Origin of the sequence: Pseudonocardia abyssalis (assembly GCF_019263705.2) — a bacterium.
GTDB lineage: Bacteria > Actinomycetota > Actinomycetes > Mycobacteriales > Pseudonocardiaceae > Pseudonocardia > Pseudonocardia abyssalis.
In genome coordinates this window covers 4754977-4811541 of the sequence record NZ_JADQDK010000001.1, presented here as the reverse complement: position 1 = coordinate 4811541, position 56565 = coordinate 4754977, and the positions used below count along the sequence as shown (strand labels likewise).

55 protein-coding genes and 1 pseudogene (2 of these 56 cut by a window edge) are annotated in these 56565 nt (G+C 72.3%); 43 read left to right on the top strand and 13 right to left on the bottom strand.

Annotation, left to right across the window (positions count from 1 at the left end; genetic code table 11):
* The 8 genes from I4I81_RS23490 to I4I81_RS23455 all read left to right on the top strand — a co-directional run.
* On the top strand, positions 1 to 394 hold the end of the coding sequence (locus tag I4I81_RS23490; RefSeq protein WP_218605093.1) for a LytR/AlgR family response regulator transcription factor. Its footprint begins 479 nt before the window's first position; only the last 394 of its 873 coding nucleotides appear in the window; its start codon lies beyond the left edge, outside the window; it ends in the stop codon at positions 392 to 394.
* A gap of 29 nt (positions 395 to 423) precedes the next feature.
* Positions 424 to 1986 carry a hypothetical protein gene (locus I4I81_RS23485; protein ID WP_218616343.1) on the top strand — a complete coding sequence of 521 codons (1563 nt, stop codon included), beginning with the start codon at positions 424 to 426 and terminating at the stop codon, positions 1984 to 1986.
* Between the two features lie 3 nt (positions 1987 to 1989).
* Positions 1990 to 3735 (top strand): sodium/solute symporter, encoded by a 1746-nt coding sequence (locus I4I81_RS23480; protein ID WP_218605249.1) that lies wholly within the window; start codon positions 1990 to 1992, stop codon positions 3733 to 3735.
* A gap of 94 nt (positions 3736 to 3829) precedes the next feature.
* Complete coding sequence (locus I4I81_RS23475; protein WP_218605250.1) at positions 3830 to 5587, top strand: sodium/solute symporter; 1758 nt, start codon at positions 3830 to 3832, stop codon at positions 5585 to 5587.
* A 116-nt stretch (positions 5588 to 5703) separates the two neighbouring features.
* The gene (locus tag I4I81_RS23470) at positions 5704 to 6036 is read left to right on the top strand and encodes a DUF485 domain-containing protein (RefSeq protein ID WP_218605251.1); all 333 of its coding nucleotides are present in this window, start codon (positions 5704 to 5706) and stop codon (positions 6034 to 6036) included.
* A complete protein-coding gene (locus tag I4I81_RS23465; protein ID WP_218605252.1) occupies positions 6036 to 7649 on the top strand; it encodes a monocarboxylic acid transporter in 1614 nt (537 codons plus the stop codon). Before I4I81_RS23470 ends, I4I81_RS23465 begins: the two co-directional genes overlap by 1 nt.
* Positions 7650 to 7698: 49 nt before the next feature.
* Positions 7699 to 8022 (top strand): rhodanese-like domain-containing protein, encoded by a 324-nt coding sequence (locus I4I81_RS23460; protein WP_218605253.1) that lies wholly within the window; start codon positions 7699 to 7701, stop codon positions 8020 to 8022.
* A 113-nt stretch (positions 8023 to 8135) separates the two neighbouring features.
* The gene (locus I4I81_RS23455; protein ID WP_218616342.1) at positions 8136 to 8939 is read left to right on the top strand and encodes a DUF4328 domain-containing protein; all 804 of its coding nucleotides are present in this window, start codon (positions 8136 to 8138) and stop codon (positions 8937 to 8939) included.
* Between the two features lie 39 nt (positions 8940 to 8978).
* On the opposite strand, the gene I4I81_RS23450 is transcribed toward I4I81_RS23455, so the two are convergent.
* Entirely contained in the window at positions 8979 to 10136 is a 1158-nt protein-coding gene (locus I4I81_RS23450) for a cytochrome P450 (protein ID WP_218605978.1), read from the bottom strand.
* A 105-nt stretch (positions 10137 to 10241) separates the two neighbouring features.
* Here I4I81_RS23450 and I4I81_RS23445 point away from each other — a divergent pair, with 105 nt between their 5' ends.
* From I4I81_RS23445 to I4I81_RS23430, 4 genes are read left to right on the top strand one after another with little or no spacing between them, the layout of a single operon-like run.
* On the top strand, positions 10242 to 11927 hold the full coding sequence (locus tag I4I81_RS23445; protein ID WP_218616341.1) for a monocarboxylic acid transporter: 1686 nt from the start codon (positions 10242 to 10244) through the stop codon (positions 11925 to 11927).
* 13 nt (positions 11928 to 11940) lie between these two features.
* On the top strand, positions 11941 to 12870 hold the full coding sequence (locus tag I4I81_RS23440) for a DUF5926 family protein (protein WP_218616340.1): 930 nt from the start codon (positions 11941 to 11943) through the stop codon (positions 12868 to 12870).
* A 42-nt stretch (positions 12871 to 12912) separates the two neighbouring features.
* Complete coding sequence (locus I4I81_RS23435) at positions 12913 to 13578, top strand: SDR family NAD(P)-dependent oxidoreductase (protein WP_218603907.1); 666 nt, start codon at positions 12913 to 12915, stop codon at positions 13576 to 13578.
* Positions 13579 to 13582: 4 nt separating this feature from the next.
* Positions 13583 to 14410 carry an SDR family oxidoreductase gene (locus I4I81_RS23430; protein WP_218603906.1) on the top strand — a complete coding sequence of 276 codons (828 nt, stop codon included), beginning with the start codon at positions 13583 to 13585 and terminating at the stop codon, positions 14408 to 14410.
* Here the strand turns inward: I4I81_RS23430 and I4I81_RS23425 are convergent.
* A complete protein-coding gene (locus I4I81_RS23425; protein WP_218603905.1) occupies positions 14407 to 14946 on the bottom strand; it encodes a ferritin in 540 nt (179 codons plus the stop codon). The two genes, I4I81_RS23430 and I4I81_RS23425, sit on opposite strands and share 4 nt — an antisense overlap.
* Positions 14947 to 14997: 51 nt before the next feature.
* On the opposite strand from I4I81_RS23425, the gene I4I81_RS23420 reads away from it, so the two are divergent.
* Complete coding sequence (locus tag I4I81_RS23420) at positions 14998 to 15912, top strand: SDR family NAD(P)-dependent oxidoreductase (RefSeq protein WP_185720640.1); 915 nt, start codon at positions 14998 to 15000, stop codon at positions 15910 to 15912.
* A gap of 42 nt (positions 15913 to 15954) precedes the next feature.
* On the opposite strand, the gene I4I81_RS23415 is transcribed toward I4I81_RS23420, so the two are convergent.
* Positions 15955 to 16686 carry a CPBP family intramembrane glutamic endopeptidase gene (locus tag I4I81_RS23415; RefSeq protein ID WP_218603909.1) on the bottom strand — a complete coding sequence of 244 codons (732 nt, stop codon included), beginning with the start codon at positions 16684 to 16686 and terminating at the stop codon, positions 15955 to 15957.
* Positions 16687 to 16770: 84 nt separating this feature from the next.
* On the opposite strand from I4I81_RS23415, the gene I4I81_RS23410 reads away from it, so the two are divergent.
* Together I4I81_RS23410 and I4I81_RS23405 are read left to right on the top strand one after the other, a co-directional pair.
* Complete coding sequence (locus I4I81_RS23410; protein ID WP_218603904.1) at positions 16771 to 17190, top strand: hypothetical protein; 420 nt, start codon at positions 16771 to 16773, stop codon at positions 17188 to 17190.
* Between the two features lie 8 nt (positions 17191 to 17198).
* On the top strand, positions 17199 to 17513 hold the full coding sequence (locus I4I81_RS23405) for a DUF3817 domain-containing protein (RefSeq protein WP_218603903.1): 315 nt from the start codon (positions 17199 to 17201) through the stop codon (positions 17511 to 17513).
* Positions 17514 to 17517: 4 nt separating this feature from the next.
* Here the strand turns inward: I4I81_RS23405 and I4I81_RS23400 are convergent, their stop codons facing one another.
* Positions 17518 to 18285, bottom strand: a complete 768-nt coding sequence (locus I4I81_RS23400) for a DUF2470 domain-containing protein (protein WP_218603902.1) — start codon at positions 18283 to 18285, stop codon at positions 17518 to 17520.
* Positions 18286 to 18390: 105 nt separating this feature from the next.
* Here I4I81_RS23400 and I4I81_RS23395 point away from each other — a divergent pair, with 105 nt between their 5' ends.
* Genes I4I81_RS23395 through I4I81_RS23385 form a run of 3 tightly spaced genes read left to right on the top strand, consistent with a single transcriptional unit; the run spans position 18391 to position 20875 of the window.
* Positions 18391 to 19269, top strand: a complete 879-nt coding sequence (locus tag I4I81_RS23395) for a hypothetical protein (protein WP_218603901.1) — start codon at positions 18391 to 18393, stop codon at positions 19267 to 19269.
* A 35-nt stretch (positions 19270 to 19304) separates the two neighbouring features.
* Complete coding sequence (gene pheA, locus I4I81_RS23390; protein WP_218603900.1) at positions 19305 to 20249, top strand: prephenate dehydratase; 945 nt, start codon at positions 19305 to 19307, stop codon at positions 20247 to 20249.
* Positions 20246 to 20875, top strand: a complete 630-nt coding sequence (locus tag I4I81_RS23385; protein ID WP_218603899.1) for a histidine phosphatase family protein — start codon at positions 20246 to 20248, stop codon at positions 20873 to 20875. The genes pheA and I4I81_RS23385 overlap by 4 nt, the downstream gene beginning before the upstream one ends.
* Positions 20876 to 21105: 230 nt before the next feature.
* On the opposite strand, the gene I4I81_RS23380 is transcribed toward I4I81_RS23385, so the two are convergent.
* Positions 21106 to 21450 carry a metallopeptidase family protein gene (locus I4I81_RS23380; protein ID WP_225926066.1) on the bottom strand — a complete coding sequence of 115 codons (345 nt, stop codon included), beginning with the start codon at positions 21448 to 21450 and terminating at the stop codon, positions 21106 to 21108.
* 11 nt (positions 21451 to 21461) lie between these two features.
* A complete protein-coding gene (locus tag I4I81_RS23375) occupies positions 21462 to 22676 on the bottom strand; it encodes a septum formation family protein (RefSeq protein WP_218601981.1) in 1215 nt (404 codons plus the stop codon).
* Positions 22677 to 22831: 155 nt separating this feature from the next.
* On the opposite strand from I4I81_RS23375, the gene I4I81_RS23370 reads away from it, so the two are divergent.
* The 9 genes and pseudogenes from I4I81_RS23370 to I4I81_RS23330 all read left to right on the top strand — a co-directional run bounded on the left by I4I81_RS23370 (position 22832) and on the right by I4I81_RS23330 (position 28854).
* Positions 22832 to 23425 (top strand): hypothetical protein, encoded by a 594-nt coding sequence (locus tag I4I81_RS23370; RefSeq protein ID WP_225924669.1) that lies wholly within the window; start codon positions 22832 to 22834, stop codon positions 23423 to 23425.
* 4 nt (positions 23426 to 23429) lie between these two features.
* Positions 23430 to 24593 (top strand): glutathionylspermidine synthase family protein, encoded by a 1164-nt coding sequence (locus I4I81_RS23365; protein WP_218601980.1) that lies wholly within the window; start codon positions 23430 to 23432, stop codon positions 24591 to 24593.
* Between the two features lie 18 nt (positions 24594 to 24611).
* Positions 24612 to 25049 carry a DUF350 domain-containing protein gene (locus tag I4I81_RS23360; RefSeq protein WP_218601979.1) on the top strand — a complete coding sequence of 146 codons (438 nt, stop codon included), beginning with the start codon at positions 24612 to 24614 and terminating at the stop codon, positions 25047 to 25049.
* Between the two features lie 63 nt (positions 25050 to 25112).
* Positions 25113 to 25373 (top strand): type II toxin-antitoxin system Phd/YefM family antitoxin, encoded by a 261-nt coding sequence (locus I4I81_RS23355; RefSeq protein WP_218601978.1) that lies wholly within the window; start codon positions 25113 to 25115, stop codon positions 25371 to 25373.
* Entirely contained in the window at positions 25370 to 25762 is a 393-nt protein-coding gene (locus tag I4I81_RS23350; protein ID WP_218601977.1) for a type II toxin-antitoxin system VapC family toxin, read from the top strand. Before I4I81_RS23355 ends, I4I81_RS23350 begins: the two co-directional genes overlap by 4 nt.
* Positions 25763 to 25803: 41 nt before the next feature.
* A pseudogene (locus I4I81_RS31660) lies at positions 25804 to 26391 on the top strand (MerR family transcriptional regulator); the annotation flags it as partial.
* Between the two features lie 223 nt (positions 26392 to 26614).
* On the top strand, positions 26615 to 26836 hold the full coding sequence (locus I4I81_RS23340) for a hypothetical protein (RefSeq protein WP_218601976.1): 222 nt from the start codon (positions 26615 to 26617) through the stop codon (positions 26834 to 26836).
* Positions 26837 to 26845: 9 nt separating this feature from the next.
* Positions 26846 to 27652 (top strand): HAD family hydrolase, encoded by an 807-nt coding sequence (locus I4I81_RS23335; protein WP_218601975.1) that lies wholly within the window; start codon positions 26846 to 26848, stop codon positions 27650 to 27652.
* A gap of 116 nt (positions 27653 to 27768) precedes the next feature.
* Complete coding sequence (locus tag I4I81_RS23330) at positions 27769 to 28854, top strand: acyltransferase family protein (protein ID WP_218601974.1); 1086 nt, start codon at positions 27769 to 27771, stop codon at positions 28852 to 28854.
* 6 nt (positions 28855 to 28860) lie between these two features.
* On the opposite strand, the gene I4I81_RS23325 is transcribed toward I4I81_RS23330, so the two are convergent.
* On the bottom strand, positions 28861 to 29802 hold the full coding sequence (locus tag I4I81_RS23325; RefSeq protein ID WP_218601973.1) for an NAD-dependent epimerase/dehydratase family protein: 942 nt from the start codon (positions 29800 to 29802) through the stop codon (positions 28861 to 28863).
* A 131-nt stretch (positions 29803 to 29933) separates the two neighbouring features.
* On the opposite strand from I4I81_RS23325, the gene I4I81_RS23320 reads away from it, so the two are divergent.
* The 6 genes from I4I81_RS23320 to I4I81_RS23295 are packed head-to-tail and all read left to right on the top strand — an operon-like array spanning position 29934 to position 34690.
* On the top strand, positions 29934 to 30473 hold the full coding sequence (locus I4I81_RS23320) for a phosphatase PAP2 family protein (protein WP_372478402.1): 540 nt from the start codon (positions 29934 to 29936) through the stop codon (positions 30471 to 30473).
* Positions 30443 to 31396 (top strand): decaprenyl-phosphate phosphoribosyltransferase, encoded by a 954-nt coding sequence (locus I4I81_RS23315; RefSeq protein WP_372453544.1) that lies wholly within the window; start codon positions 30443 to 30445, stop codon positions 31394 to 31396. The genes I4I81_RS23320 and I4I81_RS23315 overlap by 31 nt, the downstream gene beginning before the upstream one ends.
* Positions 31389 to 32666 carry a polysaccharide biosynthesis protein gene (locus I4I81_RS23310; protein WP_218601971.1) on the top strand — a complete coding sequence of 426 codons (1278 nt, stop codon included), beginning with the start codon at positions 31389 to 31391 and terminating at the stop codon, positions 32664 to 32666. Before I4I81_RS23315 ends, I4I81_RS23310 begins: the two co-directional genes overlap by 8 nt.
* A 23-nt stretch (positions 32667 to 32689) precedes the next feature.
* Positions 32690 to 33391: a glycosyltransferase family 2 protein gene (locus I4I81_RS23305; protein ID WP_218601970.1), complete on the top strand. Its 702-nt coding sequence runs from the start codon at positions 32690 to 32692 to the stop codon at positions 33389 to 33391.
* On the top strand, positions 33384 to 33806 hold the full coding sequence (locus I4I81_RS23300; RefSeq protein ID WP_218601969.1) for a DUF2304 domain-containing protein: 423 nt from the start codon (positions 33384 to 33386) through the stop codon (positions 33804 to 33806). Before I4I81_RS23305 ends, I4I81_RS23300 begins: the two co-directional genes overlap by 8 nt.
* A complete protein-coding gene (locus I4I81_RS23295; protein WP_218601968.1) occupies positions 33803 to 34690 on the top strand; it encodes a glycosyltransferase family 2 protein in 888 nt (295 codons plus the stop codon). The genes I4I81_RS23300 and I4I81_RS23295 overlap by 4 nt, the downstream gene beginning before the upstream one ends.
* Here I4I81_RS23295 and I4I81_RS23290 read toward each other — a convergent pair.
* Both I4I81_RS23290 and I4I81_RS23285 read right to left on the bottom strand, forming a co-directional pair.
* Positions 34687 to 35442, bottom strand: a complete 756-nt coding sequence (locus tag I4I81_RS23290) for a class I SAM-dependent methyltransferase (RefSeq protein WP_218601967.1) — start codon at positions 35440 to 35442, stop codon at positions 34687 to 34689. The two genes, I4I81_RS23295 and I4I81_RS23290, sit on opposite strands and share 4 nt — an antisense overlap.
* Positions 35443 to 35461: 19 nt before the next feature.
* Positions 35462 to 37453: a DUF6541 family protein gene (locus I4I81_RS23285; protein ID WP_218601966.1), complete on the bottom strand. Its 1992-nt coding sequence runs from the start codon at positions 37451 to 37453 to the stop codon at positions 35462 to 35464.
* 268 nt (positions 37454 to 37721) lie between these two features.
* Here I4I81_RS23285 and glf point away from each other — a divergent pair, with 268 nt between their 5' ends.
* The gene (glf, locus tag I4I81_RS23280; RefSeq protein ID WP_218601965.1) at positions 37722 to 38912 is read left to right on the top strand and encodes a UDP-galactopyranose mutase; all 1191 of its coding nucleotides are present in this window, start codon (positions 37722 to 37724) and stop codon (positions 38910 to 38912) included.
* 109 nt (positions 38913 to 39021) lie between these two features.
* On the top strand, positions 39022 to 41007 hold the full coding sequence (locus tag I4I81_RS23275; protein ID WP_267460798.1) for a glycosyltransferase: 1986 nt from the start codon (positions 39022 to 39024) through the stop codon (positions 41005 to 41007).
* A gap of 36 nt (positions 41008 to 41043) precedes the next feature.
* On the opposite strand, the gene I4I81_RS23270 is transcribed toward I4I81_RS23275, so the two are convergent.
* Complete coding sequence (locus I4I81_RS23270) at positions 41044 to 42954, bottom strand: glycosyltransferase (RefSeq protein ID WP_218601964.1); 1911 nt, start codon at positions 42952 to 42954, stop codon at positions 41044 to 41046.
* Between the two features lie 47 nt (positions 42955 to 43001).
* Complete coding sequence (locus I4I81_RS23265; RefSeq protein ID WP_218616339.1) at positions 43002 to 45905, bottom strand: arabinosyltransferase domain-containing protein; 2904 nt, start codon at positions 45903 to 45905, stop codon at positions 43002 to 43004.
* A gap of 118 nt (positions 45906 to 46023) precedes the next feature.
* Here I4I81_RS23265 and I4I81_RS23260 point away from each other — a divergent pair, with 118 nt between their 5' ends.
* The 3 genes from I4I81_RS23260 (at position 46024) to I4I81_RS23250 (ending at position 50004) form a co-directional block, all read left to right on the top strand.
* Entirely contained in the window at positions 46024 to 47769 is a 1746-nt protein-coding gene (locus tag I4I81_RS23260) for an arabinofuranosyltransferase AftB family protein (protein ID WP_226363526.1), read from the top strand.
* A 17-nt stretch (positions 47770 to 47786) separates the two neighbouring features.
* A complete protein-coding gene (locus I4I81_RS23255; protein ID WP_218605747.1) occupies positions 47787 to 48434 on the top strand; it encodes a nitroreductase family protein in 648 nt (215 codons plus the stop codon).
* Positions 48435 to 48594: 160 nt separating this feature from the next.
* The gene (locus I4I81_RS23250; protein WP_218616338.1) at positions 48595 to 50004 is read left to right on the top strand and encodes an acyltransferase family protein; all 1410 of its coding nucleotides are present in this window, start codon (positions 48595 to 48597) and stop codon (positions 50002 to 50004) included.
* A gap of 65 nt (positions 50005 to 50069) precedes the next feature.
* Here the strand turns inward: I4I81_RS23250 and dprE2 are convergent, their stop codons facing one another.
* A complete protein-coding gene (gene dprE2, locus I4I81_RS23245) occupies positions 50070 to 50825 on the bottom strand; it encodes a decaprenylphospho-beta-D-erythro-pentofuranosid-2-ulose 2-reductase (protein WP_218604753.1) in 756 nt (251 codons plus the stop codon).
* Positions 50822 to 52165 carry a decaprenylphosphoryl-beta-D-ribose oxidase gene (dprE1, locus tag I4I81_RS23240; RefSeq protein ID WP_218604754.1) on the bottom strand — a complete coding sequence of 448 codons (1344 nt, stop codon included), beginning with the start codon at positions 52163 to 52165 and terminating at the stop codon, positions 50822 to 50824. Before dprE1 ends, dprE2 begins: the two co-directional genes overlap by 4 nt.
* A gap of 57 nt (positions 52166 to 52222) precedes the next feature.
* Between dprE1 and I4I81_RS23235 the strand changes: the two genes are divergently transcribed.
* From I4I81_RS23235 to I4I81_RS23215, 5 genes are all read left to right on the top strand, one after another.
* Positions 52223 to 52819, top strand: a complete 597-nt coding sequence (locus tag I4I81_RS23235; protein WP_226363525.1) for a DUF1707 SHOCT-like domain-containing protein — start codon at positions 52223 to 52225, stop codon at positions 52817 to 52819.
* A gap of 561 nt (positions 52820 to 53380) precedes the next feature.
* Positions 53381 to 54025 (top strand): ABC transporter permease, encoded by a 645-nt coding sequence (locus tag I4I81_RS23230; RefSeq protein WP_218604755.1) that lies wholly within the window; start codon positions 53381 to 53383, stop codon positions 54023 to 54025.
* The gene (locus I4I81_RS23225; protein ID WP_218604756.1) at positions 54022 to 55200 is read left to right on the top strand and encodes an ABC transporter ATP-binding protein; all 1179 of its coding nucleotides are present in this window, start codon (positions 54022 to 54024) and stop codon (positions 55198 to 55200) included. The genes I4I81_RS23230 and I4I81_RS23225 overlap by 4 nt, the downstream gene beginning before the upstream one ends.
* A complete protein-coding gene (locus I4I81_RS23220; protein WP_218604757.1) occupies positions 55197 to 55958 on the top strand; it encodes an ABC transporter permease in 762 nt (253 codons plus the stop codon). The genes I4I81_RS23225 and I4I81_RS23220 overlap by 4 nt, the downstream gene beginning before the upstream one ends.
* Before the next feature lie 20 nt (positions 55959 to 55978).
* Positions 55979 to 56565, top strand: partial view of a glycine betaine ABC transporter substrate-binding protein gene (locus tag I4I81_RS23215; RefSeq protein ID WP_218604758.1) — the 5' portion only. The gene runs 373 nt beyond the window's last position; only the first 587 of its 960 coding nucleotides appear in the window; its start codon is at positions 55979 to 55981; the stop codon falls past the right edge of the window.

The following is a 56565-nucleotide window of genomic DNA, read 5'->3' as shown; positions in this document are numbered from 1 at the left end:
GATGGCCGAGCCGGTGCAGCAGGAGAACGGCGAGGACGAGGTCATCCCCGTCGAGCTCGCGGGCACGACGAAGCTCGTGCCGCGCTCGGCCGTGCGTTATGTGGAGGCCCAGGGCGACTACGCCCGGCTGCACACCCACGAGGGCAGCCACCTCGTCCGCATCCCGCTCTCGGTGCTGGAGGACCGCTGGCGCGACGCGGGTTTCGTCCGCATCCACCGCTCGTTCCTGGTGTCGCTGCCGCTGGTCACCGAGCTACGGCTGTCCGGGTCCGGTTACGTCGTGCGCGTCGGCACCGGGCCCGACTGCGCCGAGCTGCCCGTGAGTCGCCGGCACACCCGCGAGCTCAAGGACCGGCTGGTGCGTGCCACGAAGCAGGCGTGGAGCCAGCGATGACCGCCCACGGCGCGTAGCGGGGTTCTGCTGTGAGCACCTTCATCGACGGCGCACCGCCGTCGGTGACTCCCGGGCCCGACGACGGCGACCCCGTCGGCGGTCCCGGCGACACCGGTCCCGCCTGGCTGCAGGAGGAGATCCGGCGCCGGATGGCCGAGCGTCGCTCGGGGGCGGGCGGCCGGCACGCGCGCCGCGATCCCGCAGGCGAGCCGCCCGGCGGCGTCGGGCACGTCCCGCGGCACTCCGTGGCCACCCCGGGGCCGGGTGCGCCCAAGCCCAGCCCGATCGGCGGGCCCTCGCTGCCCCCGTCCGGTGCCCCGGCGCGCCGGGGCCGTCCGGCCGAGGCCGACGAGAGCTGGTCCGGGCCCGAGACCGAGGTCCGCACCGACGACGACGCCGCGCCGTCCGGCCGGCGGATCCCGCGCGCCTACCGGCCCGGGGCCCGGGGCGTCCCCAGCGACGCCCCCGCCACGTTCGGCGGTCCCGCCTTCGCCGAGGGCGCCACGCGGCAGTCCGTCGCGCCCCCGCCCGACACCCGCCTGCCCGACACCCCCCCGCGCGACGAGTTCGGCGGCCCCGAGTTCGCGGCCGCCCGGGGCGAGCTCGACGACCGCGACGACGGGTCGTTCTCCGCCGTCGTCGCCCTCGGGCCCGCGGCGGTGAGCGCGCCGGAGGCCCCGGCCGTCCGGGATCTCCCCGCCCAGGATCCCCCCGGCCCCGACTTCCCCGGCCTCGAACCCGACCGTCCCACCCTCGACACCTCCGGTGCGGACGGTCCCGCCCGGCCGTCGGTCGCCGCCGGGTCCGACGTCCTGCCCCCGCGTGCCCCGGCCCGGCTCCTCGCCGCTCCTGGGATCCCCGTGCTCCCCGCCCCCGTGGCCGCGCCTCCCACGACCGCGATGCCGACCACCGCCCTGCCGCACACCGCCCCGCCCCTGTCCGCCCCGCCCCGGCCCGCGGACCACCGGTCCTCCTCACCGCGGGTGCTCGACCCGGCCGACCGGCTCGACCTCACCGGACCGCTGACGCCGGTCGACGACGACCTGCACGACGACGACGGCCCGGACGGCGACCCCGACGGCGGCTTCGACGACGGCGACGACACCGTGCTGTGGAGCGCCCACATGCCCCCGGCGGCCCCGGACGGCACCGCGCTCGCCACCCCCGCGCTGCCGATCGACGTGCCCGAGCCCCGGTCTGCGGAGCCGGGCGAGCCCGTCACCGAGTCCGGGCTCCCGGTGCGCCGGGTCAAGGTCATCCTGTCCGAGCGGCGCAACCAGGCCCACCCGGTGCGCACCGTCGTCGACATCCAGGAGGGCGGCGCGGTCGGGGAACTGCTGCGCAGCAACCTGATCGGGTCCCAGCTCACCGTCGCGCTGCGGTTCGCCCTGTTCGCCGCCCTCACCCTCGGCCTGCTGCCGCTGGCGTTCGCGGTGTTCCCCGAGATCGGCCGCACCGAGGTGCTCGGCCTGCGGCTGCCGTGGCTGCTGCTCGGCGTGCTCGTCTACCCGTTCCTTCTCGGCCTGGGTTGGTGGCACACCCGCACCGCGGAGCGTGTGGAGCAGAACTTCGCCGACCACGTCCAGGACTAGCGCGTGAGCCCGTCCGCGCAGTACGCCCTCGTCGCGATCGGGCTGGTCGGGATCGTCTCGGCGGTCATCGGCTCGTACGGGGTGCGGGTCGCACGCAGCACATCGGACTTCCTGGTGGCCTCGCGCACCGTCGGCCCGGTGGCCAACGCGAGCGCGATCTCCGGGGAGTACCTGTCGGCGGCGTCGTTCCTGGGCATCGCCGGGCTGATCCTGCGGGAGGGCGCCGACGCGCTCTGGTACCCGGTGGCGTTCGTCGCGGGCTACCTGGCGCTGGTGCTGTTCGTGGCGGCTCCGCTGCGCCGCTCCGGGGCCTACACCGTCCCGGACTTCGCCGAGGTCCGGCTCGCCTCACCGCTGCTGCGTCGCGTGTGCACGGTGTTCGTGCTGGTCATCGGCTGGCTCTACCTCCTCCCGCAGCTGCAGGGGGCGGGCCTCGCGCTCACCACCCTCACCACGCTGCCGGCGTGGACCGGTGTCGCGGCGGCCGGGGTGGTGGTGCTCGCGACGGTCGTGGGCGGCGGGATGCGGTCCATCACGTTCGTGCAGGCGTTCCAGTACTGGCTCAAGCTGACGGCGCTGCTGGTGCCGGCCGTCGTGGTGCTCGGCATCTTCCTCAACGACACCCACACCTTCGACCGCCCGACGGCGCCCACCTTCCCGGCCGAGACGACCGTGGCGATCCGCACCGACGTCGTGCTGCAGGTCGTCGAGCCGGTCCGGGTCGCCGCCACCGGCGACGTCGACGGGTCGGCGGTCGACGGCCCGCTGGAGTGGGCGCCCGGGTCGCACCAGGTCCTCGCCGGGAGCCGGCTCGTGTTCCCCGCCGACTCCCCGGTGCCGACCGTGCTGGGCACGCCCGCGACCGACCGGGAGTGGCTCGAACCGATGTCCGGCGACCGGCCCGACCAGCTGCTGGAGATCTACTCCATCCTCATCGCCGGGTTCCTCGGCACGATGGGCCTGCCGCACGTGCTCGTGCGCTTCTACACCAACCCCGACGGCCGCGCGGCCCGCCGCACCACCGTCATCGTGCTGGCGATGATCGGCGGCTTCTACGTCCTGGTCACGCTCGTCGGCGCGCTGTCGCGGCTCTACACGCCGCAGCTGCTGGTCAGCGGCCAGACCGACGCCGCCGTGCTGCTCGTCCCGGTCGCGGCGCTCGGGCCGGGCCCGCTCGGGTGGCTGCTCGGCGCGCTCGTCGCTGCGGGGGCGGCCGCGGCGTTCCTGTCGACGTCGTCGGGGCTCGTGGTGAGCCTCGCGGGTGTCCTGTTCACCGACGTGCTGTCCGGGCGGTGGCGCGACTTCCGGCTGGCCGCGGTGTTGTCGACGGCCGTGCCGCTCGCGCTCGCGCTGTCGGTGACGCGGCTGGACTTCTCGCTCACCGTGCCGCTGGTGTTCGCCGTGGCCGCGTCGACGTTCTGCCCGTTGCTCGTGCTCGGCATCTGGTGGCGCGGGCTCACCGCGCGCGGGGCCGTCGTCGGGGTGCTGGTCGGCGGCGGGCTGTCCGGGGCGAGCACCGCCGTCAGCATGTTCGCCGTCCTGCCCCCCGGCTGGATCGGGGTGCTGCTCAACCGCCCGGCCGCGGTCACCGTGCCCGCCGCGTTCCTGACGATGCTGCTCGTCAGCCGTCTCACGCGCGGCGAGGTGCCCGCCGACGTCGACCGCGCCCTGCTGCGCCTGCACGCTCCCGAGCGGCTGGGCCTGAGCCACGACCGGCTCGACGACGATCCCGACCCCGATCCGGCGTGACACCCCCGTCCGGGGGGCGGGTGGTGACCGAACGTAGGTCCACTTGCCATAGTGGCGGCATGCCACCCGCCGCGTTACCTGTGTGGGTGACGGCGTGAGCACGGCCGCACTGGTCGGGCTGGGTGCGATGGTGCTCGTCGCCGTCGTCACCGCGGTGATCGGTTCGCTCGGTGTGCGGGTCGCGCGTAGTACCTCGGACTTCCTGGTCGCCTCGCGCACGGTGGGCCCGAAGGCCAACGCCGGGGCGATCTCGGGGGAGTACCTGTCGGCGGCGTCGTTCCTGGGCGTCGCCGGTCTGATCCTGCGCGACGGCGCCGACGCGCTCTGGTACCCGATCGGGTTCACCGCCGGATACCTGGCGCTGGTGCTGTTCGTGGCCGCGCCGCTGCGCCGCTCGGGGGCGTACACGGTGCCCGATTTCGCCGAGGCCCGCCTCGCCTCGCCGGTGCTGCGCCGGGTCTGCACCGGCCTGGTCCTGCTCATCGGCTGGCTCTACGTGCTGCCGCAGCTCCAGGGCGCCGGGCTGACGGTCACGATCGTCACCGGCGGGGTGCTGCCGTCCTGGGTGGGCGTCCTCGCGGCGGGGATCGTCGTCGTCGCGACGGTCGTGCTCGGCGGGATGCGCTCGATCACGTTCGTGCAGGCGTTCCAGTACTGGCTCAAGCTCACCGCGGTCGCGCTGCCGGCGATCGTCGCGGTCGTCTACTTCCTCGGCGACGCCCAGGAGTTCGACCGCCCGGCGCCGCCGCAGTTCCCCGGTGCCACCACCGTCGACATCCGCACCGACGTCCTGCTCGACGTGCGGGTGCCGACCGAGCTCGTCGCCACCGGCCGGATCGACGGCATCGACGTCCGCGACGCCGGGCTGCGCTGGGAGCCCGGCCTGCACGCGGCTGAGGAGGGGGCCCAGCTCGGGTTCGCCGCGGGCGCGACGGTGCCGGTCGTCGCGGGCACCCCGGCCGACGACGCCGAATGGATCACCCCGTTCCCGGAGGGCAGGCAGAACGGCCTGCTGGCGGTCTACTCGCTGATCATCGCCACGTTCCTGGGCACGATGGGCCTGCCGCACGTGCTCGTGCGCTTCTACACCAACCCCGACGGGCGCACGGCCCGCCGCAGCGCCGTCGCCGTGCTCGCCCTGCTCGGCGGCTTCTACATCACGGTCACGGTGCTGGGGGCCCTCTCGCGGCTCTACACGCCGCAACTGCTGGTCAGCGGCGAGACCGACGCGGCGGTGCTGCTGCTCCCCACCGCGGTGCTGGGCACCGGCTGGGCGGGGATCGCGATCGGGGCACTCGTCGCGGCGGGTGCGTGGGCCGCGTTCCTGTCGACGTCGTCGGGCCTGATCGTCAGCGTCGCCGGGGTGCTGTCCACGGACGTGTTCCACCGCAGGCGGGTGCGCGACTTCCGGTTCGCTGCCGTGCTCGCCGGGATCGTGCCGCTCGGGCTCGCGCTGGGGGTGCAGCGGCTCGACTTCTCCGAGGCCGTCGCGCTGGTGTTCGCGGTGGCCGCGTCGACGTTCTGCCCGTTGCTGATGCTCGGCATCTGGTGGCGCGGGCTCACCGACCGCGGGGCGGTGGCCGGTCTGCTGGTCGGCGGTGTCCTGTCGGCGGGGGCGGTGGCGGTCAGCCTCGCGGGTCTCGGCGGCCCGGGCGTGCTCGGCGTGCTCCTCTACCGCCCGGCGATCGTCAGCGTGCCCGCGGCGTTCGCGACGATGGTGGTCGTCAGCCTGTTCACGCGCGACCGCCGGCCGACCGACGTCGACCAGATCCTGCTGCGCCTGCACGCTCCCGAGCGCCTCGGCCTCACCCGCGACCGCCTGACGGACCAGGACCGCCGCACAGTGCGTTAGGTATTGCGTGCGCTGTGTACCCGTTGGAGTATTCCCGCGTTCCCGTGTGGATGGCCCCTCGTTCGACTGGGTAGTGGGCCCTGCACGGGCCGAAGCCAGGACGAGGGAGGCCCGCCATGAGCATGGTCGGCGATCGATCGACGAGGACCGTCTACGAAGAGGTCCAGGACAGCGACGAGTTCGCGGCACTGCGGTCGCGGCTGCGGCGGTTCGTGTTCCCGATGAGCGCGGCGTTCCTGATCTGGTACCTCGCCTACGTGCTGCTCGCGTCCTACGCGCGTGACTTCATGGCGATCAAGGTGTCCGGCAACATCACCATGGGCCTGGTCATCGGCCTGCTGCAGTTCGTCACCACGTTCGCGATCACCACGATCTACGTGCGGTACGCCAACAAGCACCTCGACCCCGCGGCCGAGCGCATCCGGCAACGTGTCGAGGGTGGGCGTTGATGGTTCCAACCCAGGCGGCCGACCCCACGCAGGTCGGCAACGTCGGGCTGAACGTCGGCATCTTCGCCGCGTTCGTGCTCGTCACCCTGTACTTCGTCTACCGCGCCAGCCGCACCAACCGGTCGGCGTCGGACTACTACGCGGCGGGCCGCTCGTTCACCGGCCCGCAGAACGGCGTCGCCATCGCGGGTGACTACCTCTCCGCCGCGTCGTTCCTCGGCATCGCCGGCGCCATCGCGCTCAACGGTTACGACGGCTTCCTGTACTCGATCGGGTTCCTGGTCGCGTGGCTCGTCGCGCTGCTGCTGGTGGCGGAGCTGCTGCGCAACACCGGCAAGTTCACGATGGGCGACGTCCTCGCGTTCCGGATGCGCCAGCGGCCGGTCCGCGCCGCGGCGGCCACGTCGACGCTGGTCGTGTCGTTCTTCTACCTGCTCGCGCAGATGGCCGGCGCGGGCGGCCTGATCGCGCTGCTGCTGCAGATCCCGAACACCGACCGACTCGGCCAGAGCGTCGTGATCGCGGTCGTCGGCGTCCTCATGATCGTCTACGTGCTCGTGGGCGGCATGAAGGGCACCACCTACGTGCAGATCATCAAGGCCGGGCTGCTGATCGTCGGCGCCGCGGTGATGACGACGTGGGTCCTCGGCATCGTCGGGTTCAACCTGTCCGAGCTGCTCGGCCGGGCCGTCGCCAACAGCCCCGAGCGCGGCGAGGCCCTGCTCGCGCCGGGCCTGCAGTACACGAACCCGATCGACTTCATCTCCCTCGGCCTCGCGCTCGTGCTCGGCACCGCGGGCCTGCCGCACATCCTCATGCGCTTCTACACCGTGCCCACGGCCGTCGAGGCCCGCCGCTCGGTGGTCTGGGCGATCTGGCTGATCGGCGTGTTCTACCTGTTCACGCTGGTCCTCGGCTACGGCGCCGCGGCTCTCGTGGGTCCGGAGGCCATCGCGGCCGCCCCCGGCGGGCAGAACTCCGCCGCGCCGCTGCTGGCCTACCAGCTCGGCGGGGAGATCCTGCTCGGCATCATCTCCGCGGTCGCCTTCGCGACGATCCTCGCGGTCGTCGCCGGTCTGACGATCACGGCGTCGGCGTCGTTCGCGCACGACGTCTACGCCAACGTGATCAAGCGCGGCGAGGCGTCGCCGGACGCCGAGGTGCGCGTGGCCCGGATGACGGCGCTGGTCGTCGGTGCGGTCGCGATCGTCGGCGGGATCCTGGTCAACGGCATCAACATCGCGTTTCTGGTGGCGCTGGCGTTCGCCGTCGCGGCCTCGGCGAACCTGCCGACGACCCTGTACTCGCTGTTCTGGAAGCGGTTCAACACGATGGGCGCGCTGTTCAGCATCTACGGCGGCCTCGCCAGCTGCGTGCTGCTGATCGTCTTCTCGCCGGTGGTGTCCGGGCCGAAGAGCGTGATCCTCCCGAACGGCGGGTTCGCGTTCTTCCCGCTGGAGAACCCGGGCATCGTGTCGATCCCGCTGTCGTTCCTGCTGGGGATCATCGGCACCTACGTCGGCGGGTCGCGCCACTTCGACCACGCCAAGTACGCCGAGATGGAGGTCCGCTCCCTCACCGGCGCCGGGTCGGAGAAGGCGACCCGGCACTGATCCTCGTCCTCACCGGGGCCTGACTCCGGTGCGTGGGAGGATCGGCCGCATGACCGTTCCTTCCGTGCCGGCGGCGCAGGTGCCCGCCGAGGCCGCGATGCTCGACGTCCGCGAGACGAACGAGTGGGACGCCGGCCATGCGCCCGGCGCGCGACACCTGCCGATGTCCGAGCTCACCGCCCGCCTGACCGAGGTCCCCTCCGACGACCCGCTCTACGTCGTCTGCCGCTCCGGTGGCCGGTCGGCGCAGGTCGTGCAGTACCTCGTGGCGCAGGGCCACCCGGCCGTCAACGTCGAGGGCGGGATGCAGGGCTGGGCCGCGCAGGGCCGCCCGGTCGTCGCCGAGGGTGGCGCCGTCCCGGCGATCGTCTGAGCCCTCCGGTGCCTCCAGGACCGCAGACCTGTCCCCGCTGCCGTCGCACGTCGGCGCCGGAGGCGGGTCCGTTCTGCCCGTACTGCGGGCGGTACCTGGCCGCACTGGAGTGGGTGGCGCTCCCGCCCGCGCCCGACACCCCGCCCGTCGTACCCGTCCCTCGCCGGCCGTACGCGGGGCCGCCGCGCTACCGCCTGCGGCCGGCGGGCGGGTACCCGGCGCTGCCCTGGGTCCGGTCGTCCGGTCCGGCTGCTCCCGGGCCGCTCGCCGCGGCGCGCTCGGTCGCGGGCACCGTGGTTCCGCTGCTGTGGGCCACAGTGGCGGTCGCGCTGGTCGCCGCGGGCTCCGAGGCCTGGCGTTACGGCCTGCTGCTCGCCAGCCGCGCCGACGCCCTGAGCGCGCCGGTCGTCGCCGCGTCCGACGCACTGGTGCTCTCCGCGGGCACCATCGCCCCGATCCTGACCCTGCTCGTCGGCGCGCTCGTCGTGCTGTGGACGGTGCGGGCCACGGCGGCCGCGGCCACCGCGGCCGGGGTGGTGCCGTCGCGGCGGGCCCGCGACGTCGTCGTCGGCTGGGTGGTCCCCGGGGTGAACCTCGCCGTGCCCGGTGCGGTGTTCGCCGAGATCGAGCACACCGCGCTCGGCCGCCCCGCCGTCGAGCGGCCGCAGCCCTCGCGGCTCGTGCTCGTCTGGTGGGGACTGTGGGCCGCGGGCGTCGTGCTGTCGGCGGTGGTGCTGCTGTGGAGCCTGCGCACCGGCGTGCAGTCCCGGGCCGACGGCGTGGTGCTGCATGCGCTGCTCGACCTGCTCGCCGCGGCCGTCGCGGGCGTCACCGCGGTGCTGATCACCCGCCTGACCCGCCTGCTCGCCCCGGCCCGCACCGACCGTCGGGAACTGCTGGTCGCCGTCCGGCCGTGAGCGGGAACGGCCGTCCGGGCGAGCGTTCCCGCGCACGAGCTACCGCACGGGCAGCGTCCGCAGCCCGCGCATGACGAAGCTCGGACGCCGCTCGGGCTCGGCGGCGAGCGCGAGGTCGGGGAGCCGCGTGCGCAGCGCGTCGAGGGCCGCCGCGACCTCCAGGCGGGCCAGCGGGGCGCCCAGGCAGTAGTGCACGCCGAGCCCGAAGCCCAGGTGCGGGTTGTGCGAGCGGGTCACGTCGAGCTCGTCGGGCCGCTCGAACACCTGCGCGTCGCGCGCGGCCGCACCGAGCAGCGCCGCGATCCGGGTGCCCGCGGGCACGGGGTGCCCGGCCACCTCGGTGTCGACGACGGCCGTGCGCTCGAACAGCTGCAGCGGCGGGTCGTAGCGGATCAGCTCCTCGACGGCGGGGGCCAGCGGCGCCGTCGCGAGGACCGACCACTGCACGGGATGACGCAGCAGGGCGAGCACACCGTTGCCGATGACGTTGACCGTGGCCTCGTGCCCGGCCATCAGCAGCAGCGCCGCGGTGCCGACGAGCTCGTCGGACCCGACCCCGGCGGCGACGAGGTCGCTCACCAGGTCCTCCCCGGGGTGGCGGCGCCGGTGGTCGGCGAGACCGCGCAGCGCGTCGACGAACTCGGCACTCGCCCGCTCGGCGGCGGCCCGCCGGTCGCCGTCGACTCCCGGCTCGTACATCGCGACGATCGAGTTGGACCAGCCGCGCAGCGCCGACCGCTCCGGCTCCGGCACGCCGAGCAGCTCCGCGATGACCTCCACCGGCAGGGTCGCGGCGAGGCCGGCGATCACGTCGGCGCGCCCGTCGGCGGCGATGCCGGCCGCGAGGTCGTCGACCAGCCGGGTCGCCAGGCCGCGCACCCACGGTTCGAGCCGGGCGGTGTGGCCGCGGTTGAACGCGCCCGCGACGAGCCCGCGCAGCCGGTGGTGGGGCTCGCCCTCGCGCTCGAGCAGCGAGTTGCGGTGCAGCAGGTTGAACGCGCCGAACTCGTCGGCCGGTTCGGCGTCGGCCCAGATCCGGCCCAGGTCGCGGCCCCGTAGCAGCGCCGAGCAGGCCGCGTGCGAGACGGCGACGGGGGTGCCGAGCAGGGGGTGGTCGTGCACCGGGCCGAGCGCCCTCAGTACGGCGAACGCCGGGTAGGGATCGGCCAGGAAGCCGTGGTCGGCCGGGTCGAACAGGGGCACCGAGTGTCTCCCAACGTGACCAATTAGTGACTCAACGCATCCGGCGTCGTTGGACAAGTCACGGGCGGTGCCCGCATTCTGCCCTGGAGGGACGACGACGTGCTGCTCGCGCAACCGGCTGCGGTGGGGAACCCCACCGTCAATGTGACGATCTTCGGCGCATTCGTGCTGCTTACCCTGGTGGTGGTGCTCCGCTCCGGGCGGGGCAACCGGACCGCGGCCCACTACTACACCGGGGGCAGCAACTTCACCGGTGCGCAGAACGGCGTCGCGCTGGCCGGGGACTACCTCTCCGCCGCGGCGTTCCTGGGCATCGCGGGCGCCGTCGCCGTCTTCGGCTACGACGGCCTGCTCTACGCGATCGGCTCGTTCGTCGGGTGGCTGGTGGCGCTGCTGCTGATCGCGGAGTGGCTGCGCAACACCGGCCGCTACACGATGGGCGACGTCCTGAGCTTCCGGCTGCGTCAGCGCCCGGTGCGCTCCGCCGCGGCCACGTCGACGCTGCTGGTGTCGGTGCTCTACCTGATCGCGCAGATCGCGGGGGCGGGTGGCCTGATCGCGCTGCTGCTGGGCATCCCCAACTCGAACCGGTTCGCGCAGAGCGTCGTGATCGCGGTCGTCGGCGCCGTCATGATCGTCTACGTGCTGGTGGGCGGCATGAAGGGCACCACGTGGGTGCAGATCTTCAAGGCCAACCTGCTCATCCTGACCGGTCTGGTGCTGGCCGCGTGGGTGCTCGGGCGGTACGGGTTCAACTTCTCGAACCTGCTGGGCGCGGCGGTCGACAACAGCCCGAAGGGGGGCGAGGCGCTGCTCGCGCCGGGTCTGCAGTACGGGCGCACCGAGCTCTCGAAGATCGACTTCATCTCGCTGTCGCTGGCCGCGATCCTCGGCCCGGCGAGCCTGCCGCACATCCTCATGCGCTTCTACACGGTGCCCAACGCCCAGGAGGCCCGCCGTTCGGTGGTCTGGGCGATCTGGCTCATCGGCGGCTTCTTCCTGTGCGTGCTGGCGATCGGCTACGGCGCGACCGCGCTGGTCGGCGCCGACGTCATCGCGGCGTCTCCCGGCGCGTCGAACTCCGCGGCCCCGCTGCTGGCCTACCGACTCGGCGGGGAGCTGCTGCTCGGGATCGTCGCCGCGGTCGCGTTCGCCACGATCCTCGCCGTCGTCGCGGGGCTGACGATCGCGGCGTCCGCGTCGTTCGCGCACGACGTGTACGCCAACGTCATCAAGAAGGGACGGGCCGAGCCGGCCGAGGAGGTCCGTGTGGCCCGGCGGACCGCGCTCGTCGTCGGCCTGGTGGCCGTCGGCGGCGGGATCCTGGCCAACGGGCAGAACGTCGCGGTGCTCGTCGCGCTCGCGTTCGCGGTGGCCGCGTCGGCGAACATGGCGTCGCTGGTCTACTCGCTGTTCTGGAAGCGGTTCAACACCACCGGCGCGCTCTACAGCATGTACGGCGGGATGGGCACGGCCCTGTTCCTGGTGATCGTCTCGCCCGCCGTGTCGGGCCAGCCCACCTCGATGATCCCCGGCGCCGACTTCGCGCTGTTCCCGCTGGCCAACCCGGGCATCGTGTCGATCCCCCTGTCGTTCCTGCTCGGGGCGATCGGCACGTTCCTCGGCCCGCGCGACGACGACGCCGACCGCCGCTACGCCGAGATGGAGGTGCGCTCGCTGACCGGTGCCGGCGCCGCGGGCCGTCCGGCGGTCGCGTCCGTCGCGCCGCGGCCGACGGTCGATGCGTTCGCACCCCGCCCGACCCCGTCCCCGCGTCCCCGATAGCGTTTCCGGAACCATGGCGAAGAAGACACGTGTTGCGGCCCCGGCGGGGGAGAACCCGCGCCGCCCCTGCCCCTGCGGCTCCGGCAAGCGCTTCAAGGCCTGCCACGGCGCGGGTGACGACATCATCGTCACCCGCCCGTTCGAGGGCCTGGCCGTGGAGTGCGACCTCGTCGCCCTCCGCGAGTTCCTGCCGTCGGCCACCGCGCCCCTGACGCTGCGGACGCCGGCCGACCGGCCCGTCGTCATCGCGTCGGTGCTGCCCGGTGCGTCGGCCGCGCTGGTCCGGCCGAGCGGGGAGGTCCTGCTCGGCATGCAGGTCCAGACCCGGTCCGGCGACCTGTCCGCCGACCTCGCGCGCGCCCTCGAATGGGGTCTCGCGGCCGAGCCGGGCACCGCGCTGCCGAACGTCGGCCCCGCCCTGACCGGCACCGACCGGCTGCAGGACCTCGTCGACGTCGACGCCCCGCTCGACCTCACCGTGCACGGCGACTTCGCCTGGTGGGTGGCCCCCGAGGACGGGAGCGAGCCCACCGCTGAGGTGTTGGCCACCGTCGAGCGTGCCAACGCCGTCATCATGCCGACGGAGGCGGTCGAGGGCGACGGCGTCCGCGCCGCCTACTGGGTCGACACCGGCACCAAGGCGCACCTGCGCTGGGTTCGCCCGGAGCCGGAGGAGCGGCTCATCGCGGCGCTCGCCCGGCTGCAGGCCCGCGGGCAGCTCGGCATGGGCGAGGGCACGAAGTACGCGGGCTCCTTCCGCGCGCACGGCCTGCTCGTCCCGGTCTGGGACCTCGATCGCGAGCTGCACCCGTCGGAATGGTCGAAGCCGGTCACCGACTTCGCCGCGGGTCTGGAGACGGCGCTCGCCGACACCGCCCCGCTCACCTCCGACGAGCGCCGTGCCCGCGACGCCCTCGCGGGGAAACAGGTCACACTCCGCTAGTCGTGCGGAACAGCGGTGGGGATCCTGGTCCTTGTACGGGCCATGACCACCATCGCGATCATCGGAGCAGGACGCGGCCTCGGGGCCGCCGTCGCGCGGCGGTTCGGGGCCGAGGGCTTCTCCGTCGCGCTCATCTCCCGCAACCAGGTGCGGGTCGACGCCCTGGCCGATGACCTGAACTCCGAGGGCGTCCCCGCGCGCGGGTTCACCGCCGACGTCCGGGACCCGGCGTCGCTCTCGGCCGTCCTGGAGCGGGTGGCCGAGGAGCTCGGGCCGATCGAGGTCCTGCAGTACAGCCCGCTGCCGCAGAAGGACTTCATGCGGCCGGTGCTGGAGACGACCCCCGCCGACCTCGTCGGGCCGATCGAGTTCTCGATCTACGGCCCGGTCGCGGCCGTGCACCAGGTGATCCCGGGGATGCGCTTCCTCGGGGAGAACCGGGGCACCGTCCTGTTCGTCAACGGCGGGTCCGCCGTGACGCCCGGTCGCAACGTCACCGGTACGTCCGTGGCGTTCGCCGGCCAGGCGGCCTACGCCCAGCTGCTGCACGAGGTGCTCGGCGAGGAGGGCATCCAGGTATCGCAGCTGATCATCCCGGGCGCGATCGTCGCCGGGGATCCGGAGAAGGACCCCGCGGTGCTCGCCGGGCACCTCTGGGACCTGCACAGCAAGCGCGACCGTTTCCGCCACACCATCGGGAAGGACTGAACACATGAAGACCTGGTTCATCACCGGCACGTCCCGCGGCTTCGGTCGCGAGTGGGCCATCGCCGCCCTCGGGCGCGGCGACCGTGTCGCCGCCACCGCCCGCGACACCGCGTCGCTCGACGACCTCGTCACGAAGTACGGCGACGCGATCCTCCCGATCTCGCTCGACGTCACCGACCACGACGCGGCGTTCGCCGCGGTCGCGCAGGCGCACGGGCACTTCGGGCGGCTCGACGTCGTCGTCAACAACGCGGGCTACGGCCAGTTCGGCATGGTCGAGGAGCTGTCCGAGGCCGAGTCGCGCCAGCAGATCGAGGCCAACCTGTTCGGCACGCTCTGGGTGACCCAGGCGGCGCTGCCGTTCCTGCGCGAGCAGGGCAGCGGGCACATCCTGCAGGTCAGCTCCATCGGCGGGATCTCCGCATTCCCGACCGTCGGGATCTACCACGCGTCGAAGTGGGCCGTGGAGGGCTTCAGCCAGTCCCTCGCGCAGGAGGTGGCCGGCTTCGGCATCAAGGTCACCCTGATCGAGCCGGGCGGCTACGCCACCGACTGGGGCGGCGCGTCGGCGAAGCACGCCACCCCGATCGAGGCCTACGACTCCGTGCGCGAGGCGGCGAACAACCGCCCGAGCCGTCGGGGAACCCCGGGCGACCCGGTGGCCACCCGCGAGGCCGTGCTCACCCTCGTCGACGCCGAGGACCCGCCGCTGCGCGCGTTCTTCGGAGAGGCCCCGCTGGCCATCGCGAAGGCCGACTACGAGTCGCGCCTCGCGAGCTGGGAGAAGTGGCAGCCGCTGGCCGTGCAGGCCCACGGCGGCCGGAACTCCTAGGCGGAGGCGCCGGCCACCGGTGGTGCGGTCGGGTCGGCGGTGCCGGCGCCCTTCTTCAGCTCGCGGTTGACGAAGTCCTCGATGTGGAAGAGGTTGTCGCCCGCCCGCTGCACCACCGTGAGCAGGGTGGACATCGACGCGACCTCCTCCACCTGCTCCTTGAGGAACCACTGCATGAACTGCTCGCCGAGGTAGTCGCCCTCGTCGCGCGCGGTGCGGGCCAGCGCGGTGATCTGCGCCGTCACCGCCTTCTCCTGCGCGAGCGCGAGCCGCACGACGTCCTCCACGGAGGAGAAGTCGTTGCGCACGTCGTCGACGCCCGGGATGTGGACGGGCAGATCGGTGTCGAGCAGGTACTGCACCATCGCCATCGCGTGGTTGCGTTCCTCGATCGCCTGGGCGTAGAAGTGCGCGGCGATCTGCGGGAGGTCCTGGTCGTCGAGGTAGACGGCCACCGCCGTGTACTGCTGCGACGCGGTGAACTCGTTGCGGATCTGATCGCGGAGCAGCGACGGGAACTTCGACTCCGCGGACATCACTCCATGCTACGTCTGCAGCGGTTACCGACGGGTCATATAGTCCGACGCATGGGACTACTGGACGGCAAGGTCGTCATCGTCACGGGCGCCGGTCGCGGGATCGGCCGCGGCGAGGCGCTGGAGTGCGCGGCACAGGGCGCGGCCGTGGTCGTCGCCGAGTTCGACCCGAGCACGGGCGAGTCGGTGGCCAAGGAGATCGTCGCCGCAGGTGGGCGGGCCGTCGCCGCGAGCGGTGACGTCGCCGACGCCGACGTCGCGAACTCGCTCGTCGCCACCGCGCTGTCGGAGTTCGGGCGCCTCGACGCCCTGGTCAACAACGCCGGGATCCTGCGCGACAAGACGCTCGCCAAGCTGTCGGACGACGACTGGGACGCGGTGATCCGGGTGCACCTGCGCGGGCACTTCCTGCCCACGCGCGCGGCGGTGCAGCACTGGAAGGAGGCCAAGCAGCCCGGCCACGTCGTCCACACGGCGTCGACGTCGGGGATCCTGGGCAACTTCGGCCAGACCAACTACGGCGCGGCCAAGGCCGGCATCGCCGCGTTCTCCACGATCGTCGCGATGGAGGGCGCACGCGGGGGCATCACCTCGAACGCGATCGCCCCGACCGCGCTGACCGCCATGACGCTCGACCTCATGCCGCAGGAGTTCCGCGACGAGCGCGACGCCGCCATCGCCCGCGGCGAGTTCGACTTCTTCGCCCCGGAGAACGTCGCCCCGCTCGTCGCCTTCCTCTGCTCCGACGCCTCGTCGCACATCAGCGGCAAGGTCTTCGGTGTGCAGGGCGACAGCATCGAGATCTTCCAGCCGTTCACCAGCGTCGCGGAGGTCAAGAACGACGGGAAGCGCTGGGACCCCGAGGACATCGGCGGCCGCATCGACGACCTGTGGACCGCCAGCGGCATCCAGCCGGGGCCGGAGAACATGATGGCCCGGATGCGGTACCAGATCCTGGCCCTCTGAGGGCTCACGTACGCGGAACCGTGGCCCGGCCACGGTTCCGCGTCAGGGCAGCCAGCCGACCTTGCCGGCCAGCAGCGCGTAGCCGGCGAACGCGACGACGTCGATCAGGGCGTGCGCGCCGACGAGCATCCACAGCCGGTTCGTGCGCTGCCACACCCGCCCGAACACCACCCCCATCACCACGTTGCCGACGAACCCGCCGAGCCCCTGGTAGAGGTGGTACGCCCCGCGCAGCAGCGCCTGGGCGAGCAGCGAGCCGTTCTCCGACCAGCCGAGCTGGCGCAGCCGGGTGATCAGGTAGGCCACCATCACGAGCTCCTCCGCCCAGCTGTTCGCCGCGGCGGAGAGGATCAGGACCGGGAGCTGCCACCAGGTCTGGTCCAGCGTGGTCGGGGCGATCGTCAGGCTGACGCCGAGCGCGCGCGCAACGAGGTAGAGCCCGAGACCGGGGATGCCGATGAGTGCGGCGAGCCCGGCGACACCGAGTGCGTCGCGGCCGGGCTGCGTGCGGTCCAGCCCGACGGCTCGCAGCGCGAGCCCGCTGCGGACCAGCAGGTACGCCCCCAGCGCCCCCCAGCCGACGAGCTGGAGCACGCGCACGAGCTGCAGGGCGAGGTCGACGAGGTCGGCCTGCGCGGCGGGCGCGTTGAGGGCGACCTGCTGCTCGGACAGCGGAGTGGGCTGCAGCAGGGAGTCGACGAGGCTCAGCGCGCTGCGCACCGCCGAGAGCCCGAGCGTGACGGTGAGCACCACCAGCACCTCGGTGCCCAGCATGCGGCGGGTGCGCGGGTCGGTGATCACGGGTGTGTGGCTCGGGGACACGATCGGCGACGCTACCGGCGGCGTAGTCTGGACCGCGTGTTGCGGCTGGCCCTCTCCCCCCGCTGGATGATGTGGCACCTGCTGACGCTCGGCGCGATGGCCACCTGCGGTTGGCTCGCGGTGTGGCAGTGGCAGCGGGCCGGCTCCGCGCTGGGCAGCGCACTCAACGTCGGCTACGGCGTGCAGTGGCCGGTGTTCGCGCTGTTCTTCGGCGTCATGTGGTGGCGGTTGCTGCGCATGGAGGCGCAGACGCTCGCCGCCGGGGCTCCCGCCGAGCCCGAGGACGTCGTGGAGCCGGAACCGGAGCCCGAGCCGGTGGTCGAGGAGACCCCGGTCGACAGTCCGTTCACCGCCCGCCCGCGCGTCGCGGTGCCCGAGCTCGACGCCGATGAGAACCCCCGACTCGTCGCCTACAACCAGATGCTCCGGCAGCTCGCCGAGCGCGACTCCCGATAGGACCGCCCGTGTCGATCCCGACCGCTCTGCGCAACTACCGCATCGCCGCGTGGGTCACCGGCATCGGGCTGATCGTGCTGGTGTTCGTCGCGATGCCGCTCAAGTACTTCTTCGACACGCCCGGACCGGTCGCGATCGTCGGCGTGACGCACGGCTTCCTCTACATGCTCTACATCGTCTGCACGCTGATCCTGGCCGAGCGCGTGCGGGCGAAGCCGTTGGAGGCGCTGGTGGTGCTGCTCGCGGGCACCATCCCGATCGCGTCGTTCGTGGCCGAGCGCGCGGTGACCCGGCGCGTCCAGGCGCTGCGCCCCGCGGCCTGACCGGTCACGGCTGCCGGAACGGGCACCCCACCATCCGCTGGAACTGCGTCCGCAGCTCCGCGACGGTCTCGATCGGCGCCTCCCAGGCGAGCCGCACGTCGTGGTCGCGGTCGGAGGTCTCCACGCGCAGGCGCAGGCCGCAGCGGTCGACGCCGAGCGGGCGCACGCGCATGTCCTTGAGGTCGCGCAGCGCGGGCGGCAGGTGCCGCGACAGCGCGGTGAAGACCTCGGGGTGCGCCCGCTCCAGATGCCCGAGCCACTGGTGCTCGTAGCGGCAGAACGGGTCGGGCCGGGCTGCGGCGAGGTCGACGGGGGAGAGCGCGGCGGTGCCCTCGGCGTCGGAGAGGACGGCGGATCCGGGCGTCAGACGCACCATCGTGGCGCCGTGCCCGAGCTCGAGCAGGGCGGGGTGCGGGTGGTGCTCGACGAGCCCGACGGCGATGCGCCGGGCCCGTTCCGGCTCGACCGGCGTGATGTGCCCGGTGATCCACAGCAGCCCGCGGACCGGTTCGCGCAGATCGACGGGGGCGGGGTCGGCGAGCTCCAGCATCACGGCGAGCTCGGGCTCATCGCCCAGTCGGGCGAGCACCGGCTCGCCGTCGGCGAGGAGCAGGATCGCCGAGCCGTCGGCGTGCACGTGGTGCGCGCGGGGGTGCGCGATCGGGGAACCGGTGCCGACGAGCGCCGCCGCACCGCCCCCGCGCACGGTGAGGCTGCGCGCGCGTTCGGCGTCGGTCGGGGCGGGTGGCCGCCGCAGGCGCGTGGTTCCCAAAGAACACCTCCGAATTAGGTGAGCCTAAGCTAGCTTCCCGGGACGGGCGGCGCAACCATCAGCCCGTGTCGATCGGCCGTGACCGACCCGTTAGCGTCTGTGGCCGTGACGACGCAGCCGACGGCGGGAACCGAACCCTGGTCCATCCCGCCCCTGTTCGCGCAGCTCGTCGACGACACCGGTCTCCTCGGCCCCCGCGACGCCCGCCCGGTGGAGAGCGTCGTCGCCCGTTACCTCGCCGCCCGCGACGGCGCGTTCAGCGGTCTCGTGGGCCAGCTCGTGTGCCCCGTGTCGCGGCTGCCCGAGCTGGTCAAGGAGCTCGCCCGGTCCGCGCTGTCGCGTCCGGTCGACCTCTCGATCGTCGTCGACACCGGGCTGGGGTCGGTCCCGAAGGCCCTGTCCACGGTGCTGTCCCGGCCGGCCCTGCTCGCGCCCCGCACGGTGGAGACCGCCGCACCCCCTGACGTCGACGGCGTGTGGCTCGACCGCGTCGCGGAGTTCGTGCCGGAGGACGTCGTCGCCGTCGTCGAGCCCCGGCGCCCCGCCCACGACGACCCCGGGGCCACCGACGCCTGGCTCGACGCCGTGCGCCGCGTCGCCGACCAGGGGTGCGCGCCGAAGCTGCGCTGCGGTGGGCCGCGACCGACGGACGCCCCGTCCACCGACGACATCGAGCGGTTCGTGCGGGTCGTCGCGTCGACCGGGCGCGGGTTCACGACGCTCGGGCTGCACGAGGCGGTGCGCGTCGAGGGCGGCGGGACCACGCGCCACGGGATCGTCAACCTGCTGGTCGCGGTGGCCCGCGCGCTCGGCGGCGGCGACGTCGCCGCGGCCCTGCGCAGCACCGACGGCGGGGCGCTCGCGGCGGAGATCGGGGAGTGGTCGGAGCGTGCGGTCTCCGGGGTGCGGGGGCTGCTGTCGCACTGCGGGGCGGACCTCACGCCCGGCTCCGCACTCGCCGGCCTGGGCCTGCTCTCCCGCTGAACGTCCCCGCGGCCCCGGGCATTAGGGTCCGGGGCGTGGGTCGACTGGCGTTCCTCGGGCCGCACGCCACGTTCACCGAGCAGGCGCTGCGGTCGCTCCCGGAGTCCCGCGGTGCCGAGCTGGTGCCGTGCGCGGGCAGCCCCGCGGTGCTCGCCGCGGTCCGCAGCGGTGAGGCCGACGCCGGCTGCGTCCCGATCGAGAACAGCGTCGAGGGGGCCGTCGGGGCGGTGCTCGACGGGCTCGTCGGCTCGCCGCCGCTGGTGATCGTCCGCGAGGCGCTGGTCGCCGTGCGGTTCGCCGTGATGGTGCGGGCGGGCACCTCGACCGCCGACATCCGGCGCGTCGGCTCGCACCCGCACGCGGTCGCGCAGACCCGCGGCTGGCTCGCCGCGCACCTGCCCGACGCGGAGGTGCTGCTCACGACGTCCACCGCGGAGGCCGCGGCGCAGGTCGCCCGCGGTGACCTCGACGCCGCGGTCGCCGCTCCGCTCGCCGCGGAGCAGCACGGGCTGGAGATCGCCGTCGACGACGTGGCCGACAACCCCGGCGCCGTCACGCGGTTCGTGCTCGTCGCCCCGCCCGGGAAGCCGCCCGTGCCGACGGGGCACGACCGCACGACGTTCGCCGCGACCACCCGCAACGAGCCGGGGTCGCTGCTCGGCCTGCTCACCGAGCTCGCCGTCCGCGGCATCGACCTCACACGCATCGAGTCGCGCCCGATCAAGGACCGGCACGCCGAGTACTGGTTCCACATCGACTGCACCGGCCACGTCGCCGATCCCGCGATGGGCGAGGCACTGGCCGCGCTGCACCGGCGCTGTGACGAGGTGCGCTTCCTCGGGTCCTTCCCGCGGGCGGGCACCGGCGCGACCCCGACGGGCACGACCGATCCCGCCGCCCCGCTCGGTGCCGCCACCGACACCGCGTTCGCCGAGGCCCAGGCGTGGCTCGACGGCCTGCGCGCCGGGACCGTCGGATGACCCGCCTGATCCTCGCCCGGCACGGCCAGACCGACTCCAACGCCCGCCGCATCCTCGACTCCGCTCCGCCGGGCCCTCCGCTGAACGCACTCGGCCTGGCCCAGGCCGCTGCGCTCGGGGAGCGGCTGCGCGGCGAGCGGATCGACGTCGTGCACGCCTCGGTCGCGACCCGGGCGCAGGAGACCGCGACCCCGGTCGCCGCGACGCGCGGGCTGGACGTCGGCGTCGTCGAGGGCGTGCACGAGGTGTTCTGCGGTGACCTGGAGGGTCGCGCCGACGACCACGCCCGCGAACGGTTCGAGGCGGTCTACGCGGCGTGGCTCGCCGGTGACCTCGGGGCCCACCTGCCCGGCGGCGAGTCGGCCCTGGACCTGCGCACCCGCTTCCTGCCCGCCGTCGAGGAGATCACCGACGGCGTCGACGGGACGGTGCTGCTGGCCAGCCACGGCGCCGCCATCCGGCTCGCGAGCGCGGCACTGCTCGGCGACACCGCCGAGACCACCTACGTCCCCAACACCGGCCTGGTGATCCTCACCGGCACCCCGGCCACGGGGTGGACCCTGGAGCACTGGGACACCGCGGCCCCGGTGGTGGGCGACGTGACGGCGGGCGGCCCCGCCGACTGACCCCGCGAGTCGCTGTCTCCCCGCCCGCGAGTCGCTGTCTCCCCGCCCGCGAGTCGCTGGATTCGCGCCCGCGAGTCGCTGGAGTCGCGTGGTTCAGCATCGGAGACCGGTCGGCTCCGGCCCGGCCGCCACCGGCTGCAGTGACCTGCGCGCCCAGATCTCGCGACTCGCGGGCGCCGGAACAGCGACTCGCGGGCGGGATTCCGGCGACTCGCGGGGGTGGGGGCGGGTCAGCCCCAGCCGAGGCGGTGCAGGGTGTCCTCGTCGATGCCGAAGTGGTGGGCCACCTCGTGCACGACCGTGACCGCGACCTCGTGCACGACCTCGTCGGCGTCGGAGCAGATGGACAGGATCGCGTCCTGGTAGACCGAGATCCGGTCGGGCAGGACCCCGCCGTAGGACGAGGTGCGCTCGGTCAGTGCGATGCCCTCGTAGAGCCCGAGCAGGTCGGGGTCCTCGGTGTTGCGGTCCTCGACGAGCACCACGACGTTGTCCATCGCCCGGGTCAGCTCGGCCGGGATCGTGTCCAGTGCGTCGGCGACCAGTTCCTCGAAGCGGCGCCGGGTCATCTCCATCCCGGCGTCGGTCACGTCCCGTCGAGCGGGACCGGTACCTCGACCGGCACCTCCGCCGGCGGGGCCTCCTCGGCGGGCGGTGCGTCGGATGCGGGTGCGCCGTCGGTCGGGGTGGTCGACCCGTCGGCGGGCGGGGTGCTCGACGGCGCGGCGGGCGTGGTCGTCGACGGCGCGGGGATGCCGGCATCGGGGGTGTTCTCGGCCGGCGGGGCCAGCTGATCGCCGATCACGACGTCGCCGGTGACCGGCCCGGTGACCGGCGCGAACCCGCTGCGGTCGGGCAGCAGCGCCGCCACGTTGCAGTTGGCCCGGTACGTGCCGGCCGCCCAGGACTCCTCGCTGATGTTGTTCCAGTAGACCGTGAGTCCCTTGTCGGTGACGACGGTCGGGCCGCCCGCGTAGGCCGCGGCGAGCTCGTTGCACTTGGGCTGCAGGTACGCGTCCTGGTCGGCGACCGCGGGGAAGCCGTTCGGGAAGTCGGCGGCCATGTCGATGATGCCGACGGTCTCCAGCGCGTGCGGCCCGGAGCAGGCGACGGGGTCGCCGACGCGGGGGCCGTCGATCGCCAAGCAGACGCCCGGCTCCTGGACGGCGGCCTGGTCACCCTCGGCGACGCGGCCGCTCATCGGGTACAGCGCGCCGGAGCGCGAGGCGCTCTGCAACCCGCAGCGCAGCTCCCGGTCGCCCTGCTCCCACTTCGACGGCGACGGCTTGAGCGCGCCGACGCGGTAGCGGCCGTCGGGGTCGAAGACGTCGTTCAGGTAGGTCATGACGACCGGTCCGCACCGCTCGTCGACGAGCTGGCGCCAGGTGGAGTCGTCCGGCAGCGCGACCTGGTCGGCGAGCTGCACCGTGCCGGCCTGCTCGAACAGGTGCGGCTGGGCGCAGTCGACGAGCGCGGTGTCGACGGCGTCGGGGCGGGTCCAGGTCAGGCACGTGCCCGGGGTGGCGGGCGGGGCCGGGACCTCCACGATCTCGGGCTCGTCGGGCGGCGCTGCGACGGAGGCGAAGGTGCCCAGCACGGGGACCTCGGCGCCGGCGAACGTGTCGAGCGAGGCCGCGCCCAGCATGAGCAGGGCCCCGACGACGACGCCCGTGACGACGCGCCGCACGGGGTGCACGGAGGGGCTGGGTGCACGTCCACCCGGCGAGGGCGCGGACGACGGGGTGTGCGGGGGAGCGTCGTCGTCGCGCACGGGCCGGGGAGCGGTGAGGGTTCGGTCCATGACGACCGTCATCATGCCGTGACCTGTTCGGTCACTCCGCGTCGCGGTCGCTCCCGCGCGGTCATCGGTCGTCGGCGTGCTGCGAACGTCCGTGTTCGCCCGGGCGGCCGGTCCGGGTACGGTGCGCGCGCGAACTGATCTGTGAGGGGGCGGTCATGGGCGACGACGAGGAACGTCCGGAGCCGGGCAGCATGCGGTTCCAGGACGGATCGACGACGCCGCGTGAGCCCACGCTCGCCGAGCGTCGAGCCCGTGAGCAGGCGCAGCGCCGGCAGGAGGCCGCGGCGCGACAGGCGGCTGAGGACGAGGAACGCGGGCAGAAGAAGCGCAAGCGGATCCTGGTCGGCGCCGGCGTCACGGTCGGGGTGGTCGCGCTGATCGCCGTCGGGTACGCGGTGGCGCGGCCGACCGAGGAGGTCCAGGCGCAGTGCGTCGACGAGGACTCCGGTGAGATCGTCGACGACTCCAACTGCGTCACTCCCGTCGCCGACAACGGCTACCGCAGCGGCGGCGGCCTCTACCCGATCTTCATCGGGGGCGGCGGCCGGCAGTACCACTACAACTACGGCGGCTCCGGCACCGTCGGGCAGCGCGTGTCCGGCGGTACGACGGTCGTGCCGAGCGGCGGCACCCGCGTCACGACGTCGTCGGGCCGCGACGTGTCCCCGCGCGCGTCGTCGTCGGGGTCCGACAGCGTCTCCCGCGGTGGGCTGGGCGTGTCCGGCGGCAGCTCGTCGAGCGGCAGCTAGGGACGTGCGACGGCATCGGGGGGAGCCGCGGGCGGGGTGGGAGGACACCGTCCGCGAGCAGGGCATGGTCTACGGATCGCCCGGCCGCGGGCAGGGCGGCGTCGCCCGGCCGTACTGGGACGAGTCCGTGCACTACTCGTTCTCGATGGACGAGATCCTCTCCCTCGAGGCCGACGTCGAGGTGCTGCACTCGATGTGTCTGGAGGCCGTCGACCACGTCGTCACCGCCGAGCGGTTCCGCGACTTCGCGCTCCCCGAGTACGCGTGGGAGGGCGTCGCGGCGTCCTGGAGGCGCAGCGACCCGCACGTCTACGGCCGCTTCGACCTGCGCTACGACGGCTCCGGCCCCGCGCAGATGCTGGAGTACAACGCCGACACCCCCACCACGCTGCTCGAGGCGTCGCTGCTGCAGTGGCACTGGCTCAAGGACGTGCACCCCGGCGACGACCAGTGGAACTCGCTGCACGAGAAGCTCGTCGAGCGCTGGGGTGAGCTGAAGGCGCGGCTGCCCGGCGACGACATCTACTTCACGTGGTCGGGCGCGGACGCCAGCGGCGAGGACCACGTCACCGTCGGCTACCTGCAGGAGACCGCGGCCGAGGCCGGGCTCAACACCGTGGGGCTGGCGATCGAGGACATCGGCTGGGACGCCGCCCTCGACCGGTTCGTCGACCTCGAAGAGGCCCCGATGGCGGCGGTGTTCAAGCTCTACCCGTGGGAGTGGGTCGTCACCGACGACTTCGGCAAGCACGTCCTGCGCAGCCTCCCCGAGACGCTGTGGGTCGAGCCGCTGTGGAAGACGCTGCTGTCGAACAAGGCGCTGCTCGCCGTGCTGTGGGAGATGTACCCCGGCCACCCCAACCTGCTGCCGGCCTTCCTCGACCAGCCCGGCCTGCTCACCGAGTACGTCCGCAAGCCGCGGCTGGGCCGCGAGGGCGCCAACGTCACGATCGTCGCTCCCGGCATGGAGCACGAGACCGGCGGTGTCTACGGCGAGGAGGGCTTCGTCTACCAGCTCTTCGCCCCGCTCCCCGAGTTCGACGGCTTCCGTCCCGCGCTGGGCGCGTGGGTCGTCGGCGACACGGCGGCCGGCCTCGGCATCCGCGAGACCGTCGGGCTGGTCACCGACGACGGCGCGGCGTTCGTCCCCCACCGCATCCCCGAATAGTTCGAAAGGCTCCCCAGAATGATCAACCCGGGCTTCTTCTCCGTGATCGGCATCGGGATCGGCGCGATCCTGCTCTACGCCGTCCTCGGCGTCATCCTGATGCTGCTCGGCTTCTACGCCGTCGACCTGACGACGCCGGGCAAGCTCAACGTCATGGTCCGCGAGGGCCTGCCGAACGCCGTCGTGATCACCGCCGCCGGCATGATCAGCATGGCGCTGATCGTCGTCACGGCGATCTACACGTCCTCGGGCTTCCTCACCGAGGGCCTGATCCAGACCGCGATCTTCGGCATCATCGGGATCCTCGCCCAGGTCGGGGCCGTCCGGCTGCTGGAGTGGGTCATGGGCATCGACATCGGCGGCGTCCTGGCCGCCGACCGGGTCCTGCCGCAGAGCTTCCTGATCTCCGCCGCTCATCTGGCCCTGGGTCTCGTGGTGGCGTTCGCGATCATCTGACCGCGCCGTCGGGATCGGGACGATGAACGGGAGTCGGCCTACGCGACTGCTACGGTCGTAGCCATGGCCGACGTCCCCAGCCGTGAGCTGCGCAACGACACCGCGGGCGTACTGCGTCGGGTGCAGGACGGTGAGCGGGTGACGGTCACCGTGAACGGGCGTGCCGTGGCCGAACTGGTGCCCGTGCAGCGGTCTCGACGTGCCTGGATCGGACGGGCCGACCTCGTCGCGCGGCTGAGCCGTGCCCAGGCCGACCCCGGGCTTCGTGACGATCTCGCGCGCCTGGGCGGCGAGACCACCGACGACCTGGGCCCGATCCGGTGAGGGGGCTCCTCGACACCAGCGTCTTCATCGCGGCGGAGAGCGGGAGACCTCTGCGGATCGACCTGCTCCCCGACGAATCGGCCGTCTCGGTCGTGACCCTCGCCGAGCTCCAGACGGGAGTTCTGGCCGCGGCGGACGTCGAGACCCGTGCGCGGCGGATGCTGACCCTCGAGGCAGTGGGCGACGTGGAGCTGATCGGTATCGACGAGGCTGCCGCGCACACCTGGGCCCGGATGCGCGTCGAGCTCGCCGGCTCCGGCCGGCGGGTGAACGTGAACGACCTGTGGATCGCGGCGAGTGCCGCGTCCCGGGATCTGCCCGTCGTGACGCGGGACGACGACTTCGCGGCGGTCGAAGGGATCGCGGGGCTACGGGTGGTCCGGGTCTGACGCTTGACCCTCGACCAGGTCGAGACGGGAGGTTCGTCGGCATGGAGAGCTCGCCCGGCGGGAGTTGGCGCGGCATCGGGGCGATGGCCCGGGCGTCGGGACTGACGGTGAGCGCGCTGCGCTTCTACGACGGTGCCGGCGTGTTCGGGCCCGCCCACGTCGACCCGCACAGCGGCTACCGGCGCTACGCGCCCGACCAGCTCGTCGTCGCGCGCCTGGTGGCGTCGCTGCGGCGGGTCGGGATGCCGCTGGCCGGGATCCGGGAGGTGCTGGAGCACCGGCACGACCCGGACGCCGTCGACGCACTGCTGGCCGGGCACCTGCACCGGCTCGAGCAGGGTGTCGCCGCCGCCCGCCGCGAGCTCTCCACCGTCCGCGACCTGCTCGCCCCGGAGGAGACCCCCATGACCCCCACCACCGTCACCCTGCCCGCGTCCGCGCTGGCCGACGCGCTGCGCGCCGTCCGGTTCGCCGTCGGTTCCGACCCGGAGTTCCCGGTGCTGCACGGCGTCCTGCTCGACGTGACCGCCGACGTAGTGACCGTCGTGGCCACCGACCGCTACCGGCTCGCGGTCGCCACCGCACCGGTACGGACGCTCGACGGACCGGAGCGGGCGGTCGTGGTGCCGGCCGACCTGACCGTCGCCGCGCGGGACGCCGAGGTCGAGGTCCGCGTGGACGGGACCACGGTCTCGGTCGACGGCCGGCCCCACGACCTCCTGGACGGGTCCTTCCCCGACCACCGCCGGCTGCTCCCGGCGCGCTCCGGCGGCGGGATCCCCGTCGACGCGGCGGAGCTGCGGGCCGCGGTCGCCGCGGCGGGGACCCGCCGTCGCGGACGCCGACGTCACGGTGCTGTCCGTCGACCCCGCGGGGCGGCTCGTGGTGGGCACGGGGTCCGACGGGGTAGGGCTGAACGCCGAGTTCCTGCTGGAGGCCGTCGACGCGGGCGGTGCCGGGCAGCTCCGCCTCGAGCTCGACGGGCCCCTGGCCCCGGTGGCGATCCGGTCCGCGGAGTCGTTCTCGCTGCTCATGCCCGTCCGTCTGGACGAGACGGCCGGGGCCACTCCGTAGGCTGGGGGAGTGCAGGCTCCCCGACTGGTCGCGTCCGACGTCGACGGCACCCTCCTCGATCCCCACGACCAGGTCACCCCCCGCACCGCCGCGGTGATCGGCCGGGCGGTCGCGGCGGGGGTCGGGTTCGTGCTGGTCACCGGCCGCCCGCCGCGGTGGATCCCGCCCGTCGTCGAGGCGGTGGGGGTCGGGCGCTACGCGGTGTGCGCGAACGGGGCGGTGCTCTACGACGCCGTCGAGGACCGGGTGCTGTGGTCACAGACCCTCGACCCGGACGCCCTCGCCGCGCTCGCCGCGCTCGTCGGGGAGGTGCTGCCCACCAGCGGCCTCGCGGTCGAGCGGGTCGGTACCGGCGCCCACGACGCCGCGCCGTTCGTCGCCGAGCCCGCCTACCGGCACGCCTGGCCCGACTCCGACAACCTCGTCACCGGGCGCTCCGACCTGCTCTCCGCGCCCGCCGTCAAGATGCTGGTGCGCTGCGCCGAGCTGGGCAGCGAGGCGATGGTGGCCGCGCTCGCACCCGTCGTCGGCGACACGGCCGACCTCACCTTCTCCCACCCCCGCGGCCTGGTCGAGATCTCCCCGCCGCGCGTCACCAAGGCCACCGGCCTGGCCGAGGTGGCCGGTCGGCTCGGGATCGACGTCGGCGACGTCATCGCGTTCGGGGACATGCCCAACGACCTGGAGATGCTGCGCTGGGCCGGGCACGGCGTGGCGATGGGCAACGCCCACCCGATCCTGCACGAGGTGGCCGACGAGATCACCGCGAGCAACGGCGACGACGGTCTGGCGCTGGTGCTGGAACGCTGGTTCTGAGGGGCCAGGGCCAGGTCGCCCGTACGTGCCGGGCGCCGGTGCATCCTCGACCGGTCCGCAATGCGAAAGTATGCTCGGTCGATTCCGCGGCCACCCTGTGACGGAGGTAGGCCGCGATGACCTACGACGATTACCGCGCCACCACGCGCTTCCCGGCGCTAGACGGGCTGCGCGGCATCGCCGCCGCGATGGTGATCATCTTTCATTACGGCGGTGAGCGGTGGGGCTGGCTCTCCGGGTGGATCGGCGTGCACATCTTCTTCGTCCTGTCGGGATTCTTGATCACGACACTCGCGCTGCGAGAAGAGCAGCGGCGCGGTCGACTCTCGCTCGGCAACTTCTACATCCGTCGGAGCCTGCGGATCCTGCCGGTGTACTTCGTGGTGCTTGCTCTCGTCGTCGGCGTCGCGTGGCTGAGAGGCGAATGGGAGTCCAGCGGTCTCGCACCGCTGATGCCCTACTACCTCACGTTCAACGGAGAGTTCGTCGGACCGGGACAGCCACACGGGCACGTGTGGACCCTCGGAGTGGAGCAGAAGTTCTACCTGGTCTGGCCGCTACTCGCCTTCGCCGTCGTGTTCGCCTCCCGGGTCCGACTCGGCGTGAGCGTCGCACTGCTCGTCCTGCTACTCGCCCTGTGCCCGGTCCACAACGCGTTCATCTCCTACGTACCGATCGTTGCGGGATGCCTCCTCGCGGTCGTTCTCCACACGCGGACCGGATTCGATGCACTCGCGGTCTTGATGCGGCCGGCCACGGCAACGTTCGTCGCACTGGTCTTCATCGTGATCCACCTTGCAGTGGTCGAAGCCGTCGCCTGGTTCGGCAGCGATGGGCCGGTGATCTTGCTGTACAGCGTTCCCGTAGTCGTTCTGGTGACGTCCTTGCTCGGAACCGGCCCGACCGTGTGGATCCTCTCCACCAAGCCGATGACGTTCCTCGGCGATCGCTCCTATTCACTGTATCTAGTGCAAGGCCTCGCCGGTGTCATCGCAGCGTCGGTCGTCCCGCGCTTCGGGGTCCTGTCGAGTTCCACTGCACTCGCGGTACTGGTGACGAGCCTGCTGCTCGCAGACCTTCTGTACAGGGGGGTGGAGAAGCCGTTCATCGGACTCGGACGGACGTGGACTTCACACCGTGGTGTGGCCTGTCGCGAACCCGAGCAGCTAGGCCGCTCCGTCCCTGCCAAGATCGGGTCGTAGACAGCATCACAACGTGACGGAGCGGATCCAGCCCAGTGTGGAGTGGAGACCCATCGCCAGCGGGGTGGGACCGGCAAGACGGAGATCACGGCGGGCGCGGCTGACTTCGAGACAGCTGCGTCGGACCTCACCAGGTCGGGCGGGCTGGAAGTCGGGGGCAAACCGGTCAGCTGGCATGCCTGCCGCTGAGGCGACCGCAGCAGTCAGTTCGAGCAGATCTATCTCTGTGCCGGTACCGATGTTGTAGGTCTGGTGGGGAAGAGTCGTGGAGCGTGCTGCGGCGAGGTTGGCGGCCACGATGTCACCGACGTAGACGTAGTCCCGGGTCTGGCGCCCGTCGCCGAAGATGGTCGGTGCGGTTCCGGACAGGGCGCGGTCGCACAAGATGGCGATAACACCTGCATCGCCCTTCGGGTCCTGACGGGGTCCGTACACGTTCCCGTAGCGCAGCGTCGTCACCTGCAGCCCGTGTGTCTGGCCGAACCACGAGGCGTACCTCTCAGCCGTATGCTTCCCGAGGCCATAGGCCGAGAGAGGGCGGGCAGGCGCGGTCTCAGGGGTCGGCACGGTGTCGGTCTCGCCGTAGATCGCCCCGCCGGTTGAGGTGTTGACAACGCGCCGGACCCCTGCGGCGTGGGCGGCAGCGAAGACGTTCAACGAGCCGATGACGTTGGTGTGCGCGTCATGGGCGGGCTGAGCCATCGATGTGCGGACGTCGATCTGAGCAGCGAGGTGAAACACCACCTCGGGGGAGAACTCGAGGATCTCCTTGTTGACGGCGTCCCCATCGCGCACATCGATCTTGGCAAGCCGGGCCCGCGGATCGAGATTCGACTCACGCCCACGGCTGAGGTCGTCGAGCACCAGGACATCTGATCCGGAAGCCAGCAAGCCATCGACGATATGAGATCCGATGAAGCCTGCTCCTCCGGTGACTACGGCGCGCATGGCGTTCACCGTAGTCACGAGTGGAACCGGCGTTCGAGATCCGGACGATAGTCGCGGCGGGGCGCGCGTACCATCTGGCTGTCTCAGAACCTGACTACCGGCCGCGGACACGTCCTGTGCTGCCCGCCGCTCTGGAGGCTCCCGCAGTGACCCAGCTCGATGATGTACGTGCGCTGGAGGTGCGGGCGCTGAGCGCGGTGCAGCGGACCATCGGACCACCGTCCGTGGTCCGTGTGGCCCGGGGTATGTCGCTGTTCGGTGAGCATGCCGCGGGTTGGCTCGCGATCGGTGCCGCAGGCGCGCTGGTCGACCGGACCCGGCGTCGTGAGTGGCTCGCCGCCGCCGCCGGCGTGGCGTTCGCCCACGGGGCATCGATCGGCGTCAAGCGCGTGGTGCGCCGCCCACGCCCGGACGACCCGGCCGTCGAGGTCAGGGTGGGCACACCCTCGAAGTTGAGCTTCCCGTCCGCGCACGCCACGTCGACGACCGCCGCGGCTGTGCTGTTCGGCAGCCTGCTGCACCGTCCGCTGGTGGCGGTGCTGGTGCCGCCGATGGCCCTGTCGCGGCTCCTACTCGGCGTCCACTACCCCAGCGACGTGGTCGCAGGCTCCTTGCTCGGCGCCGCGGTCGCCGCGGGGGCATGCCGCATGTCCCGGAGGAGAACCCGATGACCAGCACCGACGTGCCGGCCACCACGCCGGTCACGCCGCCGGCCCGCACGACAGCCGGTGTGGTGCGCGGGGTGCTCAAGACGATGCGCCCGCGGCAGTGGGTCAAGAACGTCCTCGTGCTCGCGGCCCCGTTCGCCGCCGGCGACCTGCTGCAGCCCGGGATCGGTCTGCAGCTCGTCGTCGCGTTCGTGGCGTTCTCGCTGGCCGCGTCCGGGATCTACCTGGTCAACGACGCGAAGGACATCGAGGCGGACCGCGCGCACCCGACGAAGCGCAATCGGCCCATCGCCGCGGGGATCGTCCCGCCGCGGCTGGCCGTCGCCGTCGCGGTGGTGCTGCTGGCCGCCGCCGTCGCGATCAGCCTGGTCGCCGGCTACCAGCTGGTGATCGTGCTGGCCGTCTACGTCGTCGTCCAGCTGTCGTACTGCTTCTGGCTCAAGCACCAGCCCGTCCTCGACATCTGCATCGTCGCCTCCGGGTTCCTGCTCCGCGCCATCGCCGGCGGCGCGGCCACCGGCATCGCCCTGTCGCAGTGGTTCCTGCTCGTCGCCGGGTTCGGCTCGCTGTTCATGGTCGCCGGCAAGCGCTACGCCGAGATGATGCTGGCCGAGCGCACCGGCGCGAAGATCCGCAAGTCGCTGGAGAGCTACTCGGCGTCCTACCTGCGGTTCGTCTGGGGCCTCTCGGCGACCGTCCTGATCACGACCTACAGCCTGTGGGCCTTCGAGATCCGCGAGACCCAGCACAACCCGATCTGGTCGGCGATCTCGATCGTCCCGTTCGTGGTGGCGGTGCTGCGGTACGCGGTCGACGTCGACAACGGCAACGGCGGCGAGCCCGAGGAGATCGCGCTCGGTGACCGGGTGCTGCAGGTGCTGGCGCTCGCTTGGATCGCTTCGCTGACCGTCGCGGTGTATGCCTGACGCGGTGGCCCACGCGCGCCCGGTGCGCATCGGCCTGCACCTGGCGCTGGGCCTGTGCCTGGTCGGGGCTGCCGGCTACGGCTTCATCGCGATAGTGGGCAGGGTGTTCGACTCTCCCCCCGACGTCGCTGTCCTCGGCGCTCTGACCTCGTTGTACCTACTGGTGAACGTCCTGGGGCCGGGCGCATTCGCGGCCGTGGAGCAGGAGACGAGCCGTGCGGTGAGCGCGGCCGGCGCGTCGGGGCTGTCGGCCTGGCCGGTGGCGCGCCGCGCGGCGGTATTGACCGCCGGGTTGCTCATCGGTCTCGTGTTGCTGGCCGCGGCGGCCTGGCCGCTCGGCCTCGGTCGGGTCCTCGACCAACGACTGGGTCTACTGCTCGCTCTCGTCGTTGCCAGCACCGGGTTCGGGCTCATGTACTGGGTCCGCGGCGTGCACAGCGGTCAGCAGCGGCTCGGCCGTTATGCCGCGAGCCTCTACTTGGAGGGCGCGGCGCGGCTCCTGCCCTGCGGGGTGCTGTTCGCACTGGCGGTGGGGTCGCCCGAGGCCTACGGACTCGCGTTCGCGGCCGGGTCGGGTGTGGCCGGCCTGGCCCTGATGTCCGGGCTGAAGCTGCGGACCGGGCCGGTCGGCGTCGCCCCGTCCGGGATGGGGCGCTCGCTCGGGATGCTCGTCACGGCCGCGCTGTGCATGCAGCTCGTGGCCAACCTGGGTCCCGTCGTCGTCACCTACCGCTCGTCCGACGACCTCGTGGCCGCCGCCGTGTTCGGCCTGGCCTTCGTGCTGGCGCGGGTCCCGCTGTTCCTCTACTCCCCGGTGCAGGCGCTCCTCGTGCCCGCATTGACCCGCGCCGTCACCGCGGGCGAGCTCGACGCCGCCCGCAGGCTCGTCGGCCGAGCGCTGGGGGCTGTGATCGCGGTGGGCGCGGTGGGGGTCGCGGCAGCGGCGGCCCTCGGACCCGCGGCGGTCGAACTGTTGTTCAACGCCGCACAGCGCCCCGGCCCAGGGACCCTTGCACTGCTCGGCCTGGCCACCGTCGCGATGATGGTGGCACTCACTCTGCAGTCGGCACTGATCGCCCTCGGCGAGCAGCGCACCGTCACCCTGGCCTGGACGGCCGGTGTCGTGGTGTTCGTGCCGCTGCTGTTCCTGCCCCTGCCACCCGTCGAGGCGGCGCTGGCCGCCCAGCTCGCCGGCCCGCTCATCGTGGTGGGACTCGCCACCGCCGGGGTCCGCCGTTCATTGCACAGGCGCCAGTACCCTGGCCCGTGACACCACCGTCCTCGGAGATCAGCATGGAACCGCTCGCCCGCCAGTACGACGATGTGTGGCTCGTCATCCCCGTCTACAACGAGGAGACCGTGATTCAAGCGGTCGTCAAGGACGCGATGACTGTCTTCCCCCATGTGGTCTGCGTCGACGATGGCAGCCCCGACGGCTCCGCTTCCGCTATCGCAGCGAGCGAGGCGCACCTGGTGCGGCACCCGATCAACCTCGGCCAGGGCGCAGCGCTGCAGACCGGGATCGCTTACGCCCGCGCCCGGGCCGGCGCGCGCTACTTCGTCACCTTCGACGCCGACGGCCAGCACCGCGTGGAGGACGCCGCAGAGATGGTCGAGCTGGCCCGGACCGGCGCCGCCGACGTGGTGCTCGGTTCGCGGTTCCTCGACGAGGACACATCTTCGGTCCCGTGGGTGAAGCGGATCGTACTCAGGGTTGTGGCGGCGTTGAGCCCGGCAGCGCGGCGGCTGAAGCTGACCGATGCACACAACGGCCTGCGCGTGCTCACTCGTCCGGTGGCCGACGATCTGCGAATCACGATGAACGGCATGGCCCATGCGTCGCAGATCGTCAGTTATCTGGCGCGGTCGGACTGGCGGGTCGCCGAACACCCGGTGACCATCCGCTATACCGACTACTCCCGTAGCAAGGGCCAGTCACTGGTGAACGGCGTCAACATCCTGTTCGATCTCGGAGTGCGGCAGAGGGGTGCCTGATCCCATGATTGTCCAACTCCTGCTTCTCGTGGCCGTCGCGGCTCTACTCGTGCTCTTCGTCCGCAACCGGCACGGCGTCCGTGTGGCGGCAGGCAAGCGGGTGGCGCTTGTCTTGTTCGCGCTGGTCAACGTATACGCCGTGATCCGGCCGGACGACCTGACCGCACTCGCTCAGGCAATCGGCGTCGGCCGAGGCACCGATCTGGTGCTCTATGCCCTGGTTGTCGGATTCCTGTCGGTAACGCTCAACCAGTACCTGCGCTTCCAGGGGGTCGACGCCCGCGTCACCGAGCTGGCCCGCACGCTCGCCGTGCGGGAGGCGGAGATCGTCAACCGCGACCGGGGCCTGCTCGTCGGACCCGACGCGAGGGCTGTGCCGGTCGTGCCCGGCGTCCCGGACGAGCCCGGCGCGTGACGCTGCACGTCGTCGTCCCGTACTGGGGCGATCCCGGGCACCTCTTCGGGGCCGTGGCCAGCGTGCGTGCGCAGAGCACCTCGGACTGGTTGCTCACGATCGTCGACGACGGGTATCCGGGCACCGCGGCGGCCGAGCACGTCGGCGCGCTCGCCGACCCCCGTATCGATTACACGCGCAACCCCGAGCGGCTCGGCCCCAACGGCAACACCTACCGCGCCTCGCGCCTGGTCCAGGGCGAGTACCTCTGCATGATGGGTCACGACGACCTGCTCGAACCCGGGTACGCCGAGCTCGTCGTGGCGCGCATGGAGGCCGACCCGGCCGTCGTGGTGGTGCAGCCGGGCGTCACCGTGATCGACGAGGACGGTGCGGTGCGCGGCGGGTTGGCCGACCGGGTGAAGGCGGCGATCGCGCCTGGGGCGAAGGCGCCGGTCACGTTGGACGGGGAGACGGCCGCGCGCAGCCTGCTGGCCGGCAACTGGCTCTACACGCCGTCGCTGACCTACCGGGCCTCCGCAGTCGAGAAGGTCCCCTTCCACCCCGGGATCGACGCGATCCACGACCTCGCGTTCGTGCTGGACCTGCTGCTCGACGGGGGTGTCCTCGCCGTCGACCCGACGCCGGCGTTCCGCTACCGCCGCCACCGCTCCAGCGACTCGTCGCAGCGGGCCCGCGACGGCATCCGCTTCGAGCAGGAGCAGCGCTACTTCGGCGAGGTCGCCGAGGAGCTGCGCGCGCGGGGCTGGACCCGGGCCGAGCGGGCCGCCCGGTTGCACCTCTTCTCGCGCCTGCACGCGGCGAAGGTGGGTGTCGATCTGCTCGCCGCGCGCGACGTCGCCCGCGCCGGGCAGGTCCTGCGCCGCGCGGTGCGGCGCGTCTAGCCGGCCTTCTGCACGACCAGCAGGAACGCCTTCGAGATCGCCCACAGCTGCGGGAACCGGCGCAGGGCGGCCACCCCCAGCCGGTAGACCGGGCTGCCGCCCCCCTCGGCCAGGGAGAGGTCGGCGGGCAGGGTGAGCGACGCCCGCAGCTCCGGGTGCGGGGTGAACAGCCGCCGCAGCCGCCCGAGGGTGGGGGCGTAGCTGGCGTCGCGGTAGTCGGTGCCCCGACCCGAGGCCCGCAGGTAGGCCGAGGCGAGCGGCAGCGGCAGCCAGCTCAGGAACGGCAGCCCGTAGTGCACCTCGATCGGCCACGTCCGGTTCGGCACGAGCACGAACGCCACGCCGCCGGGGCGCAGGCAGCGGCTGATCACGCGCACCGCTCCGGGCTGGTCGTCGATGTGCTCGAGGACGTTGTCCAGCACGACCAGGTCGAACTCCTCGATGCCGGTGACCGCGTCGATCGTGCCCTCCACGATCTCGACGTTGTCCAGGCCCTGTGCCGCGGCGTTCTCGCGGGCGTGCCGGGCCAGGACCGGGTTCGGCTCGACCCCCACGACTGACGCGCACCGCCGAGCCAACTCGACCACGCCGTGGCCGTACCCGCAGCCGATGTCGACGGCCCGGCACTCCGCGAGCGGGCGGTCCAGGAAAGGGCCCGCGGTCAGCTCGACCTGGCGGACGAACCCTTCGGCGAGGCTCGCTCGCTCGACCATCCGCAGAGTCTTCTCGTACTCGGGGAGGGAATCCGTCACAGCGTGGTCAACTCCGTAGTCAGTCGTTGTTCGGTGGAGATCCTGCGGCATCGCCCCCGCAGGCGGTGAGCTCATAGAGGAAGTTTCCCGAGGTATCACTTGCGACCATACGAAAACCGTTCTCGGGGCGCGTCAAGCCGGGGTACTGATTGATCCGGCTGTCCCAGGGCCAAAAATCCAGGTTGCCAACGAGCAGGTAGCGAACACCGAGCTTGTCGGCCACCGGACAGACGCGTCCATCTGTTGCGGCATCACGTAAGTGATCTGCCAGGAAGCGTTGATCGGAAGTCCATTCACCGTCCAGGTGCGGGAAGAGCACCTGTTGCCCGGTGAGTGCCCACAGCAAGGGGCTGCCGCTCCACGGGTTCTGCGCGACGACCGCAGTCGGGTCCGAGTCGGCTCGCACGATCTCGAAGAAGGCCGCCTCATCCGGGGACAGGAGTTCGAACGGAGGTTCGGTGACTCGGTACGCGTCATCGAGGAACTCGGCATGGTCGCGGGCGTACATGCCGCTCGACGCGATCACCAGCACTGCAGTCGCCAGCGCCCCGACCACCGCCGGTTCTGGAGGAGATGTGGTCAATCGACTCCACTGTCCATGGACGGCCGTGCCGATAGCCGTGAGCCCGAGCACGGCCAGCGGCACGCCAGTGATCGGTAGCATGGCCGCAAGTCGGTACGAGTCGTTGTACCAGAAGCCGGTGACTGCAGCGGCGATCGGAGTCTCCAGAGACGCTGCGAGTACGTACAACGCTCCGCTGATGGCATGTGCGGGGACGATCCAGCGCAGGTCGGGACGCCGCCAGGCAGCGGTGAGGCCCACGAGGACCACCCCTGCCATCGCCCATGCGGCCGACTTCCCGTTGGTGGCCCACAGCATGACTTCACCCACTGCGCCGGCCGGGGAGACGAATGCCGGCCAGTCGAATGCGCGAACGCTGTCGAACAGCGGGGACGTGAGCAACCCGACTCCGACCGCCGCAGCCGTCGCCGCGACGGTCATCGAGGCAACGGCAGCGAGCAGAGCCTGCCCGTTGAGTAGTCGGGATCGCACCCAGTGCCCGAACCACCACGCCGCAGCGGGCATCGAGAGAACAGCGAGACTGATCAGAGTGTTCGGATGTGCGAGGCCCAGGGTCACTGCTACCACCGGGACCAGGATCGCCGCCTTGAGTCGAGTGAGTGGTCCATGTTGGGGCAGGCCGGCTATCGAGATCACCGCGGCCAGCCCGATCGGGACGAGGCTCAGCCCCAGCAGATTCGGCCAGAGCACCCCGAACGTCATGAGGGACCATGGATAGGCGATGAAGCCGACCGCAACGATCGGTGTGGCGAAAGCAGCGAGCCATGACGGACCGACCATCTGGCGAACCAAGACGAGGCAGGCCAACGGCCAGACTACTGAGCCGACAGTCACCGCGACGATGTTTGAGGCGACCGGGATCGTCGCCCCCGTGGTGATGACAACCAGCGAAACCAGGCTGTGCCACGCTGCGGGATAGAAGGACAGGGCGGACGCTGGCACATTCAGCGTACCGACAACGAGCGACGACGCGTCTCCAATCATCAAGATCCGGGCGATCGTGTTGTAGTGGAACGTCGCGTCGTAGGTCTGCGAGACGGTACCGACCGAGCCCATGCCGCCCGCGGCTGTGATGACGCCGATGCCCAGCGCGACCGCCATTCCTGCGGCTGCTGCGGTGGCGACAGGCCACGGATCGCCCGAAGCGCGTGCGTAGCGCTTGCGCAGAGCCCGACGAGTCACCCCTGCGATCACGGCGAGGGCCAGCGCCGGTGCGAGGGCGGGCCACCCGCCCCATTGGATTCCCAGCCAGCCGGCTGCGATCGCACCGACGGCTGCAGATCCGACTGATATCACCGGCGCTGTTCCCCACGCGGCGACGCCACGCAAGCCCGCTGCGTAGGCGACCAACAGTCCGGGCAAAAGGAACCAACCGATTGCCGCCATCAGTAGCGGTGCGGCTGTGACCCAGGAGGGGAGCTCAGCCATTCCGACACCACGTCCTATGGATGCGAAGCGCTCGGACACGGTGAACAGGGGACGTCGCGAGCACGGGACGACACTAGAGCGACGGCGATGTCGAGAGTCATCCGGACACGTTCGATGAGTCTCCCGCCATGGGTCCGGTCCCGGTCCGGTCCCTGTGTGTACGTCGTCGTCGTGGCGCGCCGGCCATGCCGGGACTGTGGAGGGCGTCTGTGTCGCGTTCGCCTGGGTGGAGCCGACCTGCGACGGGGTCGCCGCTACGGTGGTCACCGTGAGCTACACGGACTACGACCTCGTGATCGTCGGCTCGGGCTTCTTCGGCCTCACCATCGCGGAGCGGGTGGCCGAGGAGCTGGACAAGCGGGTGCTGGTGCTGGAGCGGCGCTCCCACCTGGGTGGCAACGCCTACTCCGAGCGCGAGCCGGAGACCGGGATCGAGGTCCACCGCTACGGCGCGCACCTGTTCCACACCTCCAACGTGCGGGTGTGGGAGTACTGCAACCGGTTCACCTCGTTCACCGGCTACCAGCACCGCGTGTTCGCGAAGGTCGCCGACCAGGTCTACGCGTTCCCGATGAACCTGGCGCTGATCAACCAGTTCTTCGGGAAGTCGCACACCCCCACCGAGGCCCGCGCGCTGATCGCCGAGCAGGCCGGCGAGATCGACACGAAGGACGCGAAGAACCTCGAGGAGAAGGGGATCTCGCTGGTCGGGCGCCCGCTCTACGAGGCGTTCGTGAAGGGCTACACCGCCAAGCAGTGGCAGACCGACCCGACCAAGCTCGACGCGTCGATCATCTCCCGGCTCCCGGTGCGCTACACCTTCGACAACCGCTACTTCAACGACACCTTCGAGGGCCTGCCCGTCGACGGGTACACCGCGTGGCTGACGAGGATGGCCGACCACCCGAACATCGAGGTGCGCACCGACGTCGACTACTTCGACGTCCGCGACCAGATCCCGGCAGGCACGCCCACGGTCTACACCGGTCCGCTCGACGCCTACTTCGGCAACTCCGAGGGCGCCCTGTCGTGGCGCACGCTGGACTTCGAGCAGGAGATCGTGGACACCCCCGACTTCCAGGGTGCGCCGGTGATCAACTACAACGACGAGGAGGTGCCCTACACCCGGATCCTCGAGTTCAAGCACTTCCACCCCGAGCGGCAGTACGCGAGCGACAAGACCGTCATCGTCCGCGAGTTCTCCCGCTTCGCCGAGCCCGGTGACGAGCCGTACTACCCGGTCAACACCCCCGACGACCGCGCCAAGCTGCTGCGCTACCGCGAGCTCGCCCGCAAGGAGACCGCCAACGCCAACGTGCTGTTCGGCGGACGCCTGGGCACCTACCAGTACCTCGACATGCACATGGCCATCGGCTCGGCGCTGAGCATGTTCGACAACCGCCTCGCCCCGTACTTCACCGAGGGCAAGGCCCTGTCCGGCACCGAGTCCGAGGACTGAGCCGGGGCGTCGCGCCACGGCGTCCCACGCCCCGGCGGGTGGCCCCGCTCACGTCGCTACCCTCGGTGGCAGCACGCGCACACCCCCGAGCAACCGCGAGGACGACGCTTTGACGACCACCGCCGCCACGACCACCACCGCCGCAGCATCGGGGGCGACGACCTCCGACGGGCTGCTGCAGCGAGTGATCCTGCCGCGTTCCGGTGACCCGATCGCCGTCCGCTCGCTCTACCTCGACGAGCGCACCGGCCTCCGCCTGACGACCCCGCCCCCGCTCCCGGGCTCCCCGCTGCGCGAGGTCACCCTCGTCGGCACCGCGGCCACGGCCCGGCGCCTGCGGGTCGTCTCGCGGACCTCCGCGCTGATCCCGGAGCAGAGCGAGGTGTCCTTCGGGGCGTACTTCAACGCGTTCGCCGCGGGCTACTGGCGCCACTGGTCGAGCCTCACCGAGGTGCACCTGCGCCTGTCGCTGTCCGGCTCCGGCCGCGTCGACGTCTACCGCACCAAGGCCGACGGCTCGCAGATCTTCGTGGGCGGCCAGGTCGTCGACGGCCGGCTCGACCTCGACATGCCCCTGGACCTGCGCCCCTTCGAGGACGGCGGCTGGTACTGGTTCGACCTCACCACCGACTCCGGCGAGCTGACGCTGACCGAGGGCGGCTGGTACGCCGCCGAGGAGTCCGCGACGCCCGCGGCCGTCACGATCGGGATGCCGACGTTCAACCGGCCCGCCGACTGCGTCGCCACGCTGACCGCGATCGCCGAGGACCCGACGGTGCTCGACGCGGTCGTCGCCGTGATCATCCCGGACCAGGGCACGAAGAAGGTCCGCGACGAGGCCGGGTTCGCCGCCGTCGCGGCGAAGCTCGGCGACAAGTTGCGGATCATCGACCAGCCCAACCTCGGCGGATCCGGCGGCTACGCGCGGATCATGTACGAGGCGCTCGGCAGCACCGACTGCGAGCAGATCCTCTACATGGACGACGACATCCTGCTCGAGCCCGACTCGGTGCTCCGCGCGGTCGCGTTCTCCCGGTACAGCCGCGAGCCGATGCTCGTCGGCGGGCAGATGCTGTCGCTGCAGGCGCGCTCGCAGCTCTCCACGATGGGCGAGGTCGTCGACCGCAACGCCTTCCTGTGGCGCAACGCCCCCGGCACCGAGCCGCACCACGACCTCGCCGAGAAGACGCTGCGGCAGACGCCGTGGCTGCACCGGCGCACCGACGTCGACTACAACGCGTGGTGGATGTGCCTGATCCCGCGCGCCGTCGCGGAGGACCTCGGGCTGCCGCTGCCGCTGTTCATCAAGTGGGACGACGCCGAGTACGGCCTGCGCGCCCGATCGAAGGGCTACCGCACCGCCACCGTGCCGGGCATCGCGATCTGGCACATGTCGTTCCTGGAGAAGGACGACACCAGCGACTGGCAGGCCTACTTCCACTACCGCAACCGGTACGTCGCGGCCGCGCTGCACGGGCCCGACAACCCGCGCGCGCTGCTCGTCGACACCGTCAAGCGGTCGCTGCGGCACCTGATGCTCATGGAGTACTCGGCGATGGCGCTGCAGGAGATGGCGCTGCGCGACTTCCTCGCCGGCCCGGAGCAGCTGTTCCCGAAGCTGCCGGTCGTGCTCGGGGAGATCCGGGCCAAGCGCGCCGAGTTCGACGACGGGCGCCCGCTCGACTCGGCCACGCAGGTGCCCCTCTCCGAGCTCGACGCCCTGGCCGCCCAGGCGTTCCCGGAGCCGCCGACGAAGAAGCTCGCGATCGTCAAGGGCCTCGCGAAGAGCGTGCTGCACAACCTGAGGCCCGTGGACCCGGCGCACCAGGTCGTGCCGCAGCGCAACGTGCCGTCGAAGCAGGCGCAGTGGTTCGTGCTGTCCCGGCTCGACTCCGCCACCGTCTCCACCCCCGACGGCCGCGGCGTCACCTTCCGCCGCCGCGACCCCGCGCTGTTCAAGGCGATGATGAAGCAGTCGGTGGCGCAGGTGCGCGAGGTCGCACGGGTCTGGCCGGAGCTGCGGCAGCGCTACCGCGACGCCCTGCCCGAGCTCACCAGCCGTGAGGCGTGGGGTCGGAACGTCTTCGAGAAGTGACGGGAGGTGCGGGCGCCGCGCGGCGCCCGCACCGTCCTACTCGTCGATGCCGTAGAGCCGGGCCCAGTTCGCACGGCTGGTGAGCTGCGGCATCGCGTCGCGGTACCGCTGGGCCGCGGCCGGGCCCTCGGCCAGCACCCGGCGCAGCAGGCGGGCCCCGTGCTTGGTCAGCTCCAGGACCTTCGCGCGGTCGCGGGTGCGGATCCGGTAGCCCGTCTCACCCATGTCGGCGACGATCGCGCGCTCGAAGTTCGAGACGTGCCACCAGTGTGCGTCACCCGCCGGGACGAACCCGGTGCGGTGCGGGGCCCGGTTCGCGGCCAGGTACACCGCGCGCTTGAGCCAGGTGAGCCGCTCCTTCGACGGGATGCCGGGGTTGCGCACGACCTGGGCGTCGCGGAAGTCAGGGGCGTCGCGCGGCAGGTCGGTGATCGGGTGCACCACCGTCTCCGGGTACGCCGACCGGATCCGCCGGATCTCCGCGGCGGCCGCGGCGGACCCGTCGCGCAGGATGTCGGGTCCGTCCAGGAAGTCCTCGACGGCCGTCAGCAGCGTGACGGCGAGGCCGTAGTGCATCGCCACGAGGTTCTGCGCCAGGATCTGGCCGAGCCGCCGGACGATCCGCTTCGTCGAGAACGGGGTGTGCAGCGCGGCGGTGATGAGGCCGTTGCGCAGGTTGAAGTACCGGTGCCACTCGTCCCAGTCCTTCCACCCGAAGTCGGCGTGCCACACGCCGGCACCGGGCAGCGCGACCGTCGGGAACCCGTGGGCGCGGGCGCGGTAGCCGAACTCGATGTCGTCCCACTGGAAGAACAGCGGCAGCGGGTAGCCGATCTCGCGGACGATCGCCGCGGGGATCAGGCACGACCACCAGCCGTTGTACTCGGTGTCGACGCGCCGCTCCTGGTTGATCGGCAGGTCGCGCTCGTCGAGGCCGAGCAGGTTGGCCTCCTGCAGCGAGCCGGTGACGGGAATGCCGACGGTGAGGATCTCCGGGTCGGCGTACTCGGCGGCGATGTGCAGGTGCGTCGGGTGCAGCAGGTTGAGCATCTGCCCGCCGACGATCGTCGGGTGCGTGGTGGACGCCGCGAACGACGTGAGCCGCACCAGGATCTCCGGCTCCAGCAGCACGTCGTCGTCCATCAGCAGGACGTCGGCGTGCTCCTCCGGCGCGCCCGCGGTGGCGTCGAACAGGCCTCGCGTGAACCCGCCCGCGCCGCCCAGGTTGGGCTGGCGGACGTAGCGCAGCTGCGCGCCGAGCGCGGCCGACACGGTGGCGAACCGCTCGCGCGACTCCAGCGGGTCGGTGCCCTGGTCGACGACCTGGACGACCCCGACGCATCCGAGCGCGCGGGGGTCGTCGGCGAGGGCCTGCAGAGTGTTGAGGCAGTCCTCGACGCGGTTGAACGTGCAGATGGTGACGTCGGTGCGCGGCATCCGCTCGGGCCGCGGGACGCTCCACTCGACGCCCGACACCGTCATCTCACCGGTCTCGGTGGACAGCTGCAGGTAGAGCCCGCCGCCGTCGAGGAAGCGGTCGATCTTCGCGGTGAGCGTGACGACCTGCTCGCGCGCGTCCTCGACGTCCTGCACCGCGACGATCCGCCACACCTTGTTGGTGTCGGAGGCGAGGATGCGGACGCGGCCGGTGCCCGAGATCGTGAGGGCGACCTCGATCTCGGAGACGGCCGTCCAGCGCTGCCAGTAGGTGGCGTGCACGCGGCCGAAGTAGGTGTTGGTGCTGACCCGGGTGGCCGGGGCCAGGTGCACGCGGTCGCGCTCGCGGCGGGCGGCGCCCGCCTCGACGACGGAGTAGAGGTCCTCCGGGACGAGGCCCGACGGGCCGAAGAACAGTCCCCGCTGCGCGAGGATCCGTCCGGTGACCGGCGCGGTCGGTTCAGGGGCGGCCGCGACGGCGCTGTCGGTGCGGTCCGGGGTGGTGAGCATGGGGAAGGGTCGTCCTCCGGTCGGGCTCGGTGTCTCGGTTCATTGTGTCAGCCGACCGGATCGAGCCCGGGCACCCGCGCCTGTCCGGTTCGTCCCCATCCGGGCACGGTCTCGGACGTGACGACCGGCGTTGCTCTGACCAGCGGTTCCAGCGGGTCCCAGCGGACGACCCGGGCCGCGTCGCGCGTCGGGTCGCCGTCGAGGTAGGTGGCCATGGTGCGTTCGGTGACGAGTAGCCGGGGCCCGGCGAAGGGACCGCCGAACTCCGGTGCGTAGGTGATTGCCGCTGCATCGTCCTCGGCGGGCGGGGCGACCCGCCATGCTGCGAGGCCCGCGACCCCGTCCCGGATCGGCTCGGGCTCGAGGCAGGGGAACAGGAACGCGACCGGCCAGTCGAGGATCGCGGTGCTCCCCGGCGGCAGGAGGTCGGTCATCCGGGTCAGCCGGGGCGCGCGTGGCAGCGTCACCAGCGCGTGTGGGCCGGCCGTGGTCGCTCCTGCCACGACGAGCCGCACCGACTCGGCCCCCGCGGGAGCGACGTGCCGGGCGTCACCGGTGCCGAGCGGACGCACCGCCAGAACCGAGCCCGCGGCGTCGCCGAACTCCATGCGGAGCACGTCGCCGGGGCGCAAGGTGCCGGTCGTGGTGACGACGACGGGCAGCGTCCCGTCGCGCTGCTCCGGGTCGAGGGTGAACCAGGCGGTCGTGGACGAGCCGGTCACCGCGATGCCGCGGACCAGCGCACCGCCGACGTCGACCGTGCGCTCCCCGCGGGCGGCCGGGACGGTCCGCGCTGGGAGCAGCCCCACGGCCGGGTCGGTCTCCACCGACAGGCGCTCCTGCAGCCCGCAGGGTGCACCGCGCAGCGTCGACACGGCGTCGGAGGCGAGGGTGTAGCTGTCGCGGTGGCCGACGGCCGTGCGCGCCAGGCTCAGCACCTGCAGGGCGAGGACGGCCACCAGCACCACGGCGAGCACCGGCACCGGGCCGGGCACCCGCTGCGGTACGCCCGGCTCGGGCCGGGCCACCGCCCGCGCCCCGGCGCGGCGGGCCGCGAGCACCGCCACCACGGCCAGCCCGACCAGCACCAGGATCGTGGCCACCGCCACGCCCGCCACCTGCGGCGGGAGCGTCGAGAACGTCGGGGCGAACCAGCCGGAGGCGTAGGGCCAGGCGTTGTACCCGGCGAGCACCACGGACCCGACGGCCACGCAGGCGGACAGCGCGGCGGTGAACGCGCGCGGCCGGCTGCGCAGCGGGGTCGACCGCCACGCCACCGCGCCCGCCACCAGCACCGCCGCACCGATCCCGCCGAGGTCGCCGAAGTGCTGCGTCCACTTCGTCGGGGTCGCGGTCATGACGGCGAGCGACAGCAGCACCGACGCGGCGAGCCGGAACGCCGGGCCGCCGGCGAGCCCGCTGCGGCCGCGGCGCAGCGCCACCAGGACCCCCACGGCGGCCAGCACGGTCACCAACAGCGCCGCGCGCCGCCCGATCCCGCCCTGGAACCCGCCTGGTTCGAGCAGCAGCGCGTAACGCTCGTACTCCTGGTACCACTCCACTCCGCCGCCGATCAGCTGCCGCACCCGCGTGGCCTCCAGCACCGCGGCGAGGCTCTGGTCGGAGAGCATCAGCAGCACCGCCGACGCCGGGGCGGCCAGCGCGGCGACGAGCAGGGGCCACCGGTGCAGGTCGGAGCGCGCACGCACCAGGCGGATCAGCGGGACGGCCGCGGCCAGGAACGGGGTGAACGCGACGATCCCGCCCGGCGTCAGCGCCGTGGTGGCCCCGGCGAGGGCGAGCCCCACGGCGGTCGGGAGGAGCCGCCGCGTCGCCACAGCCCGCTCCACGGTGAGCAGTACACCCATCAGACCCAGTGCCACCCACGGCTCCGGTCGCAGCCCCAGCTGGTACGGCACCCACCAGGTCCCGAACGCGAGCGCGGCGAGCCAGGGCAGCTGCGCCGCGCGGCCCAGCCGGGGGAGCAGGGCCCGGGACAGAAGGAGCCAGGTGACCAGTCCGAGCAGGGTGGCGGGCAGGCGCATCCACAGCGTCGAGGCGGAGACGAGCGACCAGAGGTGGGTCAGGTCGTAGAACCAGCTGAACGGGGCCTCGGGCGCGTTGAGCCAGCGGTAGACGTTGCCCACGAACCCGTTGCTGCCGCGGCTGCGCACGATCCCGCTGATGTAGCCGTCGTCCACGGTGACGGCGCCGACCACCCACCACACGCCGAGCAGTGCCGTCACGGCCGCGTCGACGGGGCGGGGGAGCCACCAGCGGCGGGGGAGCAGCCGGACGCGGGTGGGCCCGTCGGCGCGGGTCAGCGCGGCGAGCATCCCGAGCAGCGCCAGCACCCCCACCACGGCGATCCCGGCCTTGAGCGGGGAGACCGTGGTCTCGAAGCGGGTGTCGGCGGTCAGCGCGAGGGCGACGCCGCTGTCGGCGTCGGTGAACGCCCCCGCGACGGACGGGCGCACGTCACCCTCGCGGGTGAGGACCACCTCCCCGTCGACGCGCACCTCGGTGCGTCCGGGGTCGGACGCGAGCACGATCGCGCAGGGTCGGTCGGGGACCACCACCGCACCGAGGTCCAGGCCGGCGCTCGTGACGGACAGCTGCCCGTCCGCCGAGTCCAGGCGCAGACCGTGGAGGGGTTCGGCGGCCGGGTCGGGGCGCAGCGGCACGGTCGAGAGCAGCACGCCGCCGCGTCGGGCCGCGTCGCAGCCCGTCGTGACGGTGAGGGCGACCGGCTCGTAGGGCATCAGCGGGATCGCCGCGGGGCCGTCGCTCGCGGTCCAGGAGTACGCCGCGCGCGACTGCTGCACCGGCGCGAGCGGGAACGCGACCGCGGCGAGCAGGGCGACCAGGCCCAGCACCAGTACCGATCTCGCTCGGGAGGAGGCGGGGGTGTGCGGCGCCTGCGGGGCCGCCGACCGCGCGGGCGAGAGCACGGCGTCACCCTAGGCGGGCCCGACCGTGCCCCCTCGAGCGCCCGGGTGACCCATCGCCGGGCGTGCGAGACCCGCCGGGGACGATGGTCCGGACCCGGACCGGCCCCAAGTCAGTGAGGTGGCGACCATCAGCGCGACCGTCGAGGCGGAGCCCGCGGGCCCGCCCCCGCCCACCTCGCCGCGACCGCGGACGGCCACCGCCACCACCGTCGGGTTCGCGGTGGTGCTGGTCGGCTTCGCCGTGCTGATCTGGCACCGCCGCTGGATGAGCGACGACGGGCTGATCGTGCTGCGCACGGTCCGCCAGCTCCTGGCCGGGGCCGGGCCCGTCTTCAACCAGGGCGAACGCGTCGAGGCCAACACCTCCACGCTGTGGACCTACCTGCTCGCGCTGCCCGGCCTCGCCGGGGTGTCGCTGAACTGGGCGGCCGTGGTGCTCGGTCTCGTGTGTTCGGTGGCGGGGGTCGGGTTCGCCCTCGACGCCGCGCGGCGGCTGTTCGGGGGCACGCGGTGGATGGCGCCGTTCGGGGCGCTCGTGGTCGTCGCGCTCCCACCGTTCTGGGACTTCGGCACCTCCGGGCTCGAGACCGGCCTGATCATCGGCTGGTTGGGGTTCACCTGGTGGCTGCTGGTCGGCCGGCTGGAGGCGCACCGCTCGGGCGGCGGTGGGCGGGCCTGGCCCGTCGCGTTCGTGCTCGGTCTGGCCCCGCTCGTGCGTCCCGACCTCGCGTTGTTCGGGTTCGCCGCGGCGGCCGCGCTCGTCGTCCTGGAGCGCAGGCGCGGGTGGCGGGAGATCGCCGGGCTGGCGGCCGTCGCCGCGGCGCTGCCGCTGGCCTACGAAGTCTTCCGGGCGGGCTACTACGGGCTCCTCCTGCCGGGCACGGCGCTGGCCAAGGAGGCCGGCACGTCACGCTGGCGTCAGGGCTACTACTACATGCGCGACCTGACCGATACCTACTGGCTCGCGATCCCCGTGCTGATCGGTCTCGTCGCAGCGGTGCTGCTGCTGGTCCGGCTGCGCCGCACGGCCACGGTGGCAACGGCCGTCGTCGTCGCGGTGCCGTGGGTGTCGTCCGCGCTGCTCGCCACGTACGTGACGAGGGTGGGGGGCGACTTCATGCACGGCCGGATGCTGCTGCCCGCCCTGTTCTGTCTGACGCTGCCGCTGGCCGCGGTGCCGTTCACCCGGCGCACCGCGGTGCCGGTGTTCGCGATGACGGCGTGGGCTGCGGTGTCCTTCCTCGCCCTGCGTCCCGCGTACGACACCCTGGGGCCCAACTGGATCGCGAACGAGCGCCTCTACTACGTCGTGATCGTCGACCGGCCGAACCCGATCGTGGCCGAGGACTTCATCGACCACCCGGTCGCCCCGGAAGGCGTGGCCGAGCTCGCCGGGGCGCCCGGGCCCTCGCTGGCCCTGCCCGGCCCCGGCCCGGACGGCCTGCGCTGGTGGCTGTTCCCCACTCCGGACCGGCCGAGCACCATCACCTGGCTCAACCTGGGCGTCACCGGGGAGTTGGCGCCGCTCGACACCCGCGTCCTCGACGGGGTCGGCCTGACCAACCCGCTCGCCACTCACGCGACGTCGGTGCCCGACGGGCGGATCGGGCACGACAAGGACCTGCCGCCCGAATGGTTCGTCGCCGACTCCGGTACGACGGAGACCGGCTTCGCCGACCCGGCGGGCATCGCGGCCGCACGGGCGGCCCTCGCGTGCCCGGCCACGCAGGAGCTCCTGGCCTCCTACCGGGACCCGCTGACGCTGGACCGGTTCGTGCGCAACGTCACCGGAGCACTGGAGCGCACGTCCTACCGCTACGACCGCGACCCCCGCGTCGCAGCGGAGTGCCTCCCCGCCGACTGACGTGCATGATCGGGTGCATGACCCTCGACCTCGCCCCCGACGAACTGCTCTGCACCACCCGCTCGGTCCGCAAGCGCCTCGACCTCGACCGCCCCGTCCCGATGGAGCTGGTCCGGGAGAGCCTGGAGGTCGCGCTGCAGGCCCCGACCGGCAGCAACGCCCAGGGCTGGCACTGGATGGTCGTCACCGATCCGGAGCTGCGGGCGGGGATCGGCGGGTACTACGCACAGGCCTTCGACGCCTACCGCAACTCGCCCCTCTACGCCGGGCGGGCCGGGACCGACCACACCGAGGAGCGCAAGGCCGTCCAGGATCGGGTCACCTCGTCCGCGGAGTACCTCGCGGAGGTGATGGGCCGCGTGCCCGTCCACGTCATCGCCTGCATCACCGCGGGGGAGGAGCTGCCGAGGGGCAACCAGGCCGGGTTGTGGGGATCCCTGCTGCCCGCGGCGTGGAGCTTCCAGATCGCGGCGCGTGCGCGGGGGCTCGGCAGTGCCTGGACCACGCTGCACCTGCGCTACGAGAAGGAGATCGCCGAGCTGCTCGGCATCCCGTCCGACGTTCGCCAGGGCGTGCTGCTCCCTACGGCCTACTTCACGGGCGAGACGTTCCGTCCCGCGAAGCGCGAGCCCCTCGACCGGGTAGTGCACCTCGATCGCTGGTAGCCCAACGTCACCGTCGGGCGGTGTGTGGGTCCGTCCACGTCCGGAGGGTGGTCACCCGGTCGTCGCACCTTCCGTGAGCGGACAGTGACGGGGTTCGGCATCCAGGTACGTCCTGGGTGTCACCCGCACCGCTGGTCCGAACGCCACCGTTACCTCCAACGTGACGATCGCAGCCCCGCGGACCACCCCATCCGGCACTCAAGCCGCCTCCTCCGGTGAGATCCGGGGTCTGACGGGTCTGCGCATCGTCGCGGCGGTCTGGGTGGTGGCGTTCCACTTCCACTTCACCGCCATGAGCGGGGTCACGGAGGTGGTCGGTGTGCTGGGACCGCTGATCACCTCCGGTGCCCTCGGCGTCGACCTCTTCTTCGTGCTGAGCGGTTTCGTGATCGCCCACACCTACCTCGCGTCGATGGGGCCGGCACTGCACGTCGGCGCCACCGTGCGGTTCGTGTGGGCGCGCTTCTGCCGCATGTGGCCGGTGTACGCGCTGGTCTTCAACCTCTTCGGCCTGTGGCTGCTGGCCCGGCTCGTGCTCGGATCCGACGAGAACATCGCCTTCCAGGGCGTGCAGCCGGTCATGAGCCTCGGGCAGTGGGTGCAGCAGCTGCTGATGGTGCAGATGTGGAACAACGAGTTCCTCGACGGCGCGTCCTGGGTGGGCTCCACCTGGTCGATCAGCGCCGAGTGGCTCGCCTACATGCTGTTCCCGGTGGCCGCGCTGCTGTTCTACCGGATGCGCAACCTCCCGCTGGTCGTGCTCGCGGTCGCCGCGGTGGCGCTGATGCTCCCGATCGCGTCGTCCTACGCCACGATCGGCAGCCCGTACTACGCGTGGAGCTGGGTCACCCGCATCCTCTGCGGCTTCGGCGCGGGCGTGCTCGTCCACCTGGTGGTGACGCGGCTGCCGCGCACCGAGCTGGTCCGTCGCATCGCGTCGACGACCGCCTGGGCGCTGCCCCTGACGATGGCGGTCGGCCTGTGGGCCGGGCAGTTCGTCGCCCCCGGGTTCGGCGGCGTCGTGATCGTCGGGTTCCCGGTGCTGGTCGGGGCGCTGGCGCTGGCCGACCGCGGCCCCGCGATGGTGCTCAGCCGCCCCGCGCTCGTCCAGGGCGGGAAGGTGTCCTACAGCCTCTACCTGGTCCACATCCCGATGTTCGAGGTCTTCTGGCTGGCCCAGGCCTACGTGCCGGAGCTGCGCGGCGGGGTGGTCGGGCACCTGGCGGCCCTCGCCGTGATCGGCGCGACCTACCCGGTGGCGGCCGCGGCGTTCCGCTGGGTCGAGGAGCCCGCCCGGCGGCGGCTGCGCCGGGTCGGCGCACCGCGCGTCGCCGCACCCACGACGGTGTCGACGTTCCTCGCGGCCCGCGAGGCCGCCGCGCTGCCGGAGACGACGACCTACCTCCCACCCGCCCCGCGGCACGCGGCCTCGCCGACCCGCCAGCCCACGCTCGCCGCCGCACTGATCTCCGTGCAGCGCCGCAAGCCCACCCACCGCGCCGACACCTGGGGCGCGTTCGAGCGCGCCGGACAGGTGCGCGCCACGATCCTGCACGCGGGGAGCGAGTAGGGAGACCTGCCCGTCCCTCCCGCCGGTGGCCCCCTTCACCACACGGCGGGAGGGGCGGACGTGTCTCAGACCGGCAGTCGGCGGAACAGCGGGCGCGGCACGTGCCGCAGCGCGCTCATGACGAACCGCAGCGGGCCCGGTGCCCAGACCAGCTCCCGGCGGTGGCGCACCGCGTCGACGGTGATCGCCGCGACGGCCTCGGGGGTCGTCGAGAGCGGCGCGGGCGAGAGGCCCTCGGTCATCCGGGTGTGCACGAAGCCCGGCCGCACCACGGTGACGTGCACGCCCGCGGGCCGCAGCGCCTCGGTCAGGCCCGAGTAGAACGCGTCCATCCCGGCCTTGGTGGAGCCGTAGACGAAGTTGGAGCGCCGCGCGCGCTCCCCGGCCACCGAGGAGAACGCGACGATCGCGCCGTGGCCCTGCTCGGTCATCCGCTTGCCGAGCGCGACCCCGACGGACACCGCGGCGGTGTAGTTGACCTGCGCGAGCTCCACCGCGGCGTCGACGTCGGTCCAGGCGACCTCGTTGTCGCCGAGCAACCCGAACGCGACGAGCGCGACGTCGATGTCACCGCCCGCGAACGCCGCACGGACGACCTCGGAGTGGGTCTCCGGGGCGGTGGCGTCGAACTCGATCGTCTCCACCGCGCAGCCGAGCTTCTCCAGCCGGGCCTGTGCCGCGCCGAGCCGGTCGGACTTGCGGGCGGCCAGCACGACGCGCAGCGGCCGGTCGGAGGCGAACGCCTCGACGACGGCGAGCCCGATCTCGCTGGTCCCGCCCATCACGAGGACGGACTGCGGGTTGCCGACGGCATCGATCATGAGGTGAGCTCCAGGCGTCGGGACATGTCGGACGTGAACACGCCCGTGGGATCGGCGGCGTCGCGGACCTTGCGCCACTCGTCGAGACGCGGGTAGCCGCGCCGGATCGCCTCGGGCGTGGTGCGGGACTCCTTGGCCAGGTAGTGCCGGCCGCCCGCGTCGAGGACCAGCTCGTCGAGCTCGTCGCACAGCGGCCCGAGCCCGTCGTTGACGGGGATGTCGACGCACAGCGTCCAGCCCGGCCGCGGGAACGACAGCGGCGCCCGGTTGCCCTCACCGAAGCGCTTGAGCACGTTGAGCGCGGAGACCTGGCCCGCGGCGTGCATGCGGTCCAGCACGCCCCGCACGACGTCGCCGCGCTCGAGCGGCACCACGAACTGGTACTGCAGGAACCCGCGCGGCCCGTAGCCGCGGTTCCACTCGCCGACGATGTCGAGCGGGTGCAGGAACTGCGTGATGTTCTGGATCGCGCCGAGCTTCGTGGGCGACTTGCGGTACCAGACCTCGCTGAACAGCTTGCCCGTGAGCCGGTTGAGCAGCCCGGGCGGGAACACGTCGGGCACGGTCAGCAGCTGCGGGGCGTCGAAGCGCAGCGGGCGGGCGCGCAGCTTCGGCGGCAGCTCGTCGAGGGTGGCGTGGTTGGCGCGCATGAGCAGCCCGCGCCCGAACTGCGCCCCGGTGCTGACCGCGTCGAACCAGGACACCGTCTCCGCGTACTTCTCGTCGTCGACGGACTGGCGCGCCATCAGCTCGTCGAGGTTGTCGATCTGCTCGGTGTCGACCTTGAAGTACGCCGTCTCGACGTGGTGCAGCACCAGCACGGCCCGCACGACGACGCCGGTGAGGCCCATCCCGCCGACGGTGGCCCAGAACAGGTCGTCGGACGGGGTGAGGGTGTGCGCGCGGCCGTCGGCGGTGACCAGGTCGAGCGACTCGACGTGGTTGCCGAAGCTGCCGACGACGTGGTGGGCCTTGCCGTGGATGTCGGCGCCGATCGCCCCGCCGACGGTGACCTGGCGGGTGCCCGGGAGCACCGGTAGCCACAGCCCGAACGGGAGCGCGGCACGCATCAGCGCGTCGAGGCTCACCCCGGCGTCGACGACGACGCGGCCGGAGTCGGCGTCGACGGAGTGGATGCGGTCGAGCCCGGTCATGTCCAGGACGGTGCCGCCCGCGTTCTGCGCCGGGTCGCCGTAGGACCGGCCCAGACCGCGGGCGATCACCCCGCGCGGCCCGGCGGCGGCGAGGGCCGCGGTGACGTCGGCCGCGGAGCGCACCGGGACGACGTTCGCGCGGGTGGGCGCGGTGCGTCCCCACCCGCGCAGGCTCGTGTTCGGCATCGTGGTCAGGTTACGCGCGCACGGAGCACCGGCCGCGGCGGCACTATCCTCGACGGCGTGACCGTCCAGCCGCCCGATCCGCCGGGAATCCGGATCTCCGACGCCGACCGGGAACGCGCGGCCACACGCCTCAACCAGGCGCTCGCCGAGGGCCGGATCACCGTCTCCGAGCTGGAGGAACGGCTCTCCGTCGTCTACGGCGCCCGCTACGAGGCCGAGCTGGTGCCCCCGCTGGCCGACCTCCCCGGGGCCGCGGTCACGGCGGCGGTCGCGCTGCCGTCGACCCCGTCCGGCCCGCCGGTGGTGCTGCGCGCGGGCATGTCGACGATCAAGCGGACGGGTGACTGGGACGTGCCCGCCCGCCTGCGGCTGCAGTCGGCGATGGGCACGATCGTGCTCGACTTCTGCGACACCACGATCCACCACGCGGTCGTCGAGATCGAGGTCGACGTCGGCGCGGGCACGATCCGCCTGCTGGTGCCCGACGACGCCACCGCGAACGTCGACGACGTGGCCTCCGGAATGGGCACGGTCAAGAGCAAGGTCCCCTCGCGGCCGCGTCCCGGGTCGGTGCACTTCGTGGTGCACGGGCGCACGGGGATGGGTTCGGTGACGGTGCGCCGGCGCTACCAGGTGGGCGGTCTGAAGTTCTGAGTGTCAGTGGGTTCGCGCGGAGGCGCGGATGCAGGTGTGAACCGCTCGCGGATACCGGTCGCACAGGGATCGCCGGCTGTCCTGGATCGCCGCGCGGATGTCACGGTTCACCCAATTGCGGGTGACTCGGGTCGGGCCCCGTACCTCGTGCTCGACCTCGTCGATCCAGGAGCTACCGCAGCGATGGAGGTGGCTGGTCCGGGCTCGATGCTGACGTCCTCGGTGCCGTCGTGAGTGGTCGGCGACGACGTTGAGCAGTCACGCCTGTGCGTACCCACGGGTGAGTTCGACGATCCGGGGTCGGCCGTGGTCACCGACCCGAGTCATCCCGGGTGCAGCCGTCCTGGGCGGCGGTGGTCGAATCGGAACGGTGCCGGGCAGCGGGCTGCGCTCGCCGAGCGACCGTCACCCGGGTCTCGACTTCGTTGCGCTGCGCTCCACCGGTTGTGAGGGCCGCTCCGAACGTGTCATGGTCGCCCCGACCCTCTTGATCAGAGGGGGCGTCATGCGAGGCAGGGGGGCTGCCACGATGTGTTGCCTGTCCGTCGAAGGCGCCACCGCGTGAGCTTCGCCGACTTCCTGGCCTCGCGCCTGGACAACCTGCTCGAGCTCGGTATCGAGCATGCGCTGGTCGTGGGCGTCTCCGTGCTGATCGCCACGGTCATCGGGGTCGGTCTGGGGTTGGCCACCTACGACAGGAAGCGGTCCGGGCAGGTCGTCATCGCCGTCGTCTCGGTGTTCCTGACGATCCCGTCCCTGGCGTTGTTCGGCCTGTTCATCAACGTCCTCGGCATTGGCACCACGCCCGTGGTCGTCGCGCTGGTCATGTACTCGCTGCTCCCGATCGTCGCCAACACGATCGTCGGCCTGCGCGAGGTCGACCCGGCGGTCGTGGAGTCCGCGCAGGGGATGGGCCTGAGCCGGCTGCAGCGGCTGTTGCACATCGAGCTGCCGCTGGCCTGGCCGGTGATCCTCACGGGGATGCGGGTGTCCACCCTGCTGGCGCTGGGCATCGCGGCGATCGGGGCCTACATCCAGGGTCCGGGGCTGGGCAACGAGATCTTCTCCGGGCTGTCGCGGATCAGCAGCCCGAACGCGCTGAACCAGGTGCTCGGCGGCACGCTCGGGGTGGTGGTCCTCGCGGTACTCGCAGACCTGCTGTTCGTGCTCCTCAACCGGCTGACGACATCACGGGGGGTCCGATGACGGACGGGAAGCGGATCAAGATCCGGCTCGACGGATTGACCAAGAGGTTCCCCGGGCAGACGCAGGCCGCCGTCGAGGAGCTCTCGATGGAGATCCCCGAGGGCGAGATCGTGATCTTCGTGGGTCCGTCCGGCTGCGGCAAGACCACCACCATGAAGCTGATCAACCGGCTGATCGAGCCGACATCGGGACGGATCTTCCTCGACGACGAGGACGTCACGAAGGTCGACCCCGACCGGCTGCGCCGCCGCATCGGCTACGTCATCCAGCAGATCGGCCTGTTCCCGCACCAGACGATCGCGCAGAACATCGCCACCGTGCCCAAGCTGCTGGGGTGGGACAAGAAGCGCATCGCCGACCGTGTCGACGAGCTGATCCGGACGGTCGGGATGGATCCGGACGACTACCGCGACCGCTTCCCCAAGCAGCTCTCCGGCGGCCAGCGCCAGCGCATCGGCGTCGCGCGGGCGATGAGCGCCGACCCCGACGTCATGCTCATGGACGAGCCGTTCGGCGCGATCGACCCGATCACCCGCGACCGCCTGCAGAACGAGTTCCTCCGACTCCAGGCCGAGATCAAGAAGACGATCGTGTTCGTCACCCACGACATCGACGAGGCGATCAAGATGGGGGACCGGATCGCAATCCTGCGCGACCGCTCCCGGATCGCCCAGTTCGACACCCCCGAGCGGATCCTGGTGAACCCGGCCGATGAGTTCGTGGCCGACTTCATCGGCCGCGGCGCATCGCTCAAGCGGCTGAGCCTGAGCCGGGTGCGTGATATCGCGTTGAGTACCTGGCCCACCGTGCACGAGGGCGTCGACCTCGACGAGGCCCGTGCCGTTCTGCGGGCCAGCGACAAGGGCTCGCTTCTGGTGCTCGGCGACGGCGACCGGCCCCGGAGCTGGGTCACCGCTGAGCACCTGGCGCATGCCGATGGGCGCGGGCTCGCCGAGCGCGGTCTCCCGCTGGCCGTCGTCGAGCCGCGGGCCACGCTCAGCGACACCCTCAACGAGATGCTGACGGCCCGCTACAGCACCGCGGTCGTGACCGACGAGTCCGGTGCGTTCGCCGGGATCGTCGATATCGACACGATCAATGAAGCCATCCGCGGGATGCGGTCCGCCGAACACGACCGCCTGCGGGACGAGGCGGCCGGGACCGACTCGCCATGACCGTCCCCGTACCCGAGCAGCTCGCCGCACCGGGCCGCCGCTCGCTACCGGGCTACCTGGTGACGCCCGCGATCCTGCTCGCGGTGCTGGCCGTGCTCTACGCCTACGTCAGCAGCCAGACCCTCGACAGCATCTCCGAGCGGCGTGTCAATGCGCCGTTCATCATCCAGGCCACGCTCGAGCACATCGTGCTGACGGCGGTGTCCACGTTGATCGTGCTGCTCATCGCCGTTCCTGTCGGCGTCCTGCTGACCCGCCCGTTCGCGCGCCGGATCACCGGCCCGGCCGTCGCTGTGTTCAACATCGGGCAGGCCATCCCGTCGATCGGCCTGCTGGTGCTGTTCGCGATCGTGTGGGGCATCGGCTTCTGGCCCGCGGTGGTCGCGCTGGTGGCGTACTCCGCGCTCCCGGTGCTGCGCAACACGATGATCGGGCTGACGCAGGTCGACACAGCCGTGATCGAGTCCGGCCGGGGGATGGGGATGAGCAGGTTCGGCGTCCTCACCCGCATCGAGCTCCCACTCGCCGTGCCCGTCATCCTCACCGGCCTGCGCACCGCACTGGTGATCAACGTCGGCACGGCGTCGCTGGTCGCGCTCACGAACGCCGGCGGACTCGGCGGCATCATCATCGCCGGGTTGGTGGCCAACCGGCCGATCGTCACGGTGGTCGGCAGCGTGCTCACCGCTGTGCTGGCGCTGTTCATCGACTACCTCGGGCGCGTCGCCGAGGACGTGCTCCGGCCCAAGGGCCTATAGGTATCGGACGAGGAGAAGCCATGCGCAGGACGATGAGACTACTGGCCGCTGTCGCGGTCACGGCGATGGCCGTCACCGCGTGCGGTGGCGGCGGGACCGGCGGCGGAGCGGGCGGCGGCGCGATCGAAGGGGTCGATCTCTCGGGCGCCACGTTCACCGTCGGGTCGAAGGAGTTCACCGAGCAGCTGATTCTCGGAGAGATCGCCAAGCAGGCGCTCGAGGCGCGCGGCGCCGCGGCGGAGCTGGTCAGCATCACCGGATCCACGAACGTCCGTGGGGCGCTGCTGGCCGGAGAGCTCGATATGTACTGGGAGTACACGGGCACCGGATGGACCACCCACCTCCAGCGCGAGGCGGCCGAGGCGCCCACGGACCCCGCCGAGCTCCTGGCGGCGGTACGGACGGCGGACGAGGCGAACCAGGTGACCTGGCTGGACGCGGCACCGCTGAACAACACCTATGCGATGGCTGTCGAGGAATCCAGGGCGGCGGAGCTGGGGATCACCAACCTGACCCAGTACGCGGCGCTGATCAACAGCGACCCGCAGCAGGCCCGGACCTGCGCGGCCGCGGAGTTCCTCAGCCGCGACGACGGCTTCCCGGGCCT

Excerpts from the sequence above, each read along its gene's own strand:
- I4I81_RS23470 (WP_218605251.1), top strand. The coding sequence starts at position 5,704 with ATGAGCATGGTCGGCGATCGATCGACGAGGACCGTCTACGAAGAGGTC.
- I4I81_RS23465 (WP_218605252.1), top strand. The coding sequence starts at position 6,036 with ATGGTTCCAACCCAGGCGGCCGACCCCACGCAGGTCGGCAACGTCGGG.
- I4I81_RS23460 (WP_218605253.1), top strand. The coding sequence starts at position 7,699 with ATGACCGTTCCTTCCGTGCCGGCGGCGCAGGTGCCCGCCGAGGCCGCG.
- I4I81_RS23440 (WP_218616340.1), top strand. The coding sequence starts at position 11,941 with ATGGCGAAGAAGACACGTGTTGCGGCCCCGGCGGGGGAGAACCCGCGC.
- I4I81_RS23435 (WP_218603907.1), top strand. The coding sequence starts at position 12,913 with ATGACCACCATCGCGATCATCGGAGCAGGACGCGGCCTCGGGGCCGCC.
- I4I81_RS23430 (WP_218603906.1), top strand. The coding sequence starts at position 13,583 with ATGAAGACCTGGTTCATCACCGGCACGTCCCGCGGCTTCGGTCGCGAG.
- I4I81_RS23425 (WP_218603905.1), bottom strand. The coding sequence starts at position 14,946 with ATGTCCGCGGAGTCGAAGTTCCCGTCGCTGCTCCGCGATCAGATCCGC.
- I4I81_RS23420 (WP_185720640.1), top strand. The coding sequence starts at position 14,998 with ATGGGACTACTGGACGGCAAGGTCGTCATCGTCACGGGCGCCGGTCGC.
- I4I81_RS23415 (WP_218603909.1), bottom strand. The coding sequence starts at position 16,686 with ATGCTGGGCACCGAGGTGCTGGTGGTGCTCACCGTCACGCTCGGGCTC.
- I4I81_RS23385 (WP_218603899.1), top strand. The coding sequence starts at position 20,246 with ATGACCCGCCTGATCCTCGCCCGGCACGGCCAGACCGACTCCAACGCC.
- I4I81_RS23380 (WP_225926066.1), bottom strand. The coding sequence starts at position 21,450 with ATGGAGATGACCCGGCGCCGCTTCGAGGAACTGGTCGCCGACGCACTG.
- I4I81_RS23375 (WP_218601981.1), bottom strand. The coding sequence starts at position 22,676 with ATGGACCGAACCCTCACCGCTCCCCGGCCCGTGCGCGACGACGACGCT.
- I4I81_RS23370 (WP_225924669.1), top strand. The coding sequence starts at position 22,832 with ATGGGCGACGACGAGGAACGTCCGGAGCCGGGCAGCATGCGGTTCCAG.
- I4I81_RS23360 (WP_218601979.1), top strand. The coding sequence starts at position 24,612 with ATGATCAACCCGGGCTTCTTCTCCGTGATCGGCATCGGGATCGGCGCG.
- I4I81_RS23355 (WP_218601978.1), top strand. The coding sequence starts at position 25,113 with ATGGCCGACGTCCCCAGCCGTGAGCTGCGCAACGACACCGCGGGCGTA.
- I4I81_RS23330 (WP_218601974.1), top strand. The coding sequence starts at position 27,769 with ATGACCTACGACGATTACCGCGCCACCACGCGCTTCCCGGCGCTAGAC.
- I4I81_RS23325 (WP_218601973.1), bottom strand. The coding sequence starts at position 29,802 with ATGCGCGCCGTAGTCACCGGAGGAGCAGGCTTCATCGGATCTCATATC.
- I4I81_RS23315 (WP_372453544.1), top strand. The coding sequence starts at position 30,443 with ATGCCGCATGTCCCGGAGGAGAACCCGATGACCAGCACCGACGTGCCG.
- I4I81_RS23310 (WP_218601971.1), top strand. The coding sequence starts at position 31,389 with ATGCCTGACGCGGTGGCCCACGCGCGCCCGGTGCGCATCGGCCTGCAC.
- I4I81_RS23305 (WP_218601970.1), top strand. The coding sequence starts at position 32,690 with ATGGAACCGCTCGCCCGCCAGTACGACGATGTGTGGCTCGTCATCCCC.
- I4I81_RS23285 (WP_218601966.1), bottom strand. The coding sequence starts at position 37,453 with ATGGCTGAGCTCCCCTCCTGGGTCACAGCCGCACCGCTACTGATGGCG.
- I4I81_RS23270 (WP_218601964.1), bottom strand. The coding sequence starts at position 42,954 with ATGCTCACCACCCCGGACCGCACCGACAGCGCCGTCGCGGCCGCCCCT.
- I4I81_RS23255 (WP_218605747.1), top strand. The coding sequence starts at position 47,787 with ATGACCCTCGACCTCGCCCCCGACGAACTGCTCTGCACCACCCGCTCG.
- dprE2 (WP_218604753.1), bottom strand. The coding sequence starts at position 50,825 with ATGATCGATGCCGTCGGCAACCCGCAGTCCGTCCTCGTGATGGGCGGG.
- dprE1 (WP_218604754.1), bottom strand. The coding sequence starts at position 52,165 with ATGCCGAACACGAGCCTGCGCGGGTGGGGACGCACCGCGCCCACCCGC.
- I4I81_RS23225 (WP_218604756.1), top strand. The coding sequence starts at position 54,022 with ATGACGGACGGGAAGCGGATCAAGATCCGGCTCGACGGATTGACCAAG.
- I4I81_RS23220 (WP_218604757.1), top strand. The coding sequence starts at position 55,197 with ATGACCGTCCCCGTACCCGAGCAGCTCGCCGCACCGGGCCGCCGCTCG.